This window comes from Chitinophaga sp. RCC_12 (assembly GCF_041360695.1).
In the GTDB taxonomy this organism is placed as follows: Bacteria; Bacteroidota; Bacteroidia; order Chitinophagales; family Chitinophagaceae; genus Chitinophaga.
The window spans coordinates 346029-392095 of the sequence record NZ_JBFUPS010000007.1 but is presented as its reverse complement, the minus strand read 5'-3'; the positions used below and the strand labels follow the sequence as shown (position 1 = coordinate 392095).

General features: G+C 47.7%; 43 protein-coding genes (1 of these 43 only partly in view). 20 read left to right on the top strand and 23 right to left on the bottom strand.

The genetic code is table 11. The annotated features are described in order from the left end of the window. Positions 1–494: 494 nt before the first annotated feature. Positions 495–986 (bottom strand): hypothetical protein, encoded by a 492-nt coding sequence (locus AB6805_RS21775; RefSeq protein ID WP_370911553.1) that lies wholly within the window; start codon positions 984–986, stop codon positions 495–497. A 277-nt stretch (positions 987–1263) separates the two neighbouring features. Here AB6805_RS21775 and AB6805_RS21770 point away from each other — a divergent pair, with 277 nt between their 5' ends. Together AB6805_RS21770 and AB6805_RS21765 are read left to right on the top strand one after the other, a co-directional pair. After that, positions 1264–2232, top strand: coding sequence for a transporter (locus AB6805_RS21770; protein WP_370911552.1), 969 nt, complete (start codon positions 1264–1266; stop codon positions 2230–2232). A gap of 39 nt (positions 2233–2271) precedes the next feature. Beyond that, positions 2272–2823: a PepSY-like domain-containing protein gene (locus AB6805_RS21765; protein ID WP_370911551.1), complete on the top strand. Its 552-nt coding sequence runs from the start codon at positions 2272–2274 to the stop codon at positions 2821–2823. Between the two features lie 63 nt (positions 2824–2886). On the opposite strand, the gene AB6805_RS21760 is transcribed toward AB6805_RS21765, so the two are convergent. Genes AB6805_RS21760 through AB6805_RS21750 form a run of 3 tightly spaced genes read right to left on the bottom strand, consistent with a single transcriptional unit; the run spans position 2887 to position 4643 of the window. Continuing rightward, a complete protein-coding gene (locus AB6805_RS21760) occupies positions 2887–3087 on the bottom strand; it encodes a hypothetical protein (protein WP_370911550.1) in 201 nt (66 codons plus the stop codon). A gap of 29 nt (positions 3088–3116) precedes the next feature. After that, the gene (locus AB6805_RS21755; protein ID WP_370911549.1) at positions 3117–4460 is read right to left on the bottom strand and encodes a sorbosone dehydrogenase family protein; all 1344 of its coding nucleotides are present in this window, start codon (positions 4458–4460) and stop codon (positions 3117–3119) included. Between the two features lie 9 nt (positions 4461–4469). Then, positions 4470–4643 carry a hypothetical protein gene (locus AB6805_RS21750; protein ID WP_370911548.1) on the bottom strand — a complete coding sequence of 58 codons (174 nt, stop codon included), beginning with the start codon at positions 4641–4643 and terminating at the stop codon, positions 4470–4472. A gap of 155 nt (positions 4644–4798) precedes the next feature. On the opposite strand from AB6805_RS21750, the gene AB6805_RS21745 reads away from it, so the two are divergent. Then, on the top strand, positions 4799–6319 hold the full coding sequence (locus AB6805_RS21745; protein WP_370911547.1) for an FAD-dependent oxidoreductase: 1521 nt from the start codon (positions 4799–4801) through the stop codon (positions 6317–6319). Positions 6320–6353: 34 nt separating this feature from the next. After that, positions 6354–8960 carry a DNA ligase D gene (ligD, locus tag AB6805_RS21740; RefSeq protein ID WP_370911546.1) on the top strand — a complete coding sequence of 869 codons (2607 nt, stop codon included), beginning with the start codon at positions 6354–6356 and terminating at the stop codon, positions 8958–8960. Positions 8961–8994: 34 nt separating this feature from the next. Here ligD and AB6805_RS21735 read toward each other — a convergent pair whose 3' ends face one another. Together AB6805_RS21735 and AB6805_RS21730 are read right to left on the bottom strand one after the other, a co-directional pair. Then, a complete protein-coding gene (locus AB6805_RS21735; protein ID WP_370911545.1) occupies positions 8995–10152 on the bottom strand; it encodes an alcohol dehydrogenase catalytic domain-containing protein in 1158 nt (385 codons plus the stop codon). Positions 10153–10180: 28 nt separating this feature from the next. Beyond that, positions 10181–11095 carry an SDR family NAD(P)-dependent oxidoreductase gene (locus AB6805_RS21730; RefSeq protein WP_370911544.1) on the bottom strand — a complete coding sequence of 305 codons (915 nt, stop codon included), beginning with the start codon at positions 11093–11095 and terminating at the stop codon, positions 10181–10183. Between the two features lie 111 nt (positions 11096–11206). On the opposite strand from AB6805_RS21730, the gene AB6805_RS21725 reads away from it, so the two are divergent. From AB6805_RS21725 to AB6805_RS21710, 4 genes are all read left to right on the top strand, one after another. Then, a complete protein-coding gene (locus AB6805_RS21725; protein WP_370911543.1) occupies positions 11207–11725 on the top strand; it encodes a CinA family protein in 519 nt (172 codons plus the stop codon). Positions 11726–11882: 157 nt separating this feature from the next. Next, entirely contained in the window at positions 11883–12149 is a 267-nt protein-coding gene (locus AB6805_RS21720; RefSeq protein WP_370911542.1) for a hypothetical protein, read from the top strand. 53 nt (positions 12150–12202) lie between these two features. Beyond that, on the top strand, positions 12203–13921 hold the full coding sequence (locus AB6805_RS21715) for a carbamoyltransferase (RefSeq protein ID WP_370911541.1): 1719 nt from the start codon (positions 12203–12205) through the stop codon (positions 13919–13921). An 8-nt stretch (positions 13922–13929) separates the two neighbouring features. After that, complete coding sequence (locus AB6805_RS21710) at positions 13930–14916, top strand: glycosyltransferase family 2 protein (protein ID WP_370911540.1); 987 nt, start codon at positions 13930–13932, stop codon at positions 14914–14916. 4 nt (positions 14917–14920) lie between these two features. Here the strand turns inward: AB6805_RS21710 and AB6805_RS21705 are convergent, their stop codons facing one another. The 5 genes from AB6805_RS21705 to AB6805_RS21685 form a co-directional block, all read right to left on the bottom strand. Further along, a complete protein-coding gene (locus AB6805_RS21705; RefSeq protein ID WP_370911539.1) occupies positions 14921–16000 on the bottom strand; it encodes a glycosyltransferase family 9 protein in 1080 nt (359 codons plus the stop codon). A gap of 4 nt (positions 16001–16004) precedes the next feature. Beyond that, positions 16005–17483, bottom strand: a complete 1479-nt coding sequence (gene rfaE2 / locus AB6805_RS21700; protein WP_370911538.1) for a D-glycero-beta-D-manno-heptose 1-phosphate adenylyltransferase — start codon at positions 17481–17483, stop codon at positions 16005–16007. After that, the gene (locus AB6805_RS21695) at positions 17467–18051 is read right to left on the bottom strand and encodes a D-glycero-alpha-D-manno-heptose-1,7-bisphosphate 7-phosphatase (protein WP_370911537.1); all 585 of its coding nucleotides are present in this window, start codon (positions 18049–18051) and stop codon (positions 17467–17469) included. The genes rfaE2 and AB6805_RS21695 overlap by 17 nt, the downstream gene beginning before the upstream one ends. After that, entirely contained in the window at positions 18048–19313 is a 1266-nt protein-coding gene (locus tag AB6805_RS21690; protein ID WP_370911536.1) for a glycosyltransferase family 4 protein, read from the bottom strand. Before AB6805_RS21690 ends, AB6805_RS21695 begins: the two co-directional genes overlap by 4 nt. A 309-nt stretch (positions 19314–19622) precedes the next feature. After that, on the bottom strand, positions 19623–19880 hold the full coding sequence (locus tag AB6805_RS21685) for a hypothetical protein (RefSeq protein ID WP_370911535.1): 258 nt from the start codon (positions 19878–19880) through the stop codon (positions 19623–19625). Between the two features lie 84 nt (positions 19881–19964). On the opposite strand from AB6805_RS21685, the gene AB6805_RS21680 reads away from it, so the two are divergent. After that, positions 19965–21362 carry an MmgE/PrpD family protein gene (locus AB6805_RS21680; protein WP_370911534.1) on the top strand — a complete coding sequence of 466 codons (1398 nt, stop codon included), beginning with the start codon at positions 19965–19967 and terminating at the stop codon, positions 21360–21362. Next, the gene (locus tag AB6805_RS21675) at positions 21359–22363 is read left to right on the top strand and encodes a glycosyltransferase family 9 protein (protein WP_370911533.1); all 1005 of its coding nucleotides are present in this window, start codon (positions 21359–21361) and stop codon (positions 22361–22363) included. Before AB6805_RS21680 ends, AB6805_RS21675 begins: the two co-directional genes overlap by 4 nt. Here AB6805_RS21675 and AB6805_RS21670 read toward each other — a convergent pair. Together AB6805_RS21670 and AB6805_RS21665 are read right to left on the bottom strand one after the other, a co-directional pair. Then, positions 22360–23361 (bottom strand): glycosyltransferase family 4 protein, encoded by a 1002-nt coding sequence (locus AB6805_RS21670; RefSeq protein WP_370911532.1) that lies wholly within the window; start codon positions 23359–23361, stop codon positions 22360–22362. The two genes, AB6805_RS21675 and AB6805_RS21670, sit on opposite strands and share 4 nt — an antisense overlap. Positions 23362–23413: 52 nt before the next feature. After that, positions 23414–23965, bottom strand: coding sequence for a low affinity iron permease family protein (locus tag AB6805_RS21665; protein ID WP_370911531.1), 552 nt, complete (start codon positions 23963–23965; stop codon positions 23414–23416). 199 nt (positions 23966–24164) lie between these two features. Here AB6805_RS21665 and AB6805_RS21660 point away from each other — a divergent pair, with 199 nt between their 5' ends. After that, entirely contained in the window at positions 24165–25892 is a 1728-nt protein-coding gene (locus AB6805_RS21660) for a response regulator (protein WP_370911530.1), read from the top strand. Here AB6805_RS21660 and AB6805_RS21655 read toward each other — a convergent pair. Next, on the bottom strand, positions 25889–26842 hold the full coding sequence (locus AB6805_RS21655; protein ID WP_370911529.1) for a hypothetical protein: 954 nt from the start codon (positions 26840–26842) through the stop codon (positions 25889–25891). The two genes, AB6805_RS21660 and AB6805_RS21655, sit on opposite strands and share 4 nt — an antisense overlap. A gap of 387 nt (positions 26843–27229) precedes the next feature. Between AB6805_RS21655 and AB6805_RS21650 the strand changes: the two genes are divergently transcribed. Continuing rightward, complete coding sequence (locus AB6805_RS21650) at positions 27230–28990, top strand: response regulator (RefSeq protein ID WP_370911528.1); 1761 nt, start codon at positions 27230–27232, stop codon at positions 28988–28990. Here the strand turns inward: AB6805_RS21650 and AB6805_RS21645 are convergent. Then, positions 28975–29922 (bottom strand): hypothetical protein, encoded by a 948-nt coding sequence (locus AB6805_RS21645; protein WP_370911527.1) that lies wholly within the window; start codon positions 29920–29922, stop codon positions 28975–28977. The genes AB6805_RS21650 and AB6805_RS21645 overlap by 16 nt on opposite strands. A gap of 383 nt (positions 29923–30305) precedes the next feature. On the opposite strand from AB6805_RS21645, the gene AB6805_RS21640 reads away from it, so the two are divergent. Then, complete coding sequence (locus tag AB6805_RS21640) at positions 30306–30764, top strand: SRPBCC domain-containing protein (RefSeq protein ID WP_370911526.1); 459 nt, start codon at positions 30306–30308, stop codon at positions 30762–30764. 75 nt (positions 30765–30839) lie between these two features. Here AB6805_RS21640 and fucP read toward each other — a convergent pair whose 3' ends face one another. Both fucP and AB6805_RS21630 read right to left on the bottom strand, forming a co-directional pair. After that, entirely contained in the window at positions 30840–32108 is a 1269-nt protein-coding gene (gene fucP / locus AB6805_RS21635; protein WP_370911525.1) for an L-fucose:H+ symporter permease, read from the bottom strand. Between the two features lie 110 nt (positions 32109–32218). Then, the gene (locus AB6805_RS21630; protein ID WP_370911524.1) at positions 32219–33175 is read right to left on the bottom strand and encodes a GNAT family N-acetyltransferase; all 957 of its coding nucleotides are present in this window, start codon (positions 33173–33175) and stop codon (positions 32219–32221) included. A gap of 122 nt (positions 33176–33297) precedes the next feature. Here AB6805_RS21630 and AB6805_RS21625 point away from each other — a divergent pair, with 122 nt between their 5' ends. Further along, positions 33298–34335 carry an aldo/keto reductase gene (locus AB6805_RS21625; protein WP_370911523.1) on the top strand — a complete coding sequence of 346 codons (1038 nt, stop codon included), beginning with the start codon at positions 33298–33300 and terminating at the stop codon, positions 34333–34335. Between the two features lie 106 nt (positions 34336–34441). Here AB6805_RS21625 and AB6805_RS21620 read toward each other — a convergent pair whose 3' ends face one another. After that, complete coding sequence (locus AB6805_RS21620) at positions 34442–35368, bottom strand: AraC family transcriptional regulator N-terminal domain-containing protein (protein ID WP_370911522.1); 927 nt, start codon at positions 35366–35368, stop codon at positions 34442–34444. Positions 35369–35703: 335 nt separating this feature from the next. Here AB6805_RS21620 and AB6805_RS21615 point away from each other — a divergent pair, with 335 nt between their 5' ends. Further along, entirely contained in the window at positions 35704–36933 is a 1230-nt protein-coding gene (locus AB6805_RS21615) for a DUF255 domain-containing protein (RefSeq protein ID WP_370911521.1), read from the top strand. A 212-nt stretch (positions 36934–37145) separates the two neighbouring features. Here the strand turns inward: AB6805_RS21615 and AB6805_RS21610 are convergent, their stop codons facing one another. From AB6805_RS21610 to AB6805_RS21595, 4 genes are all read right to left on the bottom strand, one after another. After that, positions 37146–37517, bottom strand: a complete 372-nt coding sequence (locus tag AB6805_RS21610; protein WP_370911520.1) for a VOC family protein — start codon at positions 37515–37517, stop codon at positions 37146–37148. A gap of 85 nt (positions 37518–37602) precedes the next feature. Next, on the bottom strand, positions 37603–38397 hold the full coding sequence (locus AB6805_RS21605; protein WP_370911519.1) for a DUF6597 domain-containing transcriptional factor: 795 nt from the start codon (positions 38395–38397) through the stop codon (positions 37603–37605). A gap of 23 nt (positions 38398–38420) precedes the next feature. Further along, positions 38421–38930: a DUF1772 domain-containing protein gene (locus AB6805_RS21600; RefSeq protein WP_370911518.1), complete on the bottom strand. Its 510-nt coding sequence runs from the start codon at positions 38928–38930 to the stop codon at positions 38421–38423. A gap of 75 nt (positions 38931–39005) precedes the next feature. Then, entirely contained in the window at positions 39006–40604 is a 1599-nt protein-coding gene (locus AB6805_RS21595) for a beta-N-acetylhexosaminidase (protein ID WP_370911517.1), read from the bottom strand. Positions 40605–40824: 220 nt separating this feature from the next. On the opposite strand from AB6805_RS21595, the gene AB6805_RS21590 reads away from it, so the two are divergent. The 5 genes from AB6805_RS21590 to AB6805_RS21570 are packed head-to-tail and all read left to right on the top strand — an operon-like array spanning position 40825 to position 45090. Then, a complete protein-coding gene (locus AB6805_RS21590) occupies positions 40825–41460 on the top strand; it encodes an START domain-containing protein (RefSeq protein ID WP_370911516.1) in 636 nt (211 codons plus the stop codon). Further along, positions 41447–42250, top strand: coding sequence for an SDR family NAD(P)-dependent oxidoreductase (locus AB6805_RS21585; RefSeq protein ID WP_370911515.1), 804 nt, complete (start codon positions 41447–41449; stop codon positions 42248–42250). The genes AB6805_RS21590 and AB6805_RS21585 overlap by 14 nt, the downstream gene beginning before the upstream one ends. 9 nt (positions 42251–42259) lie before the next feature. Further along, entirely contained in the window at positions 42260–43234 is a 975-nt protein-coding gene (locus AB6805_RS21580) for an NAD-dependent epimerase/dehydratase family protein (RefSeq protein ID WP_370911514.1), read from the top strand. 18 nt (positions 43235–43252) lie between these two features. Continuing rightward, positions 43253–44329: a sensor histidine kinase gene (locus AB6805_RS21575; protein ID WP_370911513.1), complete on the top strand. Its 1077-nt coding sequence runs from the start codon at positions 43253–43255 to the stop codon at positions 44327–44329. Beyond that, the gene (locus tag AB6805_RS21570; protein ID WP_370911512.1) at positions 44326–45090 is read left to right on the top strand and encodes a LytR/AlgR family response regulator transcription factor; all 765 of its coding nucleotides are present in this window, start codon (positions 44326–44328) and stop codon (positions 45088–45090) included. The genes AB6805_RS21575 and AB6805_RS21570 overlap by 4 nt, the downstream gene beginning before the upstream one ends. A gap of 229 nt (positions 45091–45319) precedes the next feature. On the opposite strand, the gene AB6805_RS21565 is transcribed toward AB6805_RS21570, so the two are convergent. Next, positions 45320–46067 carry the end of a chemotaxis protein CheB gene (locus tag AB6805_RS21565; protein ID WP_370911511.1) on the bottom strand. It continues 2453 nt past the right edge of the window, so the window shows 748 of its 3201 coding nt (coding positions 2454–3201); the start codon falls outside the window, past its right edge; its stop codon occupies positions 45320–45322.

The window sequence follows — 46067 nt, the reverse complement described above, 5'->3', positions numbered from 1 at the left end:
GGAACGTGGATAAATGGGGGACGGGTATTAAAATAAAAAAAAAGACCGCATCATTTATTTATGATACAGCCTCTTTTCATTCACTCAACCGTTATAATTACTTAGGTGTAAAAGTGATATGGATACATTAACCGGTATTAAAAAATACATGCAGGGTGAGAACACCCCGCAATCTTCATCGCCTGTAGATTCCACGCTAGTGTACTATTGAGAAACCGTACAGGAATGAATCACGATGGCGGGTTGTAAAGAGCTTATATCGTGATGAAATAATCATTTTATATACCGTTTAATATCTGATCTGTGTTAAAAATGGGCAGAGTGTCGGCCCGGAGCCTGCACGATTTATACAACCCCACTACCATCCGTGATCTTCCGGACCGGCTCTGCCTGTATTGTTGATTAATTATCTCAGGCGATGGCAACTGTTCCTAAGTTGCGGACCGGCCATCCGTTGCTTTGACATGCTTAGGTTACTTCGTGATGGCTGTATATTAACTACGTGTAGACTTTTTACTCTTTTCCAGTTCATCTATAAAAGGTACTTCATCGAGGATAAAGGACCTGACAGCGTTCTGGAAATAAAGTTCCAGCTGAAAGAATTTAACTGCATTCTTTCCGCCAATGATCTTCGTAAATTTTTTCAGGTATCGTTTGTGGAATTTATCGTAGGCCATATCATTTGTAATAGTTCTGTTGGCGAGTGACAGGGCTGTTTTGTCATCCAGCTGGTTATATGCTTTTGCATAATCGTTCAGGATGACCAGCCGCTCACGGGAAAGTTCCCGCCTGTTGGACTCATACGCGCCATACAGTTGCCAGAATGCATTTGACTGGCTATTATCCAGTTGCATGTATTGTTCTACTACGACTTTCTTTTCTTTGCCAAATACCGTTTGGATTACCGACAGGTCTTCATTAGCAGCTTGTCCGAAAGTGGTGTGACCGTACCAGCAGAACATCAGGATGAATACAGTTTTCTTCATAAGTGTTTTTTTTCATTTGCATCAGCGGAGCAAAGGATTCGCCACAGTGAAGATGATTTGCCAAGTATGGAGTATGCCGAGGAAGGAATTGTTGTAAGCTTGTATTTCTATTAACATCACGATGTCAGAAAAAGTTATACAATTCTATTCTTTTTTTTATAAAAAAATTTATGGCGCTTTAAAAATATCTGCTTAATTTACAGGTAGAAATTTTTCCTCTCCAGGCATATACAAATCTCTCTCATCTCTTTTATTGCATTTCTTAAACTTCTGCAAGATGATGAACAAAGAGATTATGCGCATTCCTCTCCTTATTGCTTTACCGGTTCTGTTATGTGTAATTACTGCACAACCACTTTCCGCCCAGTTAAAAGGCGACCATCTGCTTGGCGATGCCGGCTTGCAATCAGGCACACAAGCGCCTCCGGGCTTTGCATTGCTGGTACCCGCCTATTTTTATTCTGCTTCCAAATTGAAGAACAGCAAAGGAGATGTGGTGTCAGACAATCTTGATCTTAATATGTTTGTTACCGGCATCGGCGGCAGCTGGGTGACCAATTTTAAAATACTAGGCGCCAACTACGGCGGATCGGTATTGTTCCCCTTTGCCAGTAACCGGCTGGAGTCTACTGTAACGACTACCAAATCGCCTTTTGCTTTCAGCGATATTTATTTTCAGCCGGTGCAACTGGGATGGCATACGAAGCATGCCGATTTCCTTTTTGGTTATGCGTTGTATTTTCCCAGTGGGAAGTATGAAATGGGAGGTGACGATAACAGTGGGCTGGGGCAACTGGCAAATGAGCTTTCTGCCGGCAGTACCGTTTTCTTTGATAAAACAAAGCTTATTCATTTCTCTGCGTTATTGTCCTACGCATTCAACTCCGAAAAGAAAGATTCCGATGTTAAAACAGGCGATAACCTTAGCATTGAAGGCGGCCTGGGAAAAACATGGTATAAAAAAGCCGCTGCCGGTCCGGTTCCGCGTATTATCAATGCGGGCGTAGTGTACTACATGCAATTCAAAACCACCACCGATAAAATTCCGCTGGCGGGCGGCTATGCGTTGGACCCAGACAAAGATCAGATCTTTGGCGCCGGCCTGGAAGGCAGTTATTATGCACCGCACATCCGGATGTTATTCAACCTGCGTTGGGTAGCTGAAATGGGCGCACAGAACAGGATACAGGGCAACACTTTTATGCTCACCCTCGCGTACAACCTGAAATCGTTTGAAAAAAAATAACCAGGACACCATCCACATTTCTCACATAAATCAAATATCATGAAAGCACTTCACCTCTCATTTATGCTGCTATTTTTATTTTGTACTACAGGTACCCTCCGCGCACAGGACGAGGAAGTAATTGTTGATGCCAAAAAAATCAACAACAACGCCGTTCCCAAATCTGTACAGGACTCCCTGAAAAAGAACTTCCCCAACATGACCCTGAGACAGGTATTAAAAATGCCGTTGAAAACGTATAAATCGAACTGGGAAGTAACGGAAAACAACATCAGCGAGGTAAGCAGGGGCGATTTTAACGTGTATGTACTCAATATCACCGGTAAAAGAGGCGGCAACCTGGAAGCCTCTTACGATGAAAGCGGTCACCTGATTGAAGCCAAAGAGCTGATCATCAATTCCCGGTTACCGCAAAATGTATCCACTTATATTGTTCAAAACTATAAGGGATACCTGATTGATTCGGACAAAATTAAAAGGACTATCCGGCCTGATAAAACAGAGCAGCAAATAGAAGTGGGCGTTCATAAAGGCAGTGATAAAAAAAGATTATTCTTTGATAACGCAGGAAATTTCATCAAAGAAAAATAGTACAACGACCAAGAAAAAGCCCTGATGCGCCAATGGCAAATCAGGGCTTTTCTTTACCTGTAACTACTCTGATACGTTATCCGTGTCTTTTGTATGCTTTTCTTCTTCCTGTTTTTTTTCTTCTTTTTTCTTTTCCTTATCGGGTACTACATTCTTCAATGTATCATCCGATGTTACTTCGCGGGTAATATCGCGGCTGTAGTCATTTCCCAGATCCGGACTGGTTTCGCCATGTCCGCCGATCGTTTTGTCTTTTAGTGGCATAACATTCCGTTTTAAAGGTTAAAAATTAATTATTCAGCGGCTACGCGCCAGATGGTGTTGGCAGCATCATCTGCTACCAGCAGGGCGCCATCTGCCGCTACGGCCACTCCTACCGGCCGGCCGTATACGTCGCTTGTTGCTGCATCTGCAATGAAGCCGGTGAGAAAGTCTTCCGCAGGCCCTGACGGTTGTCCTTTCTGAAAGGGCACAAACACCACTTTATACCCTGCCAGTTGTGAGCGATTCCAGGAGCCATGCTGCCCTATAAAAGCCCCTTGCTGGTATTTGCCCGGGAAAGTGCTGCCGCGGTAAAAAACGAGTCCTAATGAGGCCGTATGCGCACCCAGCGGAAAATCAGGTATGATCGCCTTTTTTACGGAGTCAGGCTGCTTTCCTTTCAGGCGTGGGTCTTCATGCTGACCGAAATAAGAATAGGGCCAGCCATAAAAGCCGCCTTCTTTTACGCCGGTCAGGTAGTCCGGCACCAGTTCATCGCCCAGTTCATCCCGTTCGTTGACCACCGTCCACAGTGTATTGGAGCCGGTCGCCCAATCCATGCCTACGGGGTTGCGGAGACCACCCGCGTAAATCTTTTCATCGCTGCCATCAGGATTGACCTGCAGGATATTAGCCCTGCGGTTTTCGTTTTCCATGCCATGCTCCGCCACATTGCTGCCGGAGCCCACGGATACATAGAGCTTTGCGCCATCCGGCGAAGCGATCACATTGCGGGTCCAGTGATTGTTATAGCCGCCGGCCGGCAATGCCAGTATGGTTTTACCGGCTGCGGTAATTTTGTTGTCGCCTTTTTTATAAGGGAATTGTACGAGGCCGTTGGTATTGGCTACATAAAAGCTGTTGCCAAGGATCAGCATCCCGAAGGGCTGGTCGAGCTTTTGCAGGAACGTAAACCGCTGGTCGGGTTTCCCATCTTTATTGGTATCTCTCAACAGGGTGATACGGTCGGCGCTTTTCTGTTCATTTTCTGATGCAGCTTTTCCGGTTACTACGTCGCCTACTTTCTGTACAAAAGCGCGGGTGGCATTTGACTCCGCCACGAAGATGTCGCCATCCGGTGCTACATAGATCCAACGCGGATTTTTGAATCCGCCGGCAAACTTGGTGACGATAAATCCTTTCGGCGCTATGGGAGTTTTGTTGCCTGGCCACCCGATAACGCGACTGAAGTTTTTCACGGACTTAGTCATATCCGGCTCCGGAAAGGTGTCGCCCGGCACATTTTGCTGGGCCGCGAGGCTATCCGACGCGGGCGCTTTCTTTTGTTGATTATTGCAGGCAAATAAAACCATAGCCATGAATAACATCCATGTACTTTTAATGCCACGGGATTTTTTTAGGGCTTTTATCTGCATAAAATAATTTTACTGTTCTCCGCTGGTATCCTTTTTCTCTCCATCTATCTTTTCCGTGTCCTCTTCTTCTGTATTATCCGCAGATTGGATCTCCGCCGGCTCGGACTGTTCCTGTTTTCCCAACAGGTCATTTTTTGAAAAAGGTTTTTGTGCCGGTTGCTTTTTCTGATCGTGCTGTTCCATAACCCGTCTTTTTAAAACATTAAAAAATCAAATGTTCCTGTTAAAAATTTCGGCAAAATCATGCCAGTATAAACAGCGGCATGAGCCGTATGCAAGGAGTCCTTCTCTACCGTGGCATAGTATTTAGATGTGATTTAAATACTAAACCAATAGCTATGATATCAAGAGATGCATATTCCATCAGCCTCTGGCAGGATCACGCAATGCCCTTTGAAGGGAGGAAAACGGCTGACCCGGACACACTATATGATGTGATCATTATTGGCGGGGGAATTACCGGTGTAAGTACCGCCTTTCTTTTGCAGGATGAAGGCAAAAACTGTTTGCTGCTGGAAGCGGAAAACATTGGCTATGGCACTTCCGGCGGCACTACTGCACATTTAAATACTTTGCTGGATGTTCCTTATTCCGTGATCCGGAAAAACTTTGGCAAGGAAGCCGCCCAACAGGTGTATGCCAGTGTTTCAGAAGCCATTGCGCTGATAAAACATAATATCAGCCGATGGGGAATTGAGTGTGGATTCAGTGACGCAGATGCTATCCTGTTTGCACAAAATGAGGAACAGGACAAAGAGCTGGAGCAGATCGCAGAAGCCTCTGCCGAAGCAGGGCTTGAAATGATGCCCGTAGGCACTATTCCCGTATCCATTCCTTTTACCAAAGCCATGAAAGCGGGCGAACAGGCAAAGTTCCATCCTTTGCAATATATACAGGGCCTGGCGCGCGCCTTTGAAACAGCAGGCGGTACCATCCGGCAGCAATGCCGTGTAACCGGTGTGGACAATAACGAAACTGTTACCGTTACCACCAATGCCGGCACCTTTAAAGCCAGGGCGGTGATTTACGCCACACATATTCCGCCAGGCATCAACCTGCTGCACCTGCGGTGCACACCTTACCGCAGCTATGCAATGGCCTTCACGCTGGAAGACGACAGTTACCCGGATGAACTGATCTATGATATGTACGATCCTTATCACTACTACCGGACGCAGGAAATAGACGGACAAAAGTACCTCATTGCAGGTGGGGAAGATCATAAAACCGGCCAGGAAGAAAATACCACGCAATGTTTTCTCCGGCTGGAAAGCTATGTGCGACGCCACTTTAAAGTGAAGGAAATTAAATATCAATGGTCATCGCAATATTATGAGCCGGTAGATGGATTGCCTTATATCGGACGGCTTCCGGGCGTGGAGGATCATATTTTTGTAGCAGCCGGCTATGGCGGAAACGGGATGGTGTACAGCAGTGTGGCTGCTTTGTTACTGAAGCGGATACTGCTGGAACAGAAACCTAAAAACGAAGCGCTTTTTGATCCCAATCGGATTAAACCTGTGGCAGGATTCAGCCAGTTTATTTCCCACAATGCGGATGTAGTGAAACAATTTATGGGTAAATTGTTTTCCGGTGAACAACTGGAAGTGCTGGCAGGTATTGCTCCCGGTGAGGGTAAAGTAGTGGAGTATGAAGATCAGAAAATAGCTTTATATAAAGATGAAGAAGGTAAGTTGCATGCGTTGAAACCTGCGTGTACACATATGAAATGTGATGTAAGCTGGAATAAGGCAGAGCATTCCTGGGACTGCCCCTGCCACGGCGCCCGTTACGGTATCGATGGCCAGGTGCTGAATACCCCGGCAGATCAGGGACTGGAACAACTGGATATCTCCTGAAAGCGTTATATATAATATCCAAAACAGGTTGGCAATGAGTCTGGAAAAATACCGTCAGAAAAGAACTTTTAGTAAAACCCCTGAGCCTACCGGCGGGAAAGGTGAGGACCAGCTGCTACACTTTGTTGTACAAAAGCACGATGCTTCTCACCTGCACTACGATTTCCGCCTGGAAATGCGGGGTGTGCTGAAAAGCTGGGCAGTACCCAAGGGGCCGTCTATGGACCCGGAAATAAAACGGCTGGCCATGATGGTAGAAGATCATCCGTATAACTACAAGGACTTTGAAGGTATTATTCCCGAAGGCAACTACGGCGCCGGTACCGTGATCGTTTGGGATGAAGGCGTTTATGAACCGGCGGACGATAATGACACAGATAAAAAACAGCAAACAAAAGACCTCCTGCATCAATTGCACAGCGGCAAATTAAAATTTGTGCTGAAGGGAAAAAAGCTCAAAGGCAGTTTTGCGCTAGTAAAGGCCGCAGGCAGAGGAGAAAACGCCTGGCTGCTGATGAAAGTGAAAGATCGTTACGCTTCAAAAACGGATATTACCGCTAAAAACAAATCGGTGATTTCCGGAAAAACCATTGAGCAGATTGCAAAAAATCCAAATAAAGTATGGAAAAGCAACCGGGAACCCACCGTTACTAAAACTGCCGCCAAGAAGAAGGCCGCCGCAGTACCGGCAGCAGACGATTTTACCGCGCTATTGAAAAAAGGGAAAACCGCTCCTATGCCCAAAGAGATGAAGCCCATGCTGGCAACGGTCACCTCCAAACCGTTTGATAAAGAAGACTGGCTCTATGAAATAAAATGGGATGGCTACCGTGCCCTCGGGTATCTCAACAATGGCAAGGTGGACCTGCTTTCCCGCAACCAGCTTTCTTTCAACGAAAAATTCAGGGTGATCACAGAAGCGCTGCAGCAATGGAAAGTAAAGGCAGTAACAGATGGCGAAATTGTGGCGGTAGATGAAAAAGGCAACCCCGACTTCCAGGCACTGCAAAATTATTTTAAGCATGGCAAAAGTGCGCAGCTTGTTTACTACGTTTTTGATTTACCCTGGTATAACGGCAAAGATCTTACACACTTACCGCTGGAAGAACGGAAAGCGATCCTGGCGGAGATCATACCGGCGGATCAAGACATCATCCGTTACAGCAATCATATCAGCGGGCAGGGCACCGCATTTTATGAGGCGGCCATTGACAAAGGGCTGGAAGGCGTGATGGCCAAAGCTGCCGGCAGCACCTACATTATGGGCCGCAGAACGGAGAGCTGGCTGAAAATTAAAAACAGTCACCGGATGGAGGCCATCATCTGCGGGTATACTGCCGGCAGGAACAGCCGCAAGCATTTCGGGGCCATTATCCTCGGAAAGTATGAAGGAAAGGAACTGAAATATATTGGTCATACCGGTGGCGGCTTTAATGATAAACTACTGAAAGAACTTTTTGCAAAGTTCCAGCCGCTCGTTGCGCCAAAGCACCCGTTTAAAACCAAGCCACAGACAAACATGCCGGCTACCTGGCTGAAACCGGTGCTGGTATGTGAAGTAAAGTTTGCCGAGGTAACGCGGGAAGGCATTCTTCGCCAGCCGGTATTTATGGGATTACGGGAAGATAAAAAAGCAGCAGATGAAAAGGAGGTAAAAGTTGTTTCCCCTCCTGCCGGAAAAAAAACATCCTCCCGTAAAAAAGATACGGGGATATTTTTACCCGGTGATGAGAAACAGGTAGAAATGAAGCTAGACGGGCAGTTGCTGAAATTTACCAATCTTGATAAATTATACTGGCCGGATGAAGGCATTACCAAGCGGGATATGATCAATTACTATGCAGCCATTGCCGACTATATACTGCCCTATCTGAAAGACCGGCCACAATCGCTCAACAGATTTCCAGAAGGCATCAAAGGATTTAATTTTTACCAGAAGAATGTGGAAGATAAGGTTGCCGACTGGATTCCAACTTTTCCTTATACCAGCGAATCGGATGGGGAAACAAAATCATTTCTTGTTTGTAAAGACAGGGCCACACTGTTGTACATGGCTAACCTGGGATGTATTGAATTAAATCCCTGGCACAGCAGGATACAGCATCCTGATGAACCGGACTATTGCCTGATAGACCTGGATCCTGATACCAATTCTTTTAACGAGGTAGTTGACACCGCGTTGGTGATCAAAGATATTTTAGATGAGATTGGTGCGCCTTCTTTTGTAAAAACTTCCGGGTCTACGGGCATGCATATACTTATTCCGCTGGGCGCGAAATACAGCTTTGAGCAATCAAGGATGCTGGCCGAGCTGATTGTAAATATTGCCAACAAACAATTGCCGGATAACACCAGTGTGCTGAGAACACCGGCCAAAAGGAAGGGACAGATCTATCTCGACTTTATGCAGAACCGGCAAATACAAACGATGGCGGTAGCTTATTCGCTGCGGCCCAAGCCGGGAGCCACCGTGTCGGCGCCTTTGCGGTGGGAAGAGGTGAAGAAGGGTTTGAAAACGGCTGACTTTAATATTTACAATATGCCGGAGCGGATAGCGGCGGAAGGCGATCTGCTGAAAGGTTTGCTGGGAAAAGGCATTAATATGAAAACGGTGCTGAACAAATTACAGCGTTTATTATAAGGTGGCCCGCATGTTATACGGGCCACCTTATTTATCAGGGTTTCAGGATTACTTTCACACAATCGTCTTCTTTGTGTTTAAAGATATCATAAGCATGTGCCGCTTCCGATAAAGGCAGCTGATGGCTTATAATATCATCCAGGACCACCTGTTCCTGCTCGATGAGGCCGAGCAATTTATCGATATACTTTTGTACGGGCGCCTGACCGAATTGCAGGATCAGGCCTTTGTCGAAGATCCGGTGAATGGGGAAATTATCATATGGACTGCCGTATACACCTACTACCGATACAACGCCGCCTCTGCGTACCGCTTCAAAGCATTGTTCCATTACTTTGGCGGTGCCTTTCTCTACATTGATCACTGCTTTCACTTTGTCAAAGAAAGAACGTTCCGCTTCTGTGCCTACAGCGTCCACGCATACATCGGCGCCGCGGCCACCCGTCATGGCGCGGATGGCTTCCACTGCATCTGTTTCATGCGGGTTGATGGTTTCCACTTTGTTTACCAACCGGGCTTTATCGAGGCGGTAGTTCAGCGGGTCAATCGCAATCACCCTGCCGGCGCCCTGCAGCCAGGCGGCCTTTTGTGCCATGAGGCCTACAGGACCAGAGCCGAATATGGTTACTGTTTCCCCGCCCTGTAGCCGGCCCCAGTCGATCGCCGACCAGCCTGTAGGAAAAATATCGGTGAGGAATAATACCTGTTCGTCAGATAAATGATCCGGTACCTTGCGTGGATTTATGTTGCCGTACATTACACGCACATACTCTGCCTGGCCGCCGCTGTAGCCGCCGTAAAGGTCTGTATACCCGTAAAGGCCGCCGCCTTTTCCTTTCATCATATCTCCTTCCGGGCCGTAGTGTTCGGGGTTGGAGTGCTCGCAATGCACGGGCATGCTATGCTGGCAAAAATAGCAGCTGCCGCAGGAAATGGGAAATGGCACCACTACCCGGTCTCCTTTTTTCAAATGGGTGATGGCCTTTCCTGTTTCCTCCACAATACCCATAAATTCGTGTCCCAGTACCTGTGGCTTAGGTTGTGGAAAAAAGCCGTCGTAGATATGCAGGTCAGAACCACATATAGCCGTTGACGTTACCTTCAGAATAAGGTCTGTGTCTTTTTCCAGTTTGGGGTCGTCAACCGTATCTACGCTGATACTGCCCGGGCGGTGAAATACTGCAGCCTTCATAAATTGTGTCTTTTAAAAGTTAATGGAATCAGTTTACGTCCTGGTTCAGATCACCATCACTGCGACGGCTATCTTCGTTTATATATTCCCGTTCCTTGCGGGAAGCGGCATGCTCCGGTTTCTTTTCGCCGAGGGCTTCTGTACTGGGTTCGTTCAGTTTGCGGGCGTTGGCGGCTGCTTTGGAAGTTCCGAGCAGGTCGCTCATCCATACATGCATTTTTGTTTTTGAGCCGGAAATAATTTTACGTTCTCCTTTCATTAATGCATCGTAGCCATCCTTCGCCACTTCTTCCGGAGGGGCCAGGGATTTTTCACGATAGGTAACGGTGTCTTCCTGGTGTGCCTTGTGGAAGAAGTCGGTGTCCGTAGCGCCGGGCAGCAATACCGTAACGGTAACATCGGTGTCACGCAGTTCTTCTGCCAGGGCGGCGCCAAAGGAAATAACAAAGGCTTTGGTGGCGGCGTATACCGACAGCAGCGGCATTGGGGTGGTACCTGCTTCTGATCCCAGCAGCAGGATGCGGCCCATGTTCCGTTTATGCATGTCTCTCAGGTAGAATTTAGTGAGCGACATTAACGCAATGATGTTTAACTGGATGATATCAATATCCCTGTTCAGGTCAGTTTCCAGGAAAGGGCCCCATTCTCCCTGTCCTGCGTCATTCACCAGCACATCAATGCTGATACCCATGTCTTTTGTTTCCGCATAAATTTCAGCCGCTGCAGATGGCATGAACAGGTCTTTTGTAATGGGTGTTACTTCCACTCCATAGGCCGCTTTCAGTTCATCCGTTACTTCCTGCAGCCGGTCGGGGTTCCGCGCCACGAGGATGAGATTGTAACTGTCTGCCGCCAGTAGTTTAGCCAGTTCATAACCAATACCGCTGGTAGCGCCGGTAATTAATGCGTATTCATTCCTGTTGTTAACATTAACGGTTGTCATAGCAAATGAATTAAGTGTGTATAGAATGATTTTAAAAAATGGCAGCAAAGACGGGGCCGGGTGTTGCTGAATGGCACAGCTTTAGTGATTTATAACAAAAAGCAATGAACCATGGACCCATTTGTATCTGATACTGAATTACTGCGTGATATCCGGCAATCACTTACCAGCAACCAGCAAACCCTGGCGGTAGCAGAAAGTGTAACTGCCGGGCATTTGCAGGTAGCACTTTCGCTGGCCGAAAAAGCCATGGATTTTTTCCAGGGTGGTATTACCACTTATAATATTGGTCAGAAAACGAAGCACCTGAACATTGACCCCATACATGGACAAAAGTGTGATTGTGTATCGGAGAAGGTAGCGCTGGAGATGGCGATAGCGGTAGGACCTTTATTTTCAGCCGACTGGGGCATCGCTATCACCGGGTATGCTTCGCCGGTGCCTGAGCTGGGCATCACCGAACTGTTTGCCTATTATGCTTTCAGCTTCAAGGGACAGCCCATGTCGCAGGGCAGATTAAAAGCGGAAGATAACGGAGATCCGGCAGCGATACGGCAATACTATACCCACGAATTATTATTACTTTTTAAAGATGCTTTACATCTTCCTTATTCTCCCGTAAAAAAATAATACAAGCGGTTACATGCTGAAAAATTACTCCCACTCTGTAACCGGATTTCCCATTGAATGGGTAAAGTGTTCCGCAACTGCATAACGGCAGCGATGTGGGAAGCGCTGCTCCGGCACATGGCGTAGTCTTTGAACGATTTTAAAAAAAACTCAGACTATGGAAAAGCAAGCATCAAAACAAAGCACTCCTGACAAACAGGTTAGCGGAGGATTCAGCAGTCATGCCAATACGCAAAGTACTGCCGCACAAAATTCCCGTGAAGAAGAGGATCTTGACAGCGGGTTAACCGCAGATGAAAAAGCGGACGAGGAAATAGAAGACACCGATCCGCCATTAGATGAGAATGACCTGGAAGAAAATGATCTTTCAGATGAAGAAGCAGATAATATTGAGTGGGACGAGGACAAAGAGTCCGGCAGCTGATATTATTGCTTCCCTTACTAACCCATTTTTTATTTTCATTTTAATTTCCCGAGATGTATACATTAGGTATTAATGCCGCTTTTCATGATTCAGCCGCCTGCCTGGTAAAAGACGGGCAGCTGATCGCAGCGGCGGAAGACGAGCGGTTTACCCATATCAAACACGGAAAAAGACCCATTCCTTTTGCAGCGTATGAGCTGCCTTTTCATGCCATTGATTATTGTTTGCGTACCGCCGGCATTCATATCAACGATGTAGATCACTTTGCCTATTCTTTTGATCCGTACCAGTTGATGGAGCCGGAAGTTGCCAGCAAGGAAGAGATAAAGCTACCCTTATTTCCGGCGGGAACGCTTACTAAAGAAAAGTGGCAATCGCCCTGGGACCCTTTATTTCTGCAGGCCATTGTTAATGCCAGGGGACAATTGAATGATGGTTATCCGCATCACCTGCAGCCAAGTTTTTATCAGGGTAACAGTAACCCCGGGCAGTGGCACCATATCGACCACCACCTCTGCCATGCTGCCAGCGCCTTCCTTCCCTCTCCTTATCATGAGGCTGCTGTAATGACGATAGACGGCCGCGGGGAAAGGGCTACCACTACTTTCAGTACCGGGTCCGGCAATGTGCTGGAGAGGATCAGCCAGGTAAATATGCCGCACTCACTGGGACTCCTGTACGAAAAAATTACTACTCATCTTGGTTTTCTTCATTCTTCTGATGAATACAAGGTGATGGCGCTGGCATCATACGGCAAGCCGGTTTATGTAAATGTGTTACGTGATATTATTTCGTTGTCTGATAATGGGCAGTACCAGATTGATGATGTGGACCTGGCAGAGATCCTGGGTCCGAAGCGGCGGAAAAATGATCCGTTCACGGCACATCATTTCGACATTGCGCATTCCATGCAGCAGGTGTTACAGGAAAGCGTGCTTTCACTGGCTTCCTGGCTGAAGCGGGAAACACAAAGCGATACGTTGTGCTTTGCCGGCGGAGTAGCCTTAAACTGTGTGCTGAATGCCACCATCCGCGATGCGGGCATCTTTAAAAACATGTGGGTACAACCGGCCGCCGGAGACGCCGGCACTGCACTGGGCGCTGCCCTGTGGCTCGATGCACGGATGCGGCATCCGGAAGGAAAGGATTTTGTAATGGATCATGCGTACTGGGGCCCGGCTTATACAGATGCGGAAATAGAACAGTTTCTAAAATGGACGAAAACATCCTACCGTAAGCTGGATAATATTGCAGAAGAAACCGCGCAATTGCTGGCAGATGATAAGATCATCGGCTGGTTCCAGGGACGGATGGAATTTGGTCCCAGGGCGCTGGGCAGCCGCTCCATCCTGGCTTCTCCCCTGCATGAGGATATGCAGGCCCGCCTGAACGAAGTAAAAGACCGGGAGGATTTCCGGCCGGTGGCGCCGGTGGTGACGGAAGAAGATGCCGCTGAGTGGTTTGAGGGAGCCAGGCAATCGCCTTACATGTTGTTTGTATACCCGGTGAGAAAAGACAAGCAGGCCCTTATTCCGGCCGTTACGCATGTGGACGGCACCGCACGTATTCAAACCGTAAATGAAGCCCAGCATCCGGCTTATTACCAGCTTTTACAGGCATTCAAAAAGAAAACAGGTGTGCCGGTATTAATCAATACTTCTTTTAACACATTGGGTAAGCCTATTGTATGTACGCCCCGGGATGCACTGGAATGTTTCTGGTCATCACCTTTTGATGCGCTGGTGATAGGCTCCTTCCTGGTTGAAAAATAAATAATACGATGAAGAAAGAAATGAAGATCTCCGTGGTGATTCCCACCTATCGCAGACCGGAGCTGCTGATGGAATGCATTCATGCGCTGGCCCGGCAGCATTTCGACCGGGGGGATTTTGAAGTACTCGTGGTAAGTGATGGCCCGGATGCCGCCACCAAAAAAGTGGTGTCTTCCTGGAAGGCCACCGGCCTGCTGCAGCTGAAGTACCTGTGTTTGCAGCATAAGGGAGGCCCCGCAGCTGCCAGGAACAAGGGATGGAAAAATGCGGCCGGAAAAATCATTGCCTTTACTGACGACGACTGCCGGCCCGACCCCGAATGGCTGAACCGCATCTGGCAGCATCACCGGCAGGACGAAGACCTGGTGGCCTACACCGGCAAGGTGGTGGTGCCCATGCCCGAACCCGGCGAGATCACGGACCATGCGTACAATACCGCTCATTTGTCCGAAGCTGAATTTATTACGGCCAATTGCGCCTGCACTAAAAGAGCGCTGGAACTGACAGGAGGATTTGATGAACGGTTCACCATGGCATGGCGGGAAGACAGCGACCTGGAGTTCAACTTTCTCCGGCATGGCATTCCTATCCGTTACCTGCCGGTGGCGCGGGTGGTTCATCCCGTTCGTAAAAGTTCGTGGGGAAGCAGCTTATGGGACCAGCGCAAAGGAATTTTCAATGCGCTACTTTTCAGGAAATACCCCTCCCTTTATAAAACCCGGATCAAACAAGCGCCCCCGCTGAAATATTATATTATGGCCGGTAGCCTGGTGGCATTTATGATTTGTTTGTTGTTGGGAAATTTACCTGCTGCGGCCTTGTTGCTAGGGTGCTGGATAGTAACCTGGTTGTATTTTACGGGTCAGCGGTTATTAAATACCAGCCGTCAGCCGTCGCATATGCTGGAGATGCTGTATACTTCTGCCTTTATTCCTTTACTATCTATTTACTGGCATTTTTATGGCAGCATTAAATACCGGGCATTCTTCCTGTGAGTAATTAAACCGGCTGCAGCAGTTTGTTCACCGCTTTCAATACATTTTCCACGGTTGCTTTTTTCAGCTGATGCTTAGGGATCTGTTGATAAGCATATTGCAACAATACATTTTTACTTTGCAGCGACGGGGGAACATCAAAATATAACACTTCACTTTTTACCCGCCAGGGCGTGTGCTGCAAATTTGTTAACGCATACAGTACGATCACCGGCGTAGCCGTAGCCGCCGCGATGTGGATAGTACCGGTATTTACAGAAATTACTAGCGGGCTTTTGCGGATCAGCAGTGCAAATTCAGCGACCGACAATGCGCCGGCCAGGTTGATAGCGCCTTCACCAATGGCTTCTTTCAGCGCTTCCCCATCTGCTTCTTCGCCGGTGTTGCCGGTAATCAGTAACTGGCACTGGTGGTGTGCAATGATCTGCTTACCTATTTCCACCCACTTATAAAAGTTGTACTGGCGTTTTGCGTCCTGCACCATCGGATGCATCACGATCCAGGGTTTGAGGTGGTCAGCGCCGTATAGTCTCATTTTTTTGATGATGGCCGGCCAGTGTGTTTCATGTGTTTGCAGGGAAAGTTTTGTGCTCACTACTTTAGCGCCGGTAAACGCCACCAGGTTGATATCGCGTTCCACCTGGTGACGGATGGTATGCAGCGGTTCTTCATCCGGAATCCAGTGCGTAAGCAGTTGGTAGGGATTTTCGCGGCAATAGGCGAGTCTTAAAGGAATGCCTGCCTCAAAAGCCAGCATGGCCGTAGGCAATGGATTCTGGCTGTATACTGTGAATATAATCGCCGCATCAAAATGTTCTTTGCGCAGGGTTTCCACCAGTTGCTGGTAGGTTTCCGGCGTAGCCACATGATCGTGTTTTACCCAGGGTGCATTGAATACAATCACCTGGTCTATTTCCGGTATGTCGGCTGTTACCGGTGCGGCAGCCGCGGACGTGAGCAGGGTCAGGTGGCATTGAAAGGATTCTTTCAATGCCCTGAAAGCCGGTGTGCTCATGAGGAGGTCGCCCATATTGTCGAGGCGGATGCACAGGATTTTTTTGCAGTCGTTCCAGTTTATATTCATATTATTAAGCGGGATGTGATAATTGCCGGGTAGATATTTTCCTGATAATAGCAGTAGTAGAGCGGTCTTTCACCAATGGCAGCAATACTATCTCCCCGTGTTGCTCTTCCACGAGCCTGGCTTCCGGCAAATCTTCCAGTGAATAATCTCCTCCTTTTACAAACACCTGTGGCCGCAAAGCTGCAATCAGTGCGGCGGGTGTGTCGTCTGTTATATCCCCGAAAGGTATAATGTGCGTTACTGCTCCGAGGCCTGACAACACCTGCATCCGTTCAGCGAGGGTGTTAACGGGTCTGTCGCTTCCTTTCAGGCGGCGGATGCTTTCATCGGTATTAATCCCCACGATGAGTACATCGCCCAGTTCCCTTGCGCGGCAGAGGTAATTAACATGACCGCTGTGGAGGATATCGAAACAGCCATTTGTAAATACTATTTTGCTGCCGTTGTTGCGGTAGAAATTCCCCAGCGCTTCCAGTGTATCCGTATCCGTGAGTACCTTTCCGTTGAGCGCTGCAGCGGCCAGCAATTCTTTGGAAGTACAGAAGGCGGTAGTAGCTTTGCTGACGGCAATGGCGGCGGCCATGCCGGCTACTGAGGCAGCTTTTGCAGCATCTGCCCCATGCAGGGATGCTACTGTAAATGCGCTGATATAACTATCGCCGGCGCCGGATACCTGCGGATGCAATATTTTTTGAGCAGGCGTATGCAGCAAGAGTTGATCCCTTTCAAAGATCAGGGCACCGGCTTCGTCCAGCGTTACAGCAGTAATGTGCGCGCCGGTGGCGCTGAATATTTCCTCGCCTGCCTGTTGCAGGATTTCCAGCCGGTTTGTTCCGTTGAGGCGGAGTTGCAGCAACCGCGCAATTTCATCGCTGTTAGGTTTTACCAGTGATGGATGCAGGTCGCGGTAAGCGCTGAGGTTTTTTGCATCTACTGCAAGGAATGGCTGGTAGCGTTGCTGCAGGCGTTCCAGGGCGCTGATGATGCGGGGCGTTAACAATCCTTTCTGGTAATCTGCCAGCAGTACGGCGTCGAAATCAGCGTATATCCGTTCCAGTTGGTCAATTACCTGGTCTTCTGTTTCCCGGCTGATATTGGTTTCCGTGCCGGTATCATACCGGGCGATCAGCTGTGTGCCCGCCAGCAGGCGGGTTTTGCAGATCGTGCGCCGTTCAGGCGGTGAAAACAGTAAAGGATTGATGTGATGCCTGCTGAGTAGTTGTTGTATCTGCCGGCCTGCTGCATCGTTTCCGGTGATGCCGAGGCAGGTAACGTTTACGCCAAATCCGGCCAGGTTGATAGCAGTATTGCCAGCCCCACCGGGAGCATATTGCCGGCTGTTGACTTCCACCACCGGTGCGGTGGCTTCCGGGCAGAGGCGGTGGCTTTCTCCTTTCATATATACATCGAGCAGCAGGTCGCCTATCACCAGTACGGATAGTTTTTTCTCCGCTGCACATATCTGCTTAATAAGTAAGTCCATAAACAGGGTTCTTTGAGTGTTCAATAATAATATCCGTCGCCACCGGCCAGGAGTCTGCCCGGTATAACGGGGTCCTGTTGGCATCCAGCCGCCATTCGGTTTCATTGCCATTATCCAGTAACACGGTTTTACATCCCGCCCGGTTGCCCGCTTCTATATCGTTGAGGATATCGCCTATCATCCAGGACGAGGGCAGGTGGATGTTATGATCTTTGGCTGCGCCCAGGATCATACCGGCGTTGGGTTTCCTGCACTCGCAGTTGACCCGGTATTGTTTCAGTGCGGCTTCGGGGTGATGCGGGCAATAATAACATCCGTCGAGCCAGGCGCCTTCATCGCGGAGCAGGCTGTTGATGTAGTTGAAAACACCTACCAGCATAATTTCGCGGAAGTAACCGTGTGCCACACCGGCCTGGTTGGAAACCAGGATCAGTGCAAATCCCGCTTCCCGTAATCTCCGGAGAGACTCTCCCGCAAAAGGTTCCAGCGCTATCTTTTCAGGGTTTACGTTGTACGGTTCATCATGGATCAATGTGCCGTCTTTATCAATGAATATGGCTTTCTTCATACTGCTCTTTTTATGGTATCTGCCTCACTTCTCCTGCTGCTTCGCGCCAACACCTCACCATAAAGCTTGTGCATCCTGGAAGCTACCTGTTGCCAGGTAAACAATTTGCGTACTCTTCTTACTGCCTGCTCTCCCATTTCATTTAATTTCTCAGGCGTCTGTAACAGCTGGCTAACGGCGGCAGCCAATGCGTCCGGGTCTTTCGGGGGTACCAGTTTACCGGTAACGCCGTCGGCTACACTATATTTGATACCACCTACGTTAGCGCCTACCACAGGCGTTCCGCAGGCCATGGATTCCAGCGGAGTGATACCAAAGGGTTCGTACCAGGGCGTGGTGATAAAGAGATCTGCCGCTGAATAATAATACTTCAGTTCGTCCCTGTTCTTGTGCCCTGCAAACTGGATACCCGCCGTTACGCCTAGTTCTTTCGCCAGCATTTTCAGCCGTTGGGCTTCATGATTATGTTGTGTGGGATTGGCGTCGCCGCCCACTACGATGAGCCGGATGTTATGCTGGCGGCAGCTCAGTTTTGATAACGCCTGGATGACGTTGTCGATTCCCTTACGGGGAACAATACGGCCAAGCTGCAGCAGTATTTTTTCTTCTTTGGGCAACCGCAGCATAATGCGGGCCAGTTGCTTATCTATAGGAAACAGTTCTTCGAGGTTTACCCCGCATGGGATGACAGCAATCTTATCTGCCGGTGCATCGTAGTATTTGAGCAGATCTTCCCGGTCCTGCGGACATTCCGCCACAATACCATCTGCCATCAGCATGGCTTGTTCTTCTATCGCCAGCCGTTCCGGCGGGAACCGGTCGTTTTCTCCCTGGAATAGTTGCCGGATATGACCTAAGGCATGGAAAGTAACTACATAAGGAATACGTAATAAACCTTTTATTTCCATTGCTACGAGGGCAGACATAAAGAAATTGGCGTGAATAAGCTGATAGTCGATTTCTTCTTCCTTCATAAATCTCAGCATGTCCTCTCTGAAAGCAGCCATATATGGCAGCAGCTTTTCCTTTTCGATCACTTCCGGCGGACCTGCATCTACATGAATGATCCTGATCCCCTGCCGCCATTGTAAACAGCGGGGATAATCGCGGTTTTCCCTGCGGGTGAAAATATCTACCGCATAGCCTTTCTGTGTAAGCTGTCTTGCCAGTTCCGCTACGTACACGTTTTGTCCGCCTGCGTCTACTCCGCCCAATATGGCCAGTGGAGAAGCATGCTCGCTGATAAATGCTATCCTTTTCATACTATTAGATTTTATCAAGGAATTAGTTGAATGCTACTTTCAAAAAAATCAATAATAGCACCAACCGGTTAAAGTGAAGAGGTTAGCGTTTTCAGCGGCATGATGAGCGGATTTCCTGAGCCTGATTCAAACGCCTGTGTTGTAAAGCGCTTCAAAGAAAAATAGCCTGCTGGCGTAGAATATAGCAAGAGCGGGCATTGGGGCGTTTCCGGGATAGAATAAAATTCACACAACAAGCATTAATCTCTACAACGTTTCCATATGGTTGGCAAAAAAAATGGATGCATATTCACGCATCCATTTTTTTTGCTACGATTTGTTGTTCTGTTTTATGGCCTCCCATATCTGCTGAACAATGTACCCGCCTTCCATTTCGGTAAGCCGGGGAGAACAGGTAAATCCATCGCCGTTTTCCATCAGCATGAGGTTATCAGGCACAGCATGATGAAACAGTTCACCCAGGTTATCGTTCAGTAAGTAGTACACGGAATGACCGTTGTAGGTATCCGGCTGGATGTCCAGCGAATACGAATGACCATTTACAGTGGCATTTAGATGCTGTATCATAACAAAAGATTTGTGAAGTAACCACAAGTATTGCACCAGTACAACTGGCATGTTTCTGGTCGTTAGCATCTGTTAAAAAGTTGTATGAGCAACCAGATTAAAATGATGGCGGAATACGCGGACAGCATCCGGTTCAACTCCTTGCCCGCAGCGATCACAAAACAGCTGAAGATACATTTACTCGACAGCATGGCTTCTTTTATATTCTCCACCAGGGAAGATCTTCCACAAAAAGTAGCGCGGGGACTCGGCAGGTTATCCGGTGTAAAAACGGCTGACTTCCCGTTACAACTGCCTCCAAACCTCGCGGCGCAGTATTACACCACACTGATCAGGTATCCTGATTTTATGGATAACTTCCTGGCCAAGGAATCTACCTGTCACCCGAGTGATAATATTGGCGCCTTGTTAGCCGCTTCACATGTAAAAGAGATCAGCGGCGCCGACTTCCTCGCTGCCATGGCTGTAGCCTATGAAATGGAATGCCGGCTTACTGAGCAGCTGCCGGTAATGATCAGCGGGCATGACCATACCACGCTGCTGGCGTTTTCCGCCACCGCGGGAATTGCGAAGCTGCTGGAAATGCCGGTGCCGCAAATGATGAATGCTTTAGGCATTGCCGGCTGCAGCTATCATCCCTTAGTGACCTCGCGTGCTTCTTATACCACCCAATGGAAAGGGCTGGCTTCTTCTCTTGTTAATGAAGGTTGTATGAACATATGTGTGCTGGCACAGGAAGATATTACCGGGCCGGTGCAATTGTTTGAGATCCCCGAAAAAGGATTCAATGCTATTTACGGGATGAAGCTGGAGTACGACTGGACCAAAGATCAGTTTGAACTGATTCCGCGCTGCTGCCTGAAAACCTACAATGCGGAAGTACATACCCAATCTGCTATTGCCGCAGCTGTGGAATTAAGGGAACAGCACGGGATCAACCCGGCGGACATCCGGCACGTGGAAGTAACCACTTTTCTTACCGCGTATCATATTGTTGGTGGCGGCGAGTATGGCAACCGTACGCTGGTACATACCAAAGAACAGGCAGATCACAGTATGGCTTATGTAATTGCCGTGGCCCTGCTGGATGGTGAAGTAACGCCGGAACAATTTTCGCCGGAACGGATCACCCGGACAGATGTACAGCAACTGTTGCAAAATGTAACTACCCATACTGCATTTCCTTTGCATAAACCGGTAAAGGTAGCGGGTTTGCTGGATCCTTACACAGCCGCCTATCCTGATAAGCTGAAAAGTAGTGTAGCCATCCGTATGAAAGATGGTACAATATTTAAAGCGGAAAAAGAAGCATACAAAGGATTTTATACAACATCTTTCACCTGGGAAGATGCAAAGGAAAAGTTCAAAAGGCTCACGCAGGGGCGGATATCCGAAAGCGCCGGTGAGCGGATTACGGCATTGATACAAGATCTTGAACACAGCAGCATCCAACAATTGTTACAGCTAATTTTTAAGCCATGATAACCAGCCATATTCAACGCATCGCGATTTTAAGGGCCTTACAACTGGGCGATCTTTTATGTGCAGTACCGGCGTTCCGTGCGCTCAGGACGACGTTCCCGAACGCGCATATCACTTTGATAGGGCTACCGTGGGCCAACACTTTCCGGCAGCGGTTCTCTCACTATATAGATGAGATGGTGGTGTTCCCGGGCTATCCCGGTTTGCCGGAGCAACCGCATGACCCGGTCGCTTTCAGCGAATTTATGAATCTTATGAGGAAGCGATCGTACGACCTGGTATTACAGATGCAGGGTAACGGCACGCTGGTGAACCCGCTGGTGTTGGCTATGGAAGCGAAATACACCGGTGGCTTTTCACCGAAAGGTACTGTTCCTGAAAGCGGGATGTTTGTTCCGTACCCGGAAGACCTTCATGAAATTGAGCGGCACCTGTACCTGTTGAAGCAGCTGGGTATACCGGCGGCAGGCACGCATCTTGAATTTCCGCTGACTACCGCCGACCGGGATTCGTTCCGGAGCCTGCAATTGCCGTGCGAGGACTACCAGTATATTTGTGTGCATCCCGGCTCACGGGCAGCGTGGCGGCAGTGGCCTCCGCCTTACTTTGCCGCCATTGCCGATCACCTGGCCGAACAGGGTTGGAAAATAGTGCTCACTGGTAGTAATGAGGAGCGGGAATTGACGCTGGCCGTAAAAAGCTATATGCGGTTCCCTGCAGTGGATACCGCTGGAGAACTGAGTTTAGGAGGCATGGCCGTGCTGATAAAAAAATCGAGGGCGCTGGTATCCAACTGCACGGGCGTGTCACATATTGCGGCGGCCACGGCGACACCCAGCGTGATCATCAGCATGGATGGCGAACCGCATCGCTGGGCGCCATTGAATACGCATCTTCATTGTACCACCGACTGGACACGGCACAATGATTTTGACCGGATGCTGATAAAAGCAGATCAGCTGCTGGCGCGTACAGATGACCGGGTGTATCACCGGGCTTAGTGTCCGTCGAGTGCAGGCGTGACGGAAAAAAGACTTTCAGGTTGCCATGCCACGCCGGTAACCTGCCGGAACACCTGTTCCCATTCTGTTGTAAAGCGGGTGATGTTAAACAGTGCATTGGCCGTTTCCTTTGCGCGCGCTCCCAGCCGCATCGCATGTTCGGGATCATTTAACAGGAGTTGCATTTTTTCAGTGAGGTAGTTCACATCTGTATGGATATAACCATTTTCACCATCTTTAATAACCGTTACCAGTTCCGTGGTGGCCAATGCTACCACCGGCATTCCCTGCATCATGGCTTCACAAACTGCCAGCGCTAAACTGGTGTGTCTTACCGGGTGAAAATAGAACCGGTACCTGCTCCGGAAAGCAGGCAGATCGGGGTGCAACACTTCTCCCACCCCTTCCTGGTTACCCATGCCGGCGAGGTCCAGCGGCACCTGCCTGCTCACCTGGTCGTAGATATCCCATCCGAGGGTGCGGCCGCGTTGCCGGAGGTGGTTAATGGTTACCAGTCCGCAGGGTAGATCGCCGCAATAAGGATAAGGAGAATCCGTAACCCCGTGCGGGATAACGGTAACGGGCGTACGATTATTATTCCACATCAGTTTATTGAAATGCGTGACGTGTACCAGCAGTACCATCGGGTCATCCACTACGTGCGACTGGTTCACGGGGTGGAGCGAGGGCGTGTTGTGTTCCAGGTAAATACGCGGCAGCCGCTGCTGCGTAGCGGATAACACATCAAACTGATCGGTGAGGTAATTCTTTTCCGACTGGAACAGGATACAATCGAACGTGTAATGTTTTACTTCATCGAAAGGAATTTCGTGTACATTATTACCGAAAGGAAAGGTTGCTCCCCGGCCATAGTACCCTTCCTCTTTGTTTTCCTTTACAGGAATATACAGTTCGTAGTTGCCCTGGGACAGGTAGTACAGGTAGCTGCCGTGTACATGCCAGGTAAATATTCTCAGTTTTTCAGCGACATGGTGCATAAGTTATTTTTTTATGGAAGCCATCAAGAATAACACCAAAACAATGACCGTTTTATTTCCGCGGCGCTTTCTTTTTGGTGGTTTTGCGGGACAGCAGGTCTTCCTCATGTTTGCTCAATGCATCTCCGATCGCTTCTTCCACCGAGTGGGATTCTGTCATGCTCATTCTTTTCCTCGTTTCGTCCACCATCACGCAATAGTATTTGTGCAGCACGTCCAGTTCTTCTTCCGATAAATTTTCCACATCAATCAGCCGGTTGCTGGCTGCCTTGTTGGCTGCAATGAGTTCATTGAGTTTCAATTGAACTGATTTGGCGTCTTTATTCTGCGACTTCTGGATAATGAATACCATCAGGAAAGTAATGATGGTGGTACCGGTATTGATGACGAGCTGCCAGGTATCGGAGTAGCCGAATACGGGGCCGCTGACCGCCCATATAATGATCACTCCAAGGGCTACAAAAAAGGCCCAGGGGCTACCGGTGGCGGCGATGACCTTTGAGGCCATTGTTTCAAAGAAATTGGTTTTAGGTTTTTTGTCGGTAAGCGCTTTCATAACATCGGGCTGTTTGGTTTCTCTTCTTTTCCCATACAACTTTTGCACCAGCGCTTTTTAGAGGGATAAAACGGGTTTTCCGCCACAATCTGACCCAGCAGCGCCACAGGATATCCCCTGCTATACCGCGTCTTTCACGTATGTTACCAGTAATTCGTATATTGGTTTGAATTTACCACGGAAGACACACCAGAATGAACACCTTTTCTACGCCTACTACTACCCTCAAAAATGACGCATGCATATTTTGAATATTATTAAAAACGCTGGCACCCAATATTCCACGGAGCGAGAAAAGCGTACCATCCTCATTATCAATTCCCTGGCATTTCTAACCAGTATGCTTGTTTTTATACTTGGAGGAGTCTTTTACCTGCTGGTCCACAGTTTACTGATCCTGCTGCCGTTATTGCTGGAAGGTATCGGGATGCTTGCGGTGATTGTATTAAACGGTATGGGTAAAAGGGACAGCGCCAACTTCAGTATGTTTTCCATCCATTACATAGCGGCGGGTTACTGGACCATTTTATTAGGCAATGCCATCCCGATTGAAGTGGTGATTGTTTTTTTACTGATCTTCCTTATTTGCGGTTCTTTCCTGGTATATAAGCGTCACAAGGCAAGAATAGGTTTATTGCTGGCAATTGTAGTGCTGCTGGTGGTAACCCAGGTGAATACCTTTTTTGGATTCATTAAACCGATAGACCTCCATCCCACATCTGCCTATATTATGCGGCTTTGTACCACCGGGGGTATGATTACTTTCATTTTGTTTGTAATCTTCGAGTTTATGAAGGAGATCATCCGGCTGATGGAGGATCTCAGCAAATCGAACAAAGTGCTGGCAACAAATGCTGCTTTCCTGCGGGAAACATTTCATGAGCTGAAAACGCCGCTGAACAGCATTTACGGTATTGCGCAGTTGCTGGATATAGTGCGGAAGGAAAATAAGCAGGCGCCCATCATGGAGGAAATAGGGCCGGACCTGAAGAATTTACTGGGTGCGGGACAGCTATCGCGGGACATTGTAAACAATGTACTGGATCTGAAACGGATCGAGGCCGGCAAATTTTTTGAAATCAAGCTGGGGGCTGTTCATCTGCGGGATTGTATTGAGCAGTGTATGGCAATGAGCCAGTATACCGGCGCCCTGCAGAATGTCTGCATTGTATTAAATTACCAGTTGCCGCAGCAATTTATAGAGAGTGATGAAATCGTGCTGATTAAAATCATCAATAACCTGACTTCCAATGCCGTAAAATTTTCTTCCCCTGGCGGGCAGGTGGTGATCAGTGTTTTCCGGGACGATCACCAGATTTGTTTCCGCGTTAAAAATGAAGGGGAGATATCGCCTGAGCGGCAGGAAAAATTGTTTCTTCCTTATGAGTCGGAGCGGAACCACATTACATCGGGAACCGGCATTGGCCTGCACCTGACGCAGCAGCTGATCACTTTACTGGAGGGCAGTATCCGGGTGTTCAGTGAAGATCATCATACCATCTTCGAGTTTTTTATTCCCTTCCGCGCTGCGCATCCGGAGGCGGCCATCGAAAAGAAATTTGACATCCGTAAAGACGAATTTGAGGGGATGAAGGTGTTGATTGTGGATGACAACGAGATGAACCGGTATGTAATCGAAAAATTTGTGACCAAAGGAGGTGCAAGGGCGTTGTTATGCAGCAACGGGCAAGAGGCGCTGGAAGCTACACTGGCGGAAAAGCCGGACATCATTATCACTGACTCGCAGATGCCGGTGATGAATGGCCGGGAATTCCTGCTGCGGTTGCGGGCCATTCCTTCGTTTGCTGATACACCGTTTATCGTTATATCGGGAGATGCTTTCAACAAGTACAGTAATGAATCCGAGGAGCTTTTAAAGGCAGGCGCGAACGCTTTCTTTAATAAGCCCTTTTCTTTTGAGGACCTGTATGCTGAGATGATGAAGCATCTCCCGGTTAAATCTGTAAAAGCCTAAACTTTACTTTTGTATCGTTCGGTATCAATGAGCGCCCAGTCGAAATAAGCCTTGATAGCGATGTACAATCCATCGATGTACACATCCAGCTGCGCATTGATCTCCCCGCTCCAGAAAGGCAGGCTGGCGCGGTGCTCCTCCAGTGTAAGCAAATTGCGGTGGTATTCATCCGCGATTTGCTGAATGGCTTCTTCCAGGGAAATATTCAGCTCCTGTTCATAGATCAGTACCAGGTTCAGTCCCTTCGTTTTCAGTTCCCTTTCCCGTTCCAGGGAGTGAAGGTCGTTGGCCAAGTTGGCGGTGAGGTTCAGCAGCAGCTCTATTTTTTTTACCAGCCAGTGTTCATATACTTCTTCCGGCAGGTCAATTTTACCGAACATGCTTACCAGCGGGAACATAATATAGAAGCCGGTTTTGGGTCTCCACTGGAGATATTCCCGGATGCTGGGGCTATATTCTCCTTCCTGCATTTCTGTTTCCCACAGGCATTCTTCAAAATAGGACACCATCTCTTTGCAGAACAAGGAATAAAGAAATGGCGGGCTGAGATGTTGGAAGCGGGTGCGGATGTTGATGAGCGCATCATTCAGGGGTGTTTCTACCGTGCTTTCCCGGTGTTCCATAATAGCGATAAAGCCGTTCAGCATGCTGCGCAGCCAAGCGCCTTCCAGGGGGCCGGAGGAAAAGCGGTCGCATTTGTCGTCGATGGTAAACAGCCAGGTGATCAGATCGCCTACCAGGCATAGTTCTTCATAGTTTGCGGCGGGATACTCCCGGGCGGCATACCAGCCGAATTTACCTTTGTTAAACCGTTTGAGCTTTTCGGGCGACTCCAGGCGGAATTCATGGGCCCATTTAAAAGTGTGTACCTGTACATCTTCTGCTAGCGGGCTTATGGCAGAAGGGGTTGGAAATTCCAGGGCAGGAATGTAGAGGGTGTGTGTTTCCATGTTTATTAATGTTTATTAATGTTTATTAAGTGAAAAGAATCTGCATACGGAACCCGCCGGGTTTTACCGGGATAAGGGCATCAAAATGGATAAATGGTTGACATTCAGATATTGAGTATAGTACGCGGGTCAGCCGGCAAGGATGAGCGAAATACACTATGACAAAAGTCTGTAAAAATGTTTTAGCGGAAGGTTTTAGGGTTTTACGCTTTATATATCTTACCATGTCCGGACCAAACATATTCCCACTTTATATAACATGATATTCTTTTTTTCAAAAAAAAATATGCTTATATTAACATTCGATTAACTCATTCCGATGCATATCTGGCTAGATTTACCTTAACCCAAAGAAATCTACATGCCTAATCCTCTAAATAACTATACATGAGAACTGGTATCTATCCTACAGCTGCTACCATTACAGCCACACTCATTAAACCTGTTTTTGCCGGAACCCAGCATTTTGATAAAGCGGAAGAAAAACGTCCTGTTATTATTATCAATGCGATGGCCATTGTGTTAAGCGCACTGGTTGTGGGGGTTGGCAGTTATTTTTATCTTCTTAAGAATTCGGTGTTCTTTTTAATCGGGATTCCGCTGGAGACGCTTAGTTTTCTGGCCGTTATCCGGTTAAACCAGGTCCGGCAATATTTTAACGCCAACTTACTCATGCTGAGTACCAATGCTATCTTTATTGCTTACTGGTCTACCGTACTGGGGTCAAGTATTTCCCTGGAGCTACTGCTGGCATTCAATACCATCATCATATTCCATTTGAGTTCTGCCTTTTTCCTGTATAAAAGAAGCGGGGCACTGCTGGGCTGCATAGCCGCAACGGTGGTATTTGCCGCGTGGATGGTGGCCAATGCCCACTATAACTTCATCCAGCCGATACAGCTTTCGCCTGACGTATCATTAACCATGAAGTGGTCGACCACGGTGGCGCTGCTGGTATTTATATTGTGCGTTATGATGTCTTATGTGGCGCAGATCAGGAGTTTGATTGCTTCTGCGCAGCAGCTCCGGGAAGCATCTGAAAGGAAAAGCATTTTTTTACGGGAGGTATTTCACGAGATCCGTACACCAATGAATGCCATTTTCTCTATCGGCCAGTTGTTTGAATTGCGGAAGTCCAAATATTCCATGGCCGAAAGAAAGGAAATTAACCAATTGTTTGCCTCCTGTTACCTGGCCCGCAATGTTATTAATCATGTGCTGGAAATGTCGAGAATTGAATCGGGAAATTTTTATTCCGTTATGAAGGAGGCCATCAGTTTAAAAGACTGTATATCCCATTGTATAGCGGTGAACAGCTACCTGGCAGCATCCAGGGGAATAAAAATTGAGATGACGTTCGACAGGCAGCTGGGTGAGCCCATCAACAGCGACCCTCTTTTATTAACCAAGATCCTGAATAATATCCTCTCGAATGCGGTGAAGTTTGCCAGCGGTAACTCCCTGATCCATCTGAGTTGCACAAAAGATGCTGACCAGATCATTTTTAAGGTAACGAATCAGGGAGTGGTAGATCCGGACATTGCCGGCAAAATGTTTGACAGGTTTGTATCAAAGCGCGAACAGTTTGAAGGCACCGGATTGGGCCTCTCTATTACCAGGCACCTGATCAGTCTTTTCGGCGGACAAATTGCGCTGGACCCGGTTGACCCCTCCTCTCCTTTTACCACCACCATTACCTTTAATATTCCTTATGAAGCAGGTGTGGGAAAAACCAGGCAGCAGCTGCCTCCGAAATTTATGAAGGGCTGCTTTACAGGCGGGAAAGTGGTGATCATTGAAGACGACCTGCTGAGCGCTGAATTGCTGATCAAATTCCTGAAAGAAATGGGGATAGACCCGGTGTTATGTAAGGACCATGCGTCTGTGACGGCTGTTATCCATACAGAAAAGCCCAACCTGGTTATTTCTGATCTGAATATGCCGGGCTTTGATGGCAGGGACTTGTTGCAGTACATAAAAAATGATCCTGAATTAAAAGGCATCCCCGTACTGATCATTTCAGGAGATGCCTTTTTGAAAGATGAGATGTTAGCAACAGGCGCCTGCGGTTTCATAACGAAACCGGTTTTCATCAGCGACCTACACCTCGAATTAGCAAAGTATTTGCCTCATCATATATTTTCATAGCGGCCGGTATCAATCACAGCCCAGTCGTCGTAACCTCTTACGATGGTATATAGGCCCTGTATGTAACGGTCTACCTGCTCATTAACTCCCCTGCCCCAATAGGGAAGTTGCGCACGGAGTTGTTCAAACCGGAGCAGGTGCGCTTTGTGTTCATTGATTACATATTGCACCGCTTCGTCCCTGCCCAGGTCCAGTTCTTTTTGGGCAATAAAGATCAGGTTAAACCCCGGCTTCTCCAGTTTGGCTTCACGGACAATCGAATGTAAATCATTGGAAAGGCAGCCGAGCAGATTTAAGATGAGTTCTATTTCGCGGATAATGCTGTGATCATATACTTCATCCGGCAGGTTCAGTTTTTCAAAAATGGCTACCAATGGAAACATGATATAGAATCCTGTGTAGGGCCGTTCTTTATAATACCGGTCGATGGACGGCATGAGTCCATCTATCTGCATATCAATCTCAAAGAAGCATTCATGGAGATAGTCGGTCATGTGCATGCAGTATCTGCGGTATAAGAAGGGGCTGCTGATGGCGCTGAAACGATGCAGGATATCTTTCAGGGCCATACTAAGACTATTATCGTCCTCAATATATTCATCATTAAGGATAGCGATGAATATTTCCAGCTGACGTCTCATTTCCAATGCAGTTGCTGCGTCGGCAGAGCCGCGGTCGCAGCTGTCGTCTACTGTGAAGAGCCAGGACAGCAAATCTCCGGCGAGACTTACCTGGGCATAGGTGGCATCAGGGTATTCCCTGGCTGCCTGGAACCCGAAACGGGCTTTGGAGTACCAACTAAGGGGTTTAAATTTTGGGGCAATATCAAATTGCTGTACCCACTTCAAGGTATCATTCTGAACATCCTGAAAACAGGAATTAATCTTAGACTTTCCCGGGATAGTGACGCAGGAAGTTAAAGCATTTGACATAAATGTTAATTTTTAAAGTGAATAAAAGATTGATGATCTAATATTTAAGCGTAGTAATGGTTATTCAGTGCGGATACAACAACCAGTTTGCAAATATTACCATGTTCTACAGACAAAGCCCCGAATTATATTATGATGTTACCTGACGTTGAAGATTGGTCCAAAAAGCTAAATTGGACAAACTAATATTACGAAAAAAGCACCCATTTGCGTGGATTGGATTTTGGAATGAGGCCGCGGCAAAGGGGGCGACGCAGTACAAGGGAGGGAGGTGCATTTACAGGCTATCTCAGCAACCGGCTACCGTAGCGGGCCGCAACCCGGGCCGGATGGCCTCTTTTTTGTAACTTTATTATCCATTTCTTCACTCAAAACCGCAGCTTATGGCACCATTACAAACCACTGCAACGATACAGATCTCTAAACCCATCTCCGAAGTTTTTGATGCTGTTATTGACCCGCTGAAAATGTCCAACTATTTTATCGCCACCGGCTCAGGCCCCATGGAAGAAGGAAAGCAGGTGATCTGGAAATTCCCGGAGTTTGATACGGTTGTTCCCGTAAGTGTATTGCAGGTAAAAAAGGATGCGCTCATCTCCTTCCAGTGGGAAGGGGTCAAAGATCATCAGCTACAGGTAGACATCCTGTTTTCCGAAAGATTTGGGCATACCACCCTGGTAAAGGTTACTGAAGGCAATATGGAAAATAATGAAGAAGGAATTAAATGGCTGAAGGGCAATACGGAGGGCTGGGCTAATTTTCTTGCCTGTTTAAAGGCTTACCTCGAGTATAATATTAACCTGAGAAAAGGAGCGTTTGATTATATGAAAGCAGAACAATAATCGCACTTGCGGGCAAAAAGAAGGGCTGCTGAATAAACAGCAGCCCGGGTAATGTATAACGGTAACGGATATCCGTTACCTGAGCTTATATAATTTATATCCAAACAGGAAAATAACCACGTAGCATACGATGGGCAGGTAGTAGGCAGTAGCGATATTCGTATCTGCAATACGTCCCATGATGAAAGGGAATATGGCGCCGCCAAACATTCCCATTACGATGAAAGAAGAAGCCTGTTGTGTTTGCGGGCCCAGGTCTTTTAAACCAAGACTGAAAATAGTAGGATACATGATGCTGAAAAAGAAGTTGATCATCAGTAAGGCGATGAAGGAAGTCCAGCCCCAGCCCTGCGCCACCAGGATACACATGAGGATGTTGCCGAGTGCAAAAGCAGCGAGCAGTTTATTGGGCGCGATGTAACGCATCAGTGCCGTGCCGACAAATCTTCCGGCCAGCATCATCCCCATAAACACCGTCATAAAGTAACCCGCTTTCTGGTCAGAGAAACCCATCACTTCATGTCCATAGTTGATGAAGAAGGCCCAGGTACCTGCCTGTGCGGCTACGTTAAAGAACTGTGCCACCACAGCGAACACAAAATGTTTCTGCTGGAATAATTTCTTACGGACACCGGCCACGCCTGCTGCATTTGAAGGGCCATCATGCGGATCGGTGAGCGCCGGTACTTTCACCATGGCAAATGCAATAGCGATGGCTGCGATCACTGCCCCGATATAAATGTATAATTGTTTTACAGACAGCAGTTCACTGCCGGCATCGTGGCCTGCGCTGAGGAGGAAGTAGGAACCGAGCGTTGGTCCTACTATGGCGCCCACTGCATTAAACGACTGTGCAAAATTGATACGCTGATCACTGGTACGCTGATCACCCAAAGCAGCCATGAAAGGATGCGCCACTGTTTCCAGGGTAGCCATCCCGCAGGCCAGTACAAAAAGGGCGATGCGGAAAATACCAAACGAGGCTGCATTAGCTGCAGGCACAAACAGGAAGGCGCCCAGGGCATACAGGGTGAGCCCCAGTAACACGCCGTTTTTATATCCCATCTTTTTAATAAACAACCCTGCCGGGATGCCCATCAGCGCGTAGGCGCCGAAGATAGAAAACTGTACCAGGCCGGATTGGGATTTAGATAATCCAAGTACATTCTGGAAATGTTTATTCAGTACATCGCCCATTGTTAATGCAATCCCCCAGCACATGAACAGGGAAGTCACGAATATGAGGGTGATGACATATTTATTCTCTGTAAATTTGGCGGGTGCGGACGCGGTATTTTTAGCGGTTTCTAAGGCTTCCTGTTCCAGGGAGTCAGGTGATATCATGATCAGAGTTTTTAAATTTTATTTATAACGTGGAATGATGGTTTGAGCATGCATCCGAAGCTCTAATATACATTTCCATTTTTATAAACTCCAATCCTCTGCCGGTTAAATCAGGCGGGTAATATCAGCTCCATCTGGATATTGCAACGTTCGTATGGCGTTGCCCTGCCGGCCATCTTTTTAAATCCCAGCTTATTATACAGGCTGATAGCCGGTTTCAGGATGGTATTGCTTTCGAGGTAAATATTCCGGGCCCCGAGTGATATTGCTTTTGCGATGATAGCCTGTCCCAACAAAAACCCAATGCTTTTTCCCTGGGCTTTGGGAGATACCGCCATTTTAGCCAATTCGTAATCATAGTCCGGGTCATCCATTTTTATTAATGCACAAACCCCTACCGGTTCATCGTTGTAAAGCGCAACGAAAATATGCCCCTTCTTTTTAAGAATATTTTCTTCCGGGTGATCGAGTGATTTATGGTCTGCTGCTTCCAATTTAAACCACCTGGAGATCCATTCTTCATTCAGCGCTTTAAAGGCTGCTTTATACTTGGGCTGGTAATCCACGATGGTTACTTTACCTGCTTCTCTTTTTTTATGTGCTTCCACTACACGGCTGAGCAGCGATTGCTGTTCCAGCAGGTATTCCCATTCTTCCATTGCTTTCCACAGGTCGTGTGTGGTTTGGGCAGAAATGGCTTCTATAGCGGTGTTCACATCTGTGAGCTGGTCTTGTATTTTGAAGGTGATGTCCAGTCCTTTTTTAGTGAGACTGACGATATTACGCCGGCCATCTGTTTTGTCTTTTTTCTCTACTACCAGTCCCTTCTTCGCCATTTCGCCGATAATTTTACTTACCGAAGGGTGGGAATGACCAATTTCTTTTGCGATGGCCGTAATTGTTTTCTCCTCTCCTACAGATAATACATAAAATACCGGGAACCACTTCGGTTGCATGTCGATGTTATACAACTGGTAGATCTTTGCGGCATCTTCTGTAATCTTTTCTGTGAGCATGCGCAGCCTGCTTCCGAGCGCTACCTTGCCTGTTTTATTGAAGAATTCCATATTGTAATAAATTACGTAATCAGTTACGCAAATATAGAAAGTATTGCTGAAAATACAAATAAAGCCTGCGGCTTTTCCCCGATCTTTATATTTTTATAACAAACGGTCATAAAATTTAGCTGATGGAATACAGACAATTAGGCGCATCCGGTTTACAGGTACCGGTGCTGAGTTTCGGTACGGCCACTTTTGGCGGCGGTAATGATTTCTTTAAAGCCTGGGGCAGCACACTGGCGGATGAAGCAACGCGCATGGTGAATCTTTGTCTTGATGCAGGCGTAAACCTCTTCGACACTGCCGACATTTATTCTGACGGTCTTTCGGAAGAAATTCTCGGGAAAGCCATTGCCGGCAAGCGGGATCAGTTGCTGATTTCCACCAAAGCCACCTTCCCTTTCGGAAAGGGTCCCAATAACCAGGGTTCTTCGCGGTTTCACCTGCTACGGCAGATAGAAGGAAGTTTGAAGCGGCTGCAAACCGACTATATCGATATTTATCACATGCATGGGTTCGACGGCAACACGCCCGTGGAAGAAACCATGCGCACACTGGATGATCTCGTGCAAAGCGGCAAGGTGCGTTATATTGCCGCCTCCAACTTTTCCGGCTGGCACCTGATGAAATCGCAGGCCATCGCGGAAAAACATGGGTGGAACCGTTATGTGGCCCACCAGGTATATTATTCACTGGCCAACCGCGAATATGAATGGGAGCTGATGCCATTGGGCCTGGACCAGCAAGTGGGCGCCATTGTATGGTCGCCGCTGGCGGCAGGCAGGCTGGGGGGTAAATACCGTCGTAACAGTCCGCCGCCACAAAATGGCCGTGTAGCGCAGGGAGGCAGTCCTGTACCGGAGGCCGTGGTAAAGGAAGAAGTCTTTTACAACATCATCGATGCATTGGATGAAATAGCTGCTGAAACGGGCAAAACGGTGGCGCAGATCTCCCTGAACTGGCTGCTGCAACGCCCCACGGTGTCCAGCATTATTATTGGCGCCCGCAATGAAGAGCAGCTGATACAAAACCTCGGCGCTACAGGTTGGAACCTTACTACCGATCAGCTTAAAAAGCTGGATGCCGCGAGTGATATACCTACCATCTATCCTTACTGGCATCAGCAGCAAAACCTCACGCTGAATCCACCGCCTGTTTTTTATTAGTTTTTAGCGGGGGAATTGTTTCCCCCCGCATTTATTTATCCGCTGGTAGACGCATAAGGTTTCGTCCTGGTCAGGAAGGGAAAGGTATCTTTCTAAAAAGAAAATATCAGCGGGAGCAGATCAGCTGGTAGGTACCGGGGGTAATTCCTTCCGCGCTCCTGAAAAGGCGGATGAAATAGTTGGTATCATTAAAACCGCAAAGCATACTCACCTGGCCCACGCTGTTGTTGCGGTCCGCCAGCAGCTGTTTTGCCAGCTTTAACCTTTCCCGGTTAATATACTGGAGGGGGGTAATTCCAAACTGGTCTTTAAACCATTTGAAGAAGACATTCCGGCTCAGGTAAGCCTTCCGGCAAAGCGTATCTACTGAAATATTTTCAGTAAGGTGCTCATTGATATAATGCAGCACAAAATGAAGCCTGCTGCTGTTACTGTTGGTATCTTTTTCCTCTGCCACCAGCTGCAGGTGCTGGCTTTGCAGGATGCGTACCAGCAGTTCCTTTATACTGAGATCGGCGTAAATATCCCTGGAAAGATCGGTGCTGCGGCAGATGCGGACTAACTTATTGATCAGGTCTGTGAGATCTGCATCATTATTAAAGTGGTACTGGTTGAATTGCAGCCGCCAGTCGTTTTTATCGGCATACTGGCTGTTATAATATTCGTTGAGATATTGCAGGGTGCTGCGGATATAGGTTTCATCCACCGACAGCGCAATACACTGTGTCGGGTTTTCTGCAGAGGCTTCGGGGAAGTCAATCACCATTGTTTCGTTGGCCGGTACAATCACGGTTTCCCCGGGCTGGTATTCAAAGGAGGGCTGATCGAAAAGATGCATGATCTTTTTTCCCTGCACCATGCTGGTAATAACGAAATCTCCGAAAGTAAGGGGCACCCGGTAATCCTGCTGATAACTTTCAAATATATTCAGTTCACAGCTATTCAGGTTATAGACCCGCCTGTTCTCCACCAGGCGTTGTAGTTGCTTCGGATGCGTAAGGTCTATCGGCTGTACAAAATGTTTTACCGGCATGGCTAATGTTTTTAGCTACAACAAGTTAGTATAATTTAACCGAACTCAGAAAAACAGGTACGAATGTGCTAAAGATAAATACGAAATTTTGCAATTGGATGCCGAATGTTCACCATATTGGGTTTTCGTGGACGGAAACCATCTTTTTTCCCTCAAATAACATCCACCAGGTTAAGTATTAATTGCACAAAAAAAGCCGTCCCACCGGGTGGCTTTTTTTGTGCAAACGCGCCGTTACACCAACTTATCCTGTTAAATTAATTGGCATCCCTCCCGGTTTTGTTCCTGAACTGCATTAAATTAGAGCCTACTAATCAAAACCAACAAACAGCATTATGAAAAAATTACTCCTCCTCGCCTTCCTGTTGCCATTGCTGGCGACAGCGCAGGACAAAGGCATTCATTTCGAGCATGGCAGCAGCTGGGCCGATGTGCAGGCCAAAGCCAAAGCTGAAAACAAATACATCTTTATGGACTGCTTCACTACCTGGTGTGGTCCCTGCAAGTTTATGTCGGCCAATATTTTCCCGCAGGAAAAAGTAGGCAGCTTTATGAATGATAAATATATCAGCGTAAAGGTACAGATGGACCAAACGGACAAAGACAATGAAGAAGTGAAAAGCTGGTACGCTGCCGCCAAACAAATAGAAAAGGACTATGCCATCCGTGCCTATCCTACCTTCCTGGTGTTTGCACCCGACGGCCATATCGTTGACCGCCAGATAGGTGGCGCCGAAGCAGACCAGTTCATTGAAAGATGCGCTGCTTCCCTGAACCCGGCCACACAGTACTACACACAGCTGGACCTTTATAAAAAAGGAAAAAAGGATACCGCTTTCCTCCGCGAAATGGCACTGCTGGCACTGAATAAATATGACCAGGAAAATGCGTCTCTTATTTCCAAAGAATATCTTGCCAAGCAAAAAGATCTTTACACACCTGTAAACCTCCAATTCATCGCCAAATTTACCAACAGCAGCAAGGATGTGGGATTTGATATGTTCCTGCACCATGCCGATAAAGTAAATAAAGTACTGGGCGCCGGTAAGGCCGAAGAAAAAGTAATGGGCATTGTAGCACAGGAAGAAGTATATCCGGAGCTGATGAAGAAAGACGGCAGCAAACCCGACTGGGCTACCCTTGAAAGCAGCCTGACCAAAAAATATCCTGCTTTCGCCGAAGAACTGCTCCTGAAAACAAAAGTACAATACTTCAGCTACGTAAAAGATGCCGATAACGCCGTGGCTAACATTGTTGCCTATATGAAAAAATATGGCCACAAAGCAGATCCGCAGGCATTGAACGAATATGCCTGGACCATCTTCGAAAAATGCAACGACATGCAATGCATAGAACAGGCGCTGGAATGGAGCAAACGCTCTTTCAAAGACAACGAAGTACCTGCATTCATGGACACTTACGCCAACCTGTTGTATAAATCCGGCAAAAAAGAAGACGCCCTCGCATGGGAAGAAAAAGCCCTGAACAAAGCCAGTGGCGACGAAAAGAAGAACTACGAGACCACACTGGAGAAAATGAAGAAAGGCGAGAAGTATTGGGAATAGAGCGAATTTTGTCTTTCTCACTGATTACACTGATTATACTGATTACTTTGATTTTTACTTTTTGATTTTTTTTAGATTTTTAGATTAATAATTAAGGGAGATAAGAGCGAATATATCCGCTTCTATCTCCCTTAATCCTTTATAAAATCAAAAAGTAAAAATCAAAGTAATCAGTATAATCAGTGTAATCAGCGAGTAAGACAACCTCCGCGTTAAGGTGTTGTAATCCACCACGTATTTCCAAACGGATCTCTTACGCCGCCGGACTTGCCATAGGATTGTTGTGTTACGGGCATTACTTCTGTAGCGCCTTCGGCCAGGGCCTTTTTAAAAGTGGCGTCGGCATCTTCCACGTAAATGAACAGTCCTGCGTTGTCGGCGCCCCAATTGTCATTTGACTGGCCAAACATAATGACGCTGCCGCCGATGCTGATTTCGCCATGCATCAGCTCTTTGCTGCCTTCCCGGTAGGTCCGGTGGTTTTCTTTTGCCCCAAATACTTTGCTGGTAAAATCGAAAAAGCCTTCTGCATTTTTCAGGATCAGATAGGGCATTACCTGCTGATGTTTTTCTGGTAATTTCATAACATTTTTATTTTTAGGTTAAACGTCTCTTGCACAAAATTGCAACAGTATGCCCTGATAAAATTGGAAGAAACCGACATTCTTGTTAGTCGCGCCAGTCGGTGGCCCCGGAGCGGCCAGAGAAATACTGTTTGGGATGCATACCTGAAAATGCGCGGAAGTCGCTGATAAAATGCGACTGATCATAATACCCGCATTCCAGTGCCAGGCGTCCCAGGCTCATTACCTGCCGGTTATAAAAGGCGGTGGCCGACTGGAAACGGACAATCCGTGAAAACAATTTGGGGGATAGTCCTGCATACTGTTTGAACTGCCGCTCAAACTGCCGTTCCGACAAATAGTATGCCTGTGAAAGGGACCGTATATTCATGGAGGGTTTGTGATGAATGATGTCCCTGATCGCCGCAAACACCGGTAAATCCGCCACACGGCTGGCTGCCAGCCGCTGCTCTGTAAACCGGCAGAGAATCTCACAACGTTCCCGGTTATTTCTCGCCAGCATGATTTTTTCTTCGAGGATGGTGCCTTCGCCTTTCAGCAGGTACCTTAATTCGGCGGCAGTATTGGTCAGATCGGCCGCGGAAATATTAAACAACAATGGAACGGCCTGTGGGTAAAAATATACGCCAAAAATACCGAAGCCTGTATCAACAGTATACTTCCTGAGGATGTGTGTAACGCCCTGCACACCGGCGGTAAACGATGTATCTGTATGGCCGTTATCTGCTATTTCGCCGAACAGCCCATGATAATGAAACACCAGCTCTACGCATGCATCCGCCATATTGTAATGCGTGTAACCCACCTCTCCTTCCAGCACCCAGAAGAACCGGATGACGTGCGCAAGATGAGGTGGTGGTGGAATTGTCTGGTAACGCATGATCCTAAATTTACAAAAAGCATTTAAGCTTTACGTGATTCGCTTTTGGCGTCGCGTTGCAAACAGGCCATTACCAGCAATACCAGGGCTATAATGCCTGCCAGGGTGCGCACAGTGTGCCAGTTATTCCACGGCGTGGCAAATGCCACCCGCATGCTGTGCAGTTGCTCCGCCGAAGCCCCGTTTACCTGGAAGGCCGCCAGCTTGTCATTGAGCGGAATATTGGCGATTATCGTAACCCCAAATGAGCCAACCACAAATACCACGGTCGCTGCCAGCAGGTACCAGCTGCGGCGGGTAAAAACCGGCCGGGCGCTGAGCCAGGTGGCCAGCGGCAATAACACCGGTGCGCCTAAAAAACATACCAGGAAGGCAGGGTTCACAATGGCAACGTTGATGGCCTGGGTAGCCGTGATATAAGCGGCATCCGGTAATTGCGCAAACGCTACATTAACGGAAACAGCAAACGCATAGAACAAACCCGCTACCAGGGCTGTAGTGATAGTGGCAAGCGCCAGTACAAAATTCTTCATGATGTTCCGGGTATTTTTAATCCCATTGCAATATTACCTCCCTCCCCTTTCCGGAAATAGAACAAAACCGACACATCAGTCGATATAGTTAGTGGCCGCTTTACCCGACTCCTGGTGCCTGCCCGGCTGGAAGATATCAAAGTAATAGAGATGCTCCTTGGCATATAGCGGCAACTGCGCTTTTAAACGGGTTTTAAAGCCATTAAAGTCTTTTGCCGGGGCTGAGGTCCAGGCTGTTTCCGCCAGTGCCGCAATGCGGGGGAAAAGCAGGAAATCGAGCCGGTTGTTGCTATGAATGGTTTCTGACCACAGGCAGGCCTGCACGCCGAGTATGAGAGACTCATGCCCCTGTGTGGCGGGAATGGCGGCGGCAGAGAAATTATATACTGCTTCCAAGGGGTTGAATTCACCATCTTTCCACCGGCGCCCGATTTTGTGGGTGCTGTCCTGTACAAAGTCGAAATAAAACGGCAGCCGCGGGCATAACACTACGGAGTATCCTTTCTGAAACGCCATGGCCAGATTTTCCGGTTTATCATGGCGCCACCAGCATACGATGGTGCTGTCGGCCGGCAGGGACGCCGTGGCTATTTCATCCCAGGCCATTACCTTATTATGCAGCTGCAAAACGGTGTCGGCCATGCGTTGAATAAAATAGTCTTCTACCTGTTTGCGGTCTTTCAGGCCGTGGGCCTGCTTTAACCGGATGATGCCGGTATCCTGGTCCCAGCCCGCATTGCCAAAGGTAACTTCATCGCCGCCGAGGTGAATGAGCTGCGCGGGAAACAGTTGAGCCGTTTCCGTTAGTATATCCGCCAGGTACGAGTAAGTGCCTTCCCTGCCGGGATTGAAGGTGAACTGCGGGTACTTTGCAGTACCGCCGCCGTCGAATGCAGGGTAAGCCCTGTTAGCGGCGCCGGCATGCCCCGGCATATCTATTTCCGGAATAATATCGATACAACGCGCTTTGGCATAAGCAACTATTTCCCGGATATCATCCTGCGTGTAATAGGCTGCCGGCGCTTTGGGATCGGCGATATTGCCGATACCGCCAACGGTGGTGAGCAAAGGATATTTTTTTATTTCCAGCCGCCATCCGGGCATGTCAGTCAAATGCCAGTGAAAGCGGTTCAGTTTATAAAACGCCATCCAGTCGAGCATGGACTTCACTTTCTCTTTACCAAAAAAATACCGCGATTCATCCAGCATTACGCCGCGCCACGCGTATTGGGGAGCATCCGTGATGTTCCAGCAAGGCACCTGCAACACTTTCCCCCGAGCCGGCGCCTGTGCAGTGAGCTGCAACAGGCTGATGATGCCATTAAACACCCCTTCCCGTGCGCCTGCCGAAATAGTAGCCGTTTGCTTATTCATGGCAAGCGTATATGCATCCATGTTAGTACCGGTTATTTTTTTCAGCAGGATAACGGTGCTGCCTGATTTCCGTTGCAACGGTACCTGGATATGATAACGGCGAAGCAGTTCCTGCTGCAGCCAGGTGCCCAGCTGAACCAGGGAAGTGTCTTCCCAGCTAATAACGGATTGTGCGCTGATTTCAAATGTGCCGCGACCTTTGTCTGCTTTTACCGGCAATGGAATCACGGGACAGATTTGCTGTGCGGCAACGGGAATAGCAGTTAATACAATGGCGATGGCCAGCAGGTATTTTTTCATGTTCAAAGCTGATTTTTAGACGTAGCCCTGTCTTAACCAGGATACCGGCGGACAAAATAATAAAATATCACCAGTACTTCTTCATAAAATAATATATAAATATTTCTCCATTATTCAGATCCCCGGTTTAGTTACAGGTCAACGGCTTAATCCTACAGTTCAACAGGTAATCAATGGCCAGTCCATTTACCAGTGGCATATTTGCTGTAAATGATGATGTATGCAACACCTCTCCGTTTTAGTGATCAGCAGTATGATGTTCGTCCGGTCATTATTTGGTGATACCAGTGAATTTAAGCTGGTAAAACAGGATAACGCCATTTCGCTGTATGAAAGGTGGATACCCGGCGCAGATGGCGAAAATGTAAGGGAGATCAAAGCCGTATTCCTGGTGAAATGCGCCGTACCGGCGGTGATCGGGCTGTTCAAGGACCAGGCGCATGGCCGCGACTGGAATACCAATGCCAGCGAATACAGGATCGCGGCGGCGCCAGATCCCCACCACTGGATCACTTATATTAAATATGATATTCCCTGGCCGGTCGACGACCAGGACTGCTGCCTGTTATACCGCTACCAGGAAATTTCCGACGACGCTGCAGAAGTGGTGTTTGAAAGTATCACGGATCATCGCTTCCCTCTATATAATAAAACAACACGGATTACCGGCACGCGGGGAAAATGGATCATGGCGCCTTCGGGGAACGGGCAGCTGCGGATCACTTATATGGTCACCACCGACCGTAGCAGGAAAATTCCCCGCTGGGTATCCGATCCTATCATTCATGATAACCTGTTCAAAACAATGACAAAATTTAAAAGCCTGCTTGAAAATAAAACATATGCCAGACAATAAATACACGCTTATCACCGGCGCCAGCTCCGGTTTGGGCAAAGAATTCGCCATTCAATGCGCCAGGAAAGGCATGAACATCATCCTCATTGCCCTGCCGGGCAGCCGCCTTCAATCCGTGGCGGAGAACCTGGAACTGGAATACCGCATCCACGTAAAAGTGTTTGAATTTGACCTGTCCGACAGCGATGTACTGAAGCAGCAACTGCAGCTCATTACCCGCGACTACCCCATTAATTTCCTGATCAATAATGCGGGCATCGGCGGTACCTCTTCCATCACCCATACCTCACTGGAACGGATAGACGAAATTATGATGCTCAATGTAAGAAGCACCGTTTTACTCACCCACCTGCTGATCCCGCACCTGCTGAAGCATCCGCAGAGCTATATCATGAACATTGCGAGTATGGCCGCTTTCACGCCCATTGCCTACAAAACGGTATACCCGGCGTCCAAAGCGTTTATCTCGTCTTTCTTTCTTGGACTAAAAGAAGAACTGGCAGATACCAGTGTATCCGTGAGCGTAGTATACCCCGGCCCTATCATGACCAATTCGCACACCTCGCGGCGGATCATCAGCCAGGGGCTGAAAGGCAAGATGGGCTTGTTGTCTACACCCGACATTGCAGGCATTGCGCTGAGAGGAACGCTGGCCGGGCACCCGGTAATCATACCCGGGTGGATGAATAAGCTCAATCACATACTGATGCAATTGCTGCCACTCTCCTTCAGGATGAGGATCGTATCCAGGGAAGTAAAAAAAGAGATCCCCTATACTTTATCTGTCTAAAAAAAGTTCATGAAAAAAGTACTGATCACCGGCGCCAACGGCTTCCTGGGTTCCAATTTAACACGGGAACTATATCGCATGGGGTTTGATATAAAAATTTTAATCCGGCCTTCGGCCGATATGAAAGGCATCGAGGACATTCCCTGTGAGATCTTTTACGGGAGTATCAGCAACAACGACGATGTACATGAAGCCGTGAGGGGCTGTGATATTGTGATCCACGCCGCCTGTATTACCGCACAATGGGGCGTTTCATTTGCCGAATATGAACATACTAACTTCACCGCCACCAGGTATATTACCGCGGCCTGCCTCGAGCACCGGGTACAGAAATTTATTTATGTCAGCACCGCCAACACCATCGGGCCGGGTGATAAAAACAGTCCGGGTAACGAACTGAATGGCTTTACCCTGTTCAACGCCAACTCCGGCTATATCAACACCAAGTACCTCGCGCAGCAATATGTACTGGAACAGGTGGCCAGCAGGCAACTCCCGGGTATTGTGGTAAACCCCACCTTTATGATAGGGCCGCATGATGTGAAGCCCAGCTCCGGTAAATTGATCCTCTACGGACTAAAACACCGGCTGCTGTTCTATCCGCCGGGAGGCAAAAATTTTGTGCATATCAAAGATGTATGCCGCGGTATTATCAATGCTATTGAAAAAGGTAAAACGGGCGACTGCTACCTGCTGGCTGGTCAGAATCTTAGCTATGCAGAGTTTTTCCGGCTGTTGAAAAAGATTTCCGGCAAGCGGCAGCTGCTCATCCCCATCCCCGCCTTTATCCTGAAAGCAGCGGGTATCATAGGTTCCCTGCCGGGCATCTCCGGAAAATTAAATTATACCACGGCTTACATGCTGTGCCTGGACAATTACTATTCCGGCAAGAAATCAGAGCGGGAGCTGCAACTCAGTTACACCCCCGTAGAAGCGGCTGTTACCGGCGCATTTACGTGGTTTAAGGAAAATAACTACATTTAGTACTATACAACCCATCAGATGAACTTCCAGGAAAATGAAAAATTGTTCTCCAGTAAACTATTCCTGTATCTTTCCAGGATACTGATACTGTATACCTTCAGCATCATCTTCAAATCCTTTGACCATACCTTCGTGAAAGGTTTACGGATACTGGATTACAGGGGGCAGATGTTCAGTCTGTTCTATGTAATTTTTGGTCTTGTTGCCTGGGAAGGCGCCACCTGGCTGGCCCGCACCACAGAAAGAAAAACAGCGAACAAACATACTTCCGGCAAGCTGGTGTTCCTGTCGGCGGTCCTCGTGGTGTACGGTATGCTGGTAGCGTTCCTGTTTGGCTTTTTCTATTCAGTGACCGACATCCTGCTATTTAACCGCTATGAAGCATGGGATAGCTTCCGGCATTTCAGCTACGACCTCAACTTCGGCACGTTTATGTTTTACCTGCTGATACTGGCATTTAACGGCATCATCTTTTACTATTCCGGCTGGAAGGAATACCAGCTGCAAACAGAAAGACTGATGCGGGAAAACATCCAGGCGAGATATGATGCGTTGCGCAACCAGATAGACCCGCACTTCTTTTTTAATTCGCTCAGCGTGCTGACCAACCTCGTATATAAAAGCGCGGACCTTTCCGCTGATTATATTACACAGCTGGCAAAAACATACCGGTATATTCTTGATAAAAAATTTGAAAACCTGGTACCGGTGCAAACAGAACTTGATTTTCTCGACGCCTATCTTTTCCTGATCCAGATCCGCCACCAGCAAAGCATACAGTTTAGCGCTGACATTCCTGACAAGGTAAAGACCAAAGGCATGATTCCCCCGGTAACCCTGCAAATGCTGGTTGAAAACGCCATCAAGCATAACCGGTTTTCCGCGCAGGATCCACTGCTGATCACGATTAAAAGTGACGGCCATTTCCTGGTCGTGTCCAATCACAAGCGACCAAAAGTTCACCCGGAAATATCTTCCGGCATAGGACTCGAAAATATTCAGAAAAGATATGCGCTGATCAGCAACAGCAACATTGAAATCAGCGAAACAGCAGAGATGTTTATTGTAAAATTACCCATTATCAGTGGCTCATGAGAATCGTTATTTTTGAAGATGAAATGCATAATGCCGAGCGGCTTACCCAGTTGCTGCACAAGTGTAATGCCGCGATAGAGATCGCCGCCGTTATAACTTCCGTGGAAGAAGGTATCCGCTGGCTGGAACAACAGCAGCCGGTAGACCTGATGCTGATGGATATCCAGCTGTCCGACGGCAACTGCTTTGAAATATTCAGCAAAACAAAAGTACGCACGCCTATCATCTTCACCACCGCGTACGATGGCTTTGCCCTGCAGGCCTTTAAGGTAAACAGTATCGATTACCTGTTAAAACCTATCGACCTTGACGATTTAAAGAATGCGCTGAAAAAATACGAACAGTTCAGGCCAGCCAATAACTACACGGTAGACATCAGCAGGATTGCAGAAGAATTTCTGCGCCGCGACAGCGCCCGTTTTATCGGCAGGATCAACAACCAGCTGATCTATGTAAAAGCGAAAGACATTGCCTGGCTGCAGTTTGCACGGGGCGCCACCTGGGCCACCACCGTTACCAATCAGCGGGTGCCACTGGATTACTCCCTTGACCAGATTGAACAGTTGCTGGACAAACACCAGTTTTTCCGCATCAACCGGCAGTTTATAATCCAGATAGATGCCATTAAAAAGATCACCACTTATTACAATAGCAGGTTAATTCTTCAATTAGCGCCCGATGTTGATACTGATGTTATTATTAGCCGTGAAAGGGTTTCTGAATTCAAAAACTGGCTCGAAGGAAAGAGTGAGAGCGCGTGATTAGAGCGGATTTTGTCTTACTCAGGATTACGCTGATTATACTGATTAGCTGGATTTTTACTTTTGGATTTTTTTGATTTTATAAAGAAGTAAGGGAGATATAAGCGGATATATTCGCTCTTATCTCCCTTAATTATTAAAAAATCAAAAAAATCCAAAAGTAAAAATCCAGCTAATCAGTATAATCAGCGTAATCCTGAGTAAGACAAAATTCGCTCCGATCACCTTCTTATTTAGAATTGAAGAAGATTTTAAAGATGCTTCCTTCGTGTAACTTACTGTTCACCTCCGTCATGCCGCCGGAAGCATCCACAATTTTCCGGACAAGGAACAAGCCGATGCCTAATCCGTCCATTTCCGGATGGAGGCGCTTATACATATTGAAGACGGTCTTGAGTTTATCCTGTTCTATCCCGATACCATTGTCTTTTACTTCCAGCAACAGGAATCCGTTTTCGTTACGGGTATTGATTTGAATTTGCAGCAGCCGGTCCGGCGACCGGAATTTAAGGGCGTTAGTGAGAAGATTGTAGATAATGCTACGAAGGTTTTTCCTGGAAAACACCAGATGGCTTTCTTCCAGGTTCTTTGTAATTAAGGCCCTGGCATCCTGTACTTTGTCCTGTATACTAAAAAGCACTTCATCCAATATGGCGTTAACATCAACTTCCTGTACTTCCTTGAGTGATTCGCTTTCAATCTTCCCTACCTCTGCCAGCTCCCGCAGGTTTTCTTTAAACCTGACAATAGAAGACTGGATCATATCTGTATATCTGACAGTTTCCTTGTCCTGCATATCCAGTTTTTCACTCAACAATCTCATCAATCCTTCTATATTCGTAAGTGGTCCTAACAAATCATGGGAAGCAGCGTATACAAAATTATCCAGGTCATCGTTGATACGTTGCAGGCTCAGGTTGGAACGATGTAATTCCAGCTGGGCTTTATTTAGCAAGGTAATATCGTTAAAGGAAACA

Coding starts and splice junctions, on each gene's coding strand:
- AB6805_RS21775 (WP_370911553.1), bottom strand. CDS start 986: ATGAAGAAAACTGTATTCATCCTGATGTTCTGCTGGTACGGTCACACC.
- AB6805_RS21770 (WP_370911552.1), top strand. CDS start 1,264: ATGATGAACAAAGAGATTATGCGCATTCCTCTCCTTATTGCTTTACCG.
- AB6805_RS21765 (WP_370911551.1), top strand. CDS start 2,272: ATGAAAGCACTTCACCTCTCATTTATGCTGCTATTTTTATTTTGTACT.
- AB6805_RS21760 (WP_370911550.1), bottom strand. CDS start 3,087: ATGCCACTAAAAGACAAAACGATCGGCGGACATGGCGAAACCAGTCCG.
- AB6805_RS21755 (WP_370911549.1), bottom strand. CDS start 4,460: ATGCAGATAAAAGCCCTAAAAAAATCCCGTGGCATTAAAAGTACATGG.
- AB6805_RS21750 (WP_370911548.1), bottom strand. CDS start 4,643: ATGGAACAGCACGATCAGAAAAAGCAACCGGCACAAAAACCTTTTTCA.
- AB6805_RS21745 (WP_370911547.1), top strand. CDS start 4,799: ATGATATCAAGAGATGCATATTCCATCAGCCTCTGGCAGGATCACGCA.
- ligD (WP_370911546.1), top strand. CDS start 6,354: ATGAGTCTGGAAAAATACCGTCAGAAAAGAACTTTTAGTAAAACCCCT.
- AB6805_RS21735 (WP_370911545.1), bottom strand. CDS start 10,152: ATGAAGGCTGCAGTATTTCACCGCCCGGGCAGTATCAGCGTAGATACG.
- AB6805_RS21730 (WP_370911544.1), bottom strand. CDS start 11,095: ATGACAACCGTTAATGTTAACAACAGGAATGAATACGCATTAATTACC.
- AB6805_RS21725 (WP_370911543.1), top strand. CDS start 11,207: ATGGACCCATTTGTATCTGATACTGAATTACTGCGTGATATCCGGCAA.
- AB6805_RS21720 (WP_370911542.1), top strand. CDS start 11,883: ATGGAAAAGCAAGCATCAAAACAAAGCACTCCTGACAAACAGGTTAGC.
- AB6805_RS21715 (WP_370911541.1), top strand. CDS start 12,203: ATGTATACATTAGGTATTAATGCCGCTTTTCATGATTCAGCCGCCTGC.
- AB6805_RS21710 (WP_370911540.1), top strand. CDS start 13,930: ATGAAGAAAGAAATGAAGATCTCCGTGGTGATTCCCACCTATCGCAGA.
- AB6805_RS21705 (WP_370911539.1), bottom strand. CDS start 16,000: ATGAATATAAACTGGAACGACTGCAAAAAAATCCTGTGCATCCGCCTC.
- rfaE2 (WP_370911538.1), bottom strand. CDS start 17,483: ATGGACTTACTTATTAAGCAGATATGTGCAGCGGAGAAAAAACTATCC.
- AB6805_RS21695 (WP_370911537.1), bottom strand. CDS start 18,051: ATGAAGAAAGCCATATTCATTGATAAAGACGGCACATTGATCCATGAT.
- AB6805_RS21690 (WP_370911536.1), bottom strand. CDS start 19,313: ATGAAAAGGATAGCATTTATCAGCGAGCATGCTTCTCCACTGGCCATA.
- AB6805_RS21685 (WP_370911535.1), bottom strand. CDS start 19,880: ATGATACAGCATCTAAATGCCACTGTAAATGGTCATTCGTATTCGCTG.
- AB6805_RS21680 (WP_370911534.1), top strand. CDS start 19,965: ATGAGCAACCAGATTAAAATGATGGCGGAATACGCGGACAGCATCCGG.
- AB6805_RS21675 (WP_370911533.1), top strand. CDS start 21,359: ATGATAACCAGCCATATTCAACGCATCGCGATTTTAAGGGCCTTACAA.
- AB6805_RS21670 (WP_370911532.1), bottom strand. CDS start 23,361: ATGCACCATGTCGCTGAAAAACTGAGAATATTTACCTGGCATGTACAC.
- AB6805_RS21655 (WP_370911529.1), bottom strand. CDS start 26,842: ATGGAAACACACACCCTCTACATTCCTGCCCTGGAATTTCCAACCCCT.
- AB6805_RS21650 (WP_370911528.1), top strand. CDS start 27,230: ATGAGAACTGGTATCTATCCTACAGCTGCTACCATTACAGCCACACTC.
- AB6805_RS21645 (WP_370911527.1), bottom strand. CDS start 29,922: ATGTCAAATGCTTTAACTTCCTGCGTCACTATCCCGGGAAAGTCTAAG.
- AB6805_RS21640 (WP_370911526.1), top strand. CDS start 30,306: ATGGCACCATTACAAACCACTGCAACGATACAGATCTCTAAACCCATC.
- fucP (WP_370911525.1), bottom strand. CDS start 32,108: ATGATATCACCTGACTCCCTGGAACAGGAAGCCTTAGAAACCGCTAAA.
- AB6805_RS21630 (WP_370911524.1), bottom strand. CDS start 33,175: ATGGAATTCTTCAATAAAACAGGCAAGGTAGCGCTCGGAAGCAGGCTG.
- AB6805_RS21625 (WP_370911523.1), top strand. CDS start 33,298: ATGGAATACAGACAATTAGGCGCATCCGGTTTACAGGTACCGGTGCTG.
- AB6805_RS21620 (WP_370911522.1), bottom strand. CDS start 35,368: ATGCCGGTAAAACATTTTGTACAGCCGATAGACCTTACGCATCCGAAG.
- AB6805_RS21615 (WP_370911521.1), top strand. CDS start 35,704: ATGAAAAAATTACTCCTCCTCGCCTTCCTGTTGCCATTGCTGGCGACA.
- AB6805_RS21610 (WP_370911520.1), bottom strand. CDS start 37,517: ATGAAATTACCAGAAAAACATCAGCAGGTAATGCCCTATCTGATCCTG.
- AB6805_RS21605 (WP_370911519.1), bottom strand. CDS start 38,397: ATGCGTTACCAGACAATTCCACCACCACCTCATCTTGCGCACGTCATC.
- AB6805_RS21600 (WP_370911518.1), bottom strand. CDS start 38,930: ATGAAGAATTTTGTACTGGCGCTTGCCACTATCACTACAGCCCTGGTA.
- AB6805_RS21595 (WP_370911517.1), bottom strand. CDS start 40,604: ATGAAAAAATACCTGCTGGCCATCGCCATTGTATTAACTGCTATTCCC.
- AB6805_RS21590 (WP_370911516.1), top strand. CDS start 40,825: ATGCAACACCTCTCCGTTTTAGTGATCAGCAGTATGATGTTCGTCCGG.
- AB6805_RS21585 (WP_370911515.1), top strand. CDS start 41,447: ATGCCAGACAATAAATACACGCTTATCACCGGCGCCAGCTCCGGTTTG.
- AB6805_RS21580 (WP_370911514.1), top strand. CDS start 42,260: ATGAAAAAAGTACTGATCACCGGCGCCAACGGCTTCCTGGGTTCCAAT.
- AB6805_RS21575 (WP_370911513.1), top strand. CDS start 43,253: ATGAACTTCCAGGAAAATGAAAAATTGTTCTCCAGTAAACTATTCCTG.
- AB6805_RS21570 (WP_370911512.1), top strand. CDS start 44,326: ATGAGAATCGTTATTTTTGAAGATGAAATGCATAATGCCGAGCGGCTT.